This window comes from Limnohabitans sp. Rim28, from assembly GCF_000293865.2.
Lineage (GTDB): Bacteria > Pseudomonadota > Gammaproteobacteria > Burkholderiales > Burkholderiaceae_C > Limnohabitans_A.
The window spans coordinates 1-53,464 of the sequence record NZ_ALKN02000016.1 but is presented as its reverse complement, the minus strand read 5'-3'; the positions used below and the strand labels follow the sequence as shown (position 1 = coordinate 53,464).

Sequence of the window (53,464 nt, the reverse complement as noted above, 5' to 3'; positions counted from 1 at the left end):
CGATGGAAGTCAAGGCATACGCGCAACTGGGAGCACATCAAGGAGGTGTGGCTGAACCCGCCAAGGGAGCATGTGAGATCGCCAGAAAAAGTGGCGATAGCCGTTTAGAAAAGCGGACAACTTTGTTGACAAACACCGGAGGATGACATTGTGCGGTTTGAGGATGTGTATGGGCGGACGGGGTAAATTTGGGTGTGGGTGCCATACCGCCAGCGCCGACTTTTGCGGCAGCAACAACGTTCAAGTGGCATGTCATAAGGAAACTTATCCTTGCCTCTTGCTCCTTGCTCCTTAATCAAATGGAATGAATTTATGAAAATCGCCATTGCCGGCACCGGTTACGTCGGCCTTTCCAACGGCGTGCTGCTCGCCCAGCACAATGAAGTGGTGTGCCTCGACATCGTTCCTGAAAAGGTGGCAATGCTCAATCGCCAAGAATCCCCGAACGAGGATGCCGAGATCGAAGATTTTCTCAAGAACCGCCCCCTGAACTTCCGTGCCACCCTGGACAAGCAGGACGCCTATGCCGGCGCCGACTACGTTATCATCGCCACCCCGACCGACTACGACCCCGAGACCAATTACTTCAACACGAAGTCCATCGAGGCCGTGATCCGCGATGTCATGGAAATCAACCCGAATGCGGTGATGGTGATTAAGTCCACCATTCCGGTCGGTTACACGGCACGGACACGCGAAGCATTCGGCACCCAGAACCTGATCTTTTCGCCCGAATTTCTGCGTGAAGGCCGGGCACTCTACGACAACCTGCATCCCAGCCGAATCGTCGTCGGAGAGCAGTCCGCCCGTGCCGAAACCTTCGCCAATCTGTTGAAGCAAGGCGCGGTCAAGCAGGACATCGCGACTCTTTTCACCAGCAGTACCGAGGCCGAGGCCATCAAGCTGTTCGCCAACACCTACCTCGCCATGCGTGTGGCTTTCTTCAACGAACTCGATACCTATGCCGCCAGCCGTGGGCTGGATACCCGCCAGATCATTGACGGCGTGTGTCTGGACCCGCGCATCGGGGCGCACTACAACAACCCCAGCTTCGGCTATGGCGGCTATTGCTTGCCCAAGGACACCAAGCAGTTGCTGGCCAACTACCGCGAAGTGCCGCAGAACCTGATCCACGCCATCGTCGAGGCCAATACCACGCGCAAGGACTTCATCGCCGAAGAAATCATTGCAAGGCGGCCGAAGGTAGTGGGTGTCTATCGCCTGATCATGAAGGCCGGCTCCGACAATTTCCGCGCATCCTCCATTCAAGGCATCATGAAGCGAATCAAAGCCAAGGGGATTCCAGTCATCGTCTATGAACCGGCCTTGAAGGACAACGAGTTCTACAACTCAAAGGTGATCAAGGATCTCGATACCTTCAAACGTGAAGCGGATGTGATCATCGCCAACCGCAAGACCGATGCGCTGGCCGATGTGGCGGACAAGGTCTACACTAGAGATTTGTTTGGCGGGGATGCGTGACGAAAGCGTCAGCGTGAACCAAGGAAATCCCCTTGGGACTGCCGGCACGGTGATAAATGACCACTAGACTCGCCTTCGCAGTTACAGAAACCGGCCCAGAAGCGGCGGCTGGCGACTATTTCACCGCACTCGAATTAGGTACGGCTTTGAAAGCCCGCTTTGGCTGGCAAATCGAGTACCTCCCAAAAAATGAGGGAGCCAAACGGTGGTACGACCTGGCGGGTGTTGATCTTTTGATAGTGATGGTCGAGGAATATGAACTGCCCGCCATCCGGCATGCACCCCCGCATCTGGTGACCATCGCTTGGGCACGCAATTGGTTCGAGCGCTGGTGCGAACACCCCTGGATCGCGGATTACGACCTGCATCTGGCCTCATCCCGACGGGCCGTCGACTTTTTGAGCCAGCGTACCGGCAAGCTGGCCCAGCTGATGCGCATTGCCACCAACCCGAAGCGATTTAACACCGATGGCCGCCCCACCCACCCGACGCTTGATTATGTGTTCACCGGCCACTACTGGCAGGCGGAGCGTGACATCGTCGGTACCCTGTCAGCCTTGCCCACCCATTATCGCGGGGCCCTCTATGGCAAGAACTGGGAGCAAGTGCCGGCATTGGCGCATTTGCATCGGGGCTTTATGCCCTATAGCCAGATTCATGAGGTGTATCGGAACGCAGTGATAGTCATCGACGACGCCAACCATGTGACAAAGGAATGGGGCGCCGCCAACAGCCGAGTGTTCGATGCCTTGGCGGCCGGTTGTCTGGTGATCACAAACTCTCAATCGGTATCCGACGATGCCTTTGACTGCCGCCTGCCGGTGTATGAAAGCCCGGACGATCTGGTCCGGTTGCTGGAAAGGTACTTGACGGATGCGTCGGCTCGATCAGAATTGATTGAGCAACTCCGGCAAGAAGTTTTGAAGAGGCATTGCTATCAACATCGGGCGTATGAATTGAGCCTGCATTTGCTGTGGCTGACGAAGCGAGTTGGCCGTCCTGCAAACATCGACTTTTCAAGAAGAATTCTCTGAACGATATAAGCATTAACAAGGCCTGGCACCAATCGATCGTCACGCGCCAGTGGCGCGAAGCCCTGAACGCTCACCGCGCGGCAGTGATTTAGCTCATCACCGGCCTGTCAGGCCGGAAAGCGTTCGCGCAGTTTGAGTTTGTAGAACTTGCCTGTGGATGTGCGGGGCACGGCGTCGATGAACTCGTAGCGGTCGGGGACTTGCCACTTCGCAAAGCCGTGCTGCAGCAAGTGCGCCGCAAATGCCTCGGTCTGCGCTTGTCTGCCGGGTTTGAGCACGATGCAGGCCAGCGGCCGCTCGCTCCACTTGGGGTCGGGGATGGCGATCACCGCCGCTTCGGCCACATCGGGGTGGGCCATCAGGGCGTTTTCCAGATCGACCGAGCTGATCCACTCGCCGCCGGATTTGATCAGGTCTTTGGTGCGGTCTGTGATGCGCACAAAACCCAGGGCGTCCACGCTGGCCACATCGCCGGTGCGCAGCCAGCCGTCGGCGCTGAACTTGTCTTCGCTCACGGGCACTTGGTGGTAGCTGCCAGTGATGAAGGGCCCGCGCACTTGGATTTCACCGACGTGCTTGCCGTCCCAAGGCGCATCTTGGCCGTCTTCTCCCCGGATCCGCAGCTCCGTCAGCGGCACAGGCACGCCCGCCATGGCGGCTCGGCGGTAACGCTCGTCCATGGACGCGTTATTCAGCTCAGACTTGGGGTAAGACACGGTGCACAAAGGCGAGGTTTCGGTCATGCCCCAGCCTTGCAAAATCCAAATGCCGTGCCGGTCAAAGGCGCGAATCAGTGCCTCGGGCACCGCCGCACCGCCCACCAAAGAGCGCATGCCTGTGGGCAGTTTCCAGCGGCCTGGCTGGGTGGCTTGGGCGGCCTCGAAAGCCTGGATCAAGCCCATCCAGATGGTGGGCACGCCCAGCGACAGCGTGGGCGGCTCGGCCGTCATCAGGTCCAGCAAATCTTCCGGGTGCAGGTGCGGGCCGGGAAACACCAGCTTGACGCCCATCATCACCGCGCCGTGGGGGATCCCCCAGCTGTTGGCATGGAACATGGGGGTGACGGGCAAGATGACATCGCTGCCCTTGAGGCCCCAAAAGTCGCCCAGGCATCCCACCAAGGTGTGCAAGATGGTCGAGCGGTGTGAGTACACCACGCCCTTGGGCCGGCCCGTGGTGCCCGAGGTGTAGCACATGGACACCGCATCGTCCTCTGCATGTGGGGCGTATTGAAAGGCCTGTGCGTCGGTGCTGGCGAGCATCTGCTCGTAGTCGGTGAAGGGCGCGGGCACTGCGGCACCGGAGAAGGGGAAGACGATCACCTTTTCAAAGTGGTACAGGTGCGCAAACTGCTGGTACAGCGGCAGCAACACGTCGTCGATGATCAGCACCTTGTCTTGCGCGTCGTTGGCGATCCAGGCGATTTCTTCGGGTGACAGGCGCAAATTGAGCGTGTGCATCACCCCGCCTGCGGCCGGGATGCCGAAATAACACTCCAGGTGCGCGTGGTGGTTCCAGCACAGCGTGGCCACCCGCTCGCCTTTTTGCAGGCCCATGTTTTGCAGGGCCTGCGCCAGTTGGCGGGTGCGTTGGTAGAACGCACCATAGCTGTGCCTGCGCAGCGACTTGTCGGGCAGGCGCGAGACGATCTCGTTGCTGGCAAACAAAGTGCCTGCCCTGTCCAGCAGGTGGTTGAGCGACAGGGGCATCTGCATCATGGTGCTGCAGATGGGTGACGGGGTGGCGGCTGGCGAAGAGGCTGTGGTCATGGTGGGCGCAGTTTGAACAATGTGTCCAAATCATGCGGCCCTGCGGTGGCCTGGCAGGCTAGGGAAAACCCAAGTGCACAGTCACATGGGGCATACCCACACACAGTTGCCCCCAAAGCGCGTGTCCAAAGGTGTGGATAAGTCCTTGAACAACTGCGCCAAGCCGCATCCTGATTGGTTTGGCAGTCAGTGCTTAAAAATTGGGCAATGCAGGGCGCTTGCCATGAGCCTGGCGGAGGGCATGATTGCGGCTATTCTTGTTCCTTTATGGCCTTGTCAGTCTCCTTCGCCGCATGCCTGTCTCCCCCATCTCTCCTGGTTTCATCGCCTTGCACAGCCACCGCTCCGAGGTGTTGGCTGACACCCTGACGGGCTGGCTGCGTGCGCACCCGCTGGATCCGTTGGAAAGTGAAGTTGTGCTGGTGCAAAGCAACGGCATGGCCGAGTGGATCAAGATCGAATTGGCGCGCCAAGGTGGGGTGTGCGCGGCCACGCGGGTGGAGTTGCCTTCGCGGTTTTTGTGGCGCACCTACCGGCAGGTGCTGGGCACGCAGAATGTGCCGCCCGACTCGCCTCTGGACAAACTGCCCATGACTTGGCGGTTGATGGCTTTGCTGCCTGGGTGCTTGGGTGATACCGTCTTCAAGCCTGTGGCGGGTTTTTTGCGGGGCGACGAGCCCGACCGTCTGCTTCAGCTGGCCTCTCGCTTGGCGGATTTGTTTGACCAGTACCAAATTTACCGCCCCGATTGGCTGCAAGACTGGGCCGCCGGTCGCGATGTGTTGCGCAAGGCTGCGGGTTCGGAGGTGTTGGCCGAAGACCAACTCTGGCAAGCCGAGTTGTGGCGGCGCGTGTTGAAAACGCTGGATGAGAGCCAGCGCCAGGCCACGCGCCCGGCGCTGCATGCGCGGGCGCTGGCGCATTTGCAGTCGGGCCAGCCCCTGGCCAGCGCCGTGGCGCGGCGCGTCTCCGTGTTTGGCATGAGCCACATGCCGGGGCAACTGCTGGAGATGCTGGCTGCGCTGGCCACCCACAGCCAGGTGATGCTGGCCGTGCCCAACCCGTGCCAGTTCCACTGGGGCGACATCATCGACGGGCGCGAATGGCTGCAGGCCGAGCGCCGCCGCCACGCCTACCGGGGTGAGGCCTTGGCCCACATGCCTTTGGCGCAGATGCATTTGCACGCGCCCACGCTCCTGGCGGCTTGGGGGAGGCAAGGGCGTGACTTCGTCCGCCAGCTCGACGCCTTTGACGACCTGCAAGCGGCCAAGCAACTGACGCAGTGGCCGCGACTGGATTTTTTTGATGACGCCCCCGGAGAAGACGTCACGCGCTTGCTGGCGCAGTTGCAGCGGCGTATTCGCGACCTGGAGCCTTCCAGTGGTGGTGCCACACCTCCAGCACTGACATCAGGTGATCCATCGCTTGTTTTCAAAATCGCCCACAGCCCGGTGCGCGAACTGGAGGTGCTGCACGACCAACTGCTGCAATGGTTCCACACCCCACCGGGCGATCAGCCTGTGTCACCCCGCGACGTGGTCGTCATGGTGCCCGACATCGAAACCATGGCCCCGGCGATTCGCGCCGTGTTTGGCCAGTTCAAGCGCGCCGATGCGCGGTTCATCCCTTTCGACATTGCCGACCTGGGCGCGCAAGCCATCAGCCCTCTGATTCATGCGGTCGAGTGGTTGCTGGCCTTGCCGCAGCAGCGCAGCCGCATGAGCGAGTTGGTCGAGCTGCTTGAAGTGCCTGCGCTCGCTGCCCGCTTTGGCCTCAGCGAAGCGGGCTTACCCACGCTCACCCGTTGGATGGCGGGCTCGGGCATCCGCTGGGGTTTGTCGGCCGAGCACCGCGCAGGCTTGGGGCTGGCGGTGTGCGGCGAGGACAACTCGGCGCTCTTTGGCGTGCAGCGCATGCTCATGGGCTATGCCTGCGGGGCCGATCCGGTGGACGCAGAGGCGCTCGGGGCCACGCCTTACCCCGAAGTGGGTGGGCTCGATGCCGAGTTGGCCGGGTCGCTGGCGCACCTGCTGCAGGCTTTGATCGACTGGTGGCAAACCGCCACGCCAGATGCCACGCCCGCGCAATGGGCCGAGCGCTGCCGCGCCTTGCTGGCCGCCATGTTCAAACCGCGTGACGACAACGACCGCAATGCGCTGTCTGCTCTGGATCAGGCGCTGACCGACTGGGCACGCGCCTGCGCAGAGGCTGGTTTTGCCGAGGCCGTACCTTTGGCCGTGGCCCGATCGGCCTGGCTCGAAGCGCTCAAAACGCCCCGACTTGAGCAACGCTTTCGGGCCGGGGGCGTGACCTTTTGCACGCTCATGCCGATGCGGGCCATCCCGTTCAAGGCGGTGTGCCTGCTGGGCATGAACGATGGCGATTACCCCCGTCGCAGCCTGCGCGCCGACTTCGACCTGATGGGCCTGCCCGGTATGAGCCGCCCCGGCGACCGTTCGCGCCGCGACGATGACCGCCAACTCATGCTGGAAGCTTTGCTCTCAGCGCGACAGGTGCTCTATGTCAGCTGGAGCGGCCGCAGCGTGCGCGACAACAGCGAGCAACCGCCTTCTGTGCTGGTGTCGCAACTGCGTGACGAGATCGACCTGCTGTGGGGCAAGGGCACGGCCGAACGCCAGACCACCGTGCACCCGCTGCAAGCCTTCAGCCGCAGTTATTTTGAAGAGGGCAGTGGTTTGCAGACCTATGCCAAGGAGTGGCGTGCGGCGCAGAACAGATCGCCACGCTTCGCCCGCGATGGCGAAGGTTCCATGGATGGCGATCTCGCGTTTGCAGGAGGCGATCCATGCCTATTGCCCCCGCTGGAATCCGCGCAGGGCGTGCCTGTCCTCACGCTGACCCAGCTCGCCCGTTTTTTGCGCAAGCCAGTGGGCGCGTTTTTTCGCGAACGCTTGCAAGTGCACCTGGAGGATGAACGCAGCGAGTTGCACGACGAGGAACTTTTTGGACTGGCGGGCCTGGACCTGTACCAGTTGATCGAGCACGAACTGCAGCATGTGCCCACCGCGCTGAACGTGGAGACTCTGCCCGTGCATGTGCGGCAGGTCGTGCAGCGTCTGCGCCAAGCTGGGGCCTTGCCGCTGGCGGGTGTGGGCATGCTCGCCGCGCAAAATCTCCAAGCCCGTTTGCAGGCCATGCTGGGCGCAGCGCTGCGCGAGCGGCAGTCCTACCCCGATGCGGCCGAGCGCCTTTTGGTGGATATGGCACATCCCCAAGTCAGTTTGCAAGACGCGCTGGGCGATGTGCGGGTGGGGCAGGGAGGGCAGGTGTCCTTGCACCTGCGCGCCAGCGATTTGGCCAGTTTCAAGACCCAGAAGCCGCAAGCTCACCCAGACAAGCTGATCGACATTTGGCTGCTGTCTCTGGCCGCGGCCGCCATGGACCAGCCCTTGAGGTGTGTGGTGGTGGGCCGCAACGCCGTGCTGCGCATGGCCGAGCATGCGCCAGAAGACGCCCGCGCCCAGTTGAACGCGCTGCTGGCCGTTTGGGCCGAGGGCATGCGTTGGCCGCTGCCGCTGCCGCCCGGTGTGGCGCTGCAGTGGCTCAAAGACCCGGACAACCTCAACGCGCTGGCCGATGCCTACGAGGGCAGTGACTTCAAACGCGCCGAAAAAGACAAAGACCCGGCGCTGGCCCGCACCTACCCCACGATGGAGGACTTGATGGCCACGCGGGCGTTCGGGCGCCTGGCCCAAACCGTTTACGCGCCCTTGAAGGCCTGGGCCGAGCAAGCCGAGATCGAAGCCTTGCCCGATGCGCCGTACGACAGCGAAGAGGGGGAACTGGCATGAGCAACGCCCACGCACTCAACGCGCACACCTTCCCACTGCGCGGCAGCCACCTGATCGAGGCCAGCGCTGGCACGGGCAAGACCTGGACGATTGCAGCGCTGTATGTGCGCCTGGTGCTGGGCCACGGTCATGATGGCACTGCGCCTGTGCGCCCCATGCTCCCGCAAGACGTTTTGGTGATGACCTTCACCCGCGCTGCCACCCGTGAGCTGTCCGACCGCATCCGCGCCCGTTTGACCGAGGCCGCGCAGGTCTTTCGGGGTATGGCCGAAACGGACGATGACTTTCTGCAACAACTGAAGGACGAATACCCCGATGGCGAGCCTCGCGAGCAAGCCGCCCACCGCCTGTCGCTGGCGGCGCAGGCCATGGACGACGCGGCCGTGTACACCATCGACGCCTGGTGCCAGCGCATGCTGCGCGAACACGCGTTTGACAGCGGCAGCTTGTTTGAAGAAAACCTGGTCGGCGACGAAGCCGCGTTGCGCCTCGAAGCGGTGCAGGACTACTGGCGTCAGCAGCTTTACCCCATGGGCACGGCCCTGGTGACCCAGGTGCTGGGCGTTTGGCGCGATGTGCCCGCGCTCGAACAAGACATGCGCGCCCTGATGGCCGTGCCGCTGGCCGATGCCGAACCCGGCACGCTGGCGCAGGTGTTCGGTGCAGCCCTGACCGAGCGCGAAGCGCAGCTGCGGGCACTCAAACAGGGCTGGAACGAGAAGGCAGACAAGTTACTTGATTGGATCAACGGTCAAATGGCCAAGCCCAATCATGGTTGGATTGGACAAAGGCTCAATGTCAATCACCGTACCCTTTGGCTAACAACGCTGAAAAATTGGGCGCTCAGTGACGCTGATGGAAATGTACTTAAGCAGAAGATGCAGACGGGCTGGGATAGGTTCACGCCAGAAGGTTTACTTTCCTGTCGTGCTCTGGGAAGTGATCAGATTGAATTTCCGAGCGAGTCACAGGACTTCGCAGACCTGAAAAAAGCCTTGCAAGCCTTGCCCGAACCAGCCCAAGTCGCCCGCCTGCACGCCCGCACCCATGTGCTGCAACGCATGGCCGAGCTCAAGCGCCGCAGCGGCTTGTTTGGCTTTGCCGACATGCTGCAGCGCCTGGATGTCGCGCTGGCCGATCCTGAATCGGGGGATCGTTTGGCCCAACGACTGCGCGAGCAGTTCCCGGTGGCGATGATCGACGAGTTCCAGGACACCTCGCCGCTGCAGTTCCGCATCTTCGACCGCATTTACCGCACGGCTGACAACCGGCCTGACATCGCGCTGCTGCTGATTGGTGACCCCAAGCAATCCATCTATGGTTTTCGGGGGGCGGACATCCACAGTTACTTGGCCGCACGCCGCGCCACGGCCGGTCGCCACCATGTGCTGGGCACCAACTTCCGCTCCACTTCGGAAGTGGTCGAGGTGGTCAACCGCTGGTTCGACATGGCGTCAGACGCCTTTGGTTACAAGCAGGGCGATGAAGACCCGCTGCCCTTCCAGCCTGTGGGCGCGAAGGGTCGCGATGAAATCTTCAGAACAAGTGCAGGCGATGTGCAAGCCATGACCGTGGTGCACGACGCCACTTTGCGCAGCACACGCGATGCCCAGACGCATTTGTCGGCCCTGTGCGCCGAGCAAATTGTGGCTTGGCTGAGCGACCCGCAGGCGCGTTTTGTCGATCCGGATAAGGGCGAAAAACCCTTGCAGCCCAAAGACATCGCCGTGCTGGTGCGCACGGGCAAAGAGGCAGCTGCCGTGCGCGACGCGTTGCGCCTGCGTGGCGTGGCCTCGGTGTATTTGTCCGACCGCGACTCGGTGTTTGCCAGCGACGAGGCGCAAGACCTGTGCCTTTGGCTGCGCGGCGTGGCCGAGCCGCAAGACATGCGCCGCCTGCGCGCCGCATTGGGCACACGCACAGTGGGCCTGTCCCTGGCCGAGCTGTATGACTTGGCCACGCATGACGAACTGCTGGACACCCGCGCCGAACAGATGCGCGAACTGCACAAGACCTGGCAAAGCCAGGGCGTGCTGGCCATGCTGCGCCAATCGCTGCATGTGTTGCAGCTGGCGGGGCGCTGGCGTGGCCAGGCTGACGGCGAGCGGCGTCTGACCAATGTGCTTCACCTGGCCGAATTGTTGCAAGCGGCCAGCGGCCAGATCGATGGCGAGCAGGCCTTGATCCGCTGGCTGGCCCAGCAGATGGACGAAGCGCAGTCGGGCAATGCCAGCGGTGGCGAAGCGCAAACCGTGCGGCTTGAAAGCGACGAGGACCTGGTCAAGGTCATCACCATCCACGCCAGCAAGGGCTTGGAGTACCCGGTGGTGTGCCTGCCTTTTGCGCACAGCCACCGCGTGGTCACGGCCGACAAAGCCGCCGTGCTGCAGTTGGAGGGCGGTGAGGGGGAAGGCGCGGACGAGGGCGCGGGCGATGGCAAACGTCACTGGACGCTGGACTTCGACAAAGAGGACTCCAAGCTCGCGGACCACGACCGCCTGCGCGAAGACCTGCGCCTGTGGTACGTAGCGCTCACCCGGGCGCGCCACGCACTGTGGGTGGGCTGGAGCGCGGTCAAGCGCGGCAATGGCAAAACCTGCGTGAACCACACCTGCGCCGCCGGGCATTTGCTGAGCAGCGGTCAAGAATTGGCGGCCGCCGATTGGCTGAACAAGTTGCAAGCCCTGCAAACCAGCTCGCTGGGCCAGCCCTTGTCGGTGCACTTGAAAGTCGCCCCTGCCGATGTGCCGCTGACGCTGTGGCACAAGCCTGCGCACACCACCGAGTTGCGCGAGGCGCTGAGCTGCACCGCCCGCATCGACAAGTCATGGACCATTGCGAGTTTTTCGCGCTTGACGCGTGACCTGTCTGCGCAGACCCTGGCGCCCTTGGTGTTGCATCTGAATCCGCCGCGCCCCGCAGACGACGAACCCCCCGAAGATGCGCCCCTGCCCACGGCCTGGGCGGCCAGCCCCGGAGCTTTGGCCCCGTGGCACGGCTTTGCCAAAGGTCCCACAGCAGGCAATTTCTTGCACGACCAACTCGAATGGTTGGCGGCAGATGGCTTTGTGCTCGATCTGGCCAAGGCCGAGCGCCTGAAATACCGCTGCGAAAACGCAGGCTACAAGGCCCAGGCTGACGATGTGCTGCAGTGGCTCAGCCGCTTGGTGGCAAAGCCTTTGCGCGGGCCGAACGCGCCGCTGAACGCGCTGGGTGACTTGCTGCCCGAGATGGAGTTTTGGCTGCCCGCTGAGCGCCTGCATGCACGCCAGGTCGATGCCCTGTGCCAGCAGCACCTGTTGCCCGGCGTGAGCCGACCGCAGCTGCCTGACGCCCAGCTGCACGGCATGCTGATGGGCTTTGCCGATCTGGTGTTCGAGCACGAAGGCCGCTACTGGGTGCTCGACTACAAATCCAATTACCTGGGGGGCGATGACGCGGCGTACACCGCACAGGCCCTGGATGCCGCCATGGCCCAGCACCGCTACGAAGTGCAGGCCGCGCTCTACTTGCTGGCGCTGCACCGCTTGTTGCGCGCCCGTCTGGGCGATGCCTACGACCCCGCGCAGCAGCTCGGCGGCGCGGTGTATTTGTTTTTGCGCGGCATCGACGGACCAGCGGGCGGCTGCTGCACCTTGCCTGTGCCTTTGGCGCTGATCGATGGCCTGGACAACATGCTGAAAGAAGGGGTGGCGTGATGAGTTTGAAAAAGCCCTCACGCACCGCGCCCGTGTCTTCTGCGCAAATGGATTGGCTGAGCGACCTGCCTGCCCAAGGCCTGAGCGCTGTGCAAACTTTGCAATGGCTGAACCTGTGGACGGGGCAAGGCCTGCTGCGCCACATCGACAGCGCTTTCGCGGCGCAAGTGCTGCGCCTCGATGCCCACGCCAGCCCCGCGCTGCTGGTGGCAGCCGCCGTGCTCGCCCACATGGAAGGGCGCGGCCACACCTGCTTGTCCGTGGCCGAGTTGTGTCAACTGCCCTTGGCGCTGCTGGGCTGGCCTGCGGCGGCGGTGGACGGTGCGCAGGGCCTGAAGGCCTTGTGGGCGCACCTGCCCGCCACGCTGGCCGATTGGCGGCAGGCTTTGCAAGCCCACTCACCCAGCGTGGGTGTGCGCCTGGCGGATGCCCCCGACCAAGGCCAGCCGCTGGTGCTGGGCGGCCCTGACGATGTGCCGCTCTTGTCCCTGCGCCGTTATGCGGGCTACGAGCAGCGCGTGGGCCAAAGCCTGTTGCAGCGTGCCAGCGAGCCTCTGACCGTGCACGAAGCAGAGGCACGCGCATGGCTGGACCGCTTCTTTGCATCCAAGCCCGAAGAGCCTGCCGCCACCGACTGGCAAAAGGTGGCCTGCGCCGTGGCGCTGCGGGCGCGGCTGTCGGTCATCACCGGTGGGCCCGGCACCGGTAAGACCTACACCGCTGCCCGCTTTCTGGCGCTGTTGCTGGCGCTGCACCCCGATGGCAGCCCGCTGCGCGTGGCGCTGGCCGCGCCCACAGGCAAGGCGGCGGCGCGCCTGAAGCAATCGATCGACGATGCGCTCACTCGGCTGCCCGTGCCTGCCGATGCGGGCTTGGATTTGAACGCGCTGATCGCCCGCATGGGCCCGGCACGCACGCTGCATTCGCTGCTGGGGGCGCGGCCCGACACACGCCAGTTTCGCCACCATGCGGCCAACCCGCTCGATGTGGATGTGCTGATCGTGGACGAGGCCTCGATGGTGCATCTGGAAATGATGGACGCGCTGCTGCAGGCCTTGCCGCCCACGGCACGCTTGGTGCTGTTGGGCGACAAAGACCAACTGGCCTCGGTGGAAGCGGGTGCGGTGCTGGGCGACCTGTGCCAAGACGCGGCAGCGGGCCGCTACAGCGCGGCCACGGCGCAGTTTGTTCTGCACGCAGCCGGTCAGACCCTGGCATCGGAATGGGTGGTGCCCGATCCGGCCCCCGTGCTGGCCCAGCAAACCGTGATGCTGCGCCAAAGCCGCCGCTTCAAGGGCGCCATTGGCCAGCTGGCCCTGGCGGTGAACCGGGGCGACTCGGCGACAGCGCGGGCCTGTTTGGGTGGCTCAGACAACGCGGTCGCCTCGCCGGTGTTGGCACTCCAGCCGAGCAGCCCCCAAGCCATTTGCGCCTTGGCGCTGGGCGCAGCGGGCAAGCCTTCGCATGCCGATTACCTGCGCCTTTTGCAAACTGGCCCGGCAGTGCAGGGCGCTGAGGTGTCCAGCGAAAGCCACGCCCAATGGGTGTGCAGCGTGCTCAAAGCCTTCGAGCGTTTTCGCATTTTGTGTGCGGTGCACCAGGGCGACTGGGGCACGCAGGCGCTGAATGCGGCGGTGCAAAAAGCCCTGGCCGATGCGGGCTTGCTGCGCATCCAGGGCGAGTGGTACGTGGGGCGGCCCGTCATGGTCACGCGCAACGACGCCCAGTTGGGTGTCTTCAATGGCGATGTGGGCGTGGTGTTGCCCAATACCGAAGGCAAGCCCAAGGTCTGGTTTTTGGACGGTGAAGCCCTGCGCTCGGTGAGCGTCATGCGCTTGGCTCAGGCTGACACCGCGTTTGTCATGACGGTGCACAAAAGCCAGGGTTCGGAGTTCGAGCACACCGCACTGGTGTTGCCCCCGGGCGGCGCCGAGGTGCTCAGCCGCGAGCTGGTCTACACCGGCATCACCCGGGCACGCGAGCATTTCACCTTGGTCGAAGCCGAAGCCGGTTTGCTTGAAGCGGCCATCCACCGCCCCAGCGTGCGGGCCAGTGGTTTGGCGCACAGGTGGGCTGCGTCGCCGGTGAAGGCCTGAGCCCCCATCACTCAGCTGGCGTAGCCTTCGCAGGCCCCGGCATTGGGTCGGCCTCGGCATTCGCGAATCAGGCGTTTGTCGCGATCCGACTTGCTTTCTGCCGAGCCTTTGTCGGTGGGCGGCTTGGGGGCTTTGGTCTGTTTGGCCTGTTTGGTTTTTTTGGCCGGTTTGTCCGCGGCGGTCACGGCGGTGAAGTGGTCTGTGGCCCCACTGGCGGGCACAGCCGCCAGCAAGCCCAGCCCCCAACCCACGCTGGCGAGCGTCGACGCGAAATGCCGAGTCTTCATGGCGTTCTCCCTGTCTTTTATGGTGTTGTCCATCATAGGCAAGCCCGGCACATCTGCAATCACCTGCCTCATCCAGGTGAAATCTTGTGCAAGAGGTGACGCGTTGAGAACGCGTCAAGCATTAGGATGCTGGCATGAACAAAAACACCGCCCCTTTCATGCGCCAGGCCGTCATGGATCTGGAAGAATCCCGCATCCGTGAAGTTGCCAACGCGGGCATGGGCCGCCCCGATGTGTTGGCCTTTTGGTTTGGCGAGTCTGATGAAGTGACGCCCGACATCGTGCGCCAAGCCGCCATCGATTCGCTGCAAAAGGGCGAGACTTTTTATTCACACAACCTGGGCCTGCCCGAGTTGCGTCAGGCGGTGTCCGCTTACATGTCGGCCCTGCATGGCCCTGTTGGGGTGGACCGTTTGGCCATCACCTCGGGCGGCGTGAATGCGCTGATGCTGGCCGCGCAAGCCCTGATCGACGCGGGCGACGAAGTGCTTGCCGTGACACCCGTGTGGCCCAACCTCACGGCGCAGGCCTTGGTGATGGGCGCTCGTTTGAAATGCGTGTCGCTGCGCCCGGTGAACGGTCAGTGGCAGCTCGACATGGCGGCCCTCAAAGCCACCATCACACCCGCCACGCGGATGCTGATCGTCAATTCGCCCAACAACCCCACGGGCTGGACACTCAGCCGCGCCGAGCAGGCCGAGATCTTGGCGCACTGCCGCAGCACCGGCACCTGGGTGCTGGCCGACGAGGTGTACGAGCGCCTCTATTACGAAACCGACACCGCCAACGGCTGCGCCCCGTCGTTTTTGGATGTGGCCGAACCCGATGACCGCCTGGTGGTGGTGCACAGCTTTTCCAAGAGCTTTTTGATGACCGGCTGGCGCTTGGGTTGGCTGGTCATGCCCGCCGCCATGACGCCGCACATGGGCAAGCTGATCGAGTTCAACACCTCTTGTGCTTCGGTGTTCACTCAAAAGGCAGGGGTGGTGGCTTTGCAAAACACCGCCGACATCACACCCCGCGTGGTGGCCCACCTCAAAGCCTGCCGCGACACCCTGGTGCCCTTGCTGCAAGCGGTGCCGGGGGTGCAAGTGGCCCCCGCCAAAGGCGGCATGTACGCGTTTTTCAAACTCGACGGGCATCCCGATGCGGTTGTCACGGCCAAACGCCTGGTGGCCGAAGCCGGGCTGGGCCTGGCCCCCGGCGAGGCCTTTGCGCCCGAAGCCGCAGGTTGGCTGCGCTGGTGCTTCGCGTCCAAAGACTTGGCGCGTTTGCAGCAGGGTGTGGAGCGCTTGGCGACTTGGTTGGCCAAGCATCAAGCCATCCGATAAAGGGGCCATGGTCCAACATGGGGGCTTATGTCCCCCAAGCGACAAGTTTTTGGGGCGCTGGTACAGTCACCTCTTTTGCTTTTCAGCCTTGGAAACCCCCATGAATCGCCTCATTGCCGTCGGTTTGTTGTTCGCCGCCGCTGCTGCGCCCGTTGTGGCCCAAACACCCATCAAGATTGGTGAAATCAACAGTTACTCGTCCATGCCCCAGTTCACCCAGCCCTATCGGCAAGGCTGGCAGCTGGCGGTCGAGGAAATCAACGCGCAGGGCGGCTTGTTGGGTCGCAAGGTCGAAGTGATCGCCCGTGACGATGCCGGCAAACCCGACGAAGCCTTGCGTCACGCGATCGAGCTCACGTCCAAGGAAAAAGTGGACATTTTGGCGGGTGGCTTTTTGTCAAATGTGGGTTTGGCCTTGGCCGACCATGCGGTCAAAAACAAGCGCTTGTTCATCGCCAGCGAGCCTTTGACCGATGCCATCGTTTGGGAAAAAGGCAACCGCTACACCTTTCGCCTGAGGGCCAGCACCTACATGCAAGCGTCCATGTTGGTCGAGGAAGCGGCCAAGATGCCCGCCAAGCGTTGGGCCACGATCGCGCCCAATTACGAGTATGGCCAAAGCTCGGTGGCCAGCTTCAAGGAGCTGCTCAAAGCCAAGCGCCCTGACGTCGAGTTTGTGAGCGAGCAATGGCCAGCGCTGGGCAAGATCGACGCGGGCAGCACCTTGACCGCCACCATGGCCGCCAAGCCCGATGCGGTTTTCAACGTGACCTTTGGCGCCGACTTGGCCAAACTGGTGCGCGAAGGCAACCAGCGCAACATCTTCCCCAAGACACCCGTGGTGTCCATGCTGTCGGGCGAGCCCGAGTACCTGGAAGTGCTGAAAGACGAAACCCCCAAAGGCTGGATCGTGACCGGCTACCCTTGGGACCAAATTGACAGCCGGGAACACGCCAGCTTTGCGGCCAACTACTACCGCAAGTTTGGCGAAAACCCCAAACTCGGCTCGGTGGTGGGCTACGCCACCATGCAGTCCATTTTTGCAGGCATCAAAAAAGCGGGCAGCGTGGACAACGAAAAATTGGTCATCGCCATGCGGGGCCTGAAGTTCAGCACACCGTTTGGACCGGCTGAATTCCGCGCGATTGACCAGCAGTCCACCATGGGGGCTTATGTGGGCAAGCTCGATTTGCGGGGTGGCAAGGGCACCATGGTGCAGTGGCGTTATGCCGATGGCAAAAACCACTTGCCCACAGACGCTTACGTGCGTTCGCGCCGACCTGCTGAAGCCATGAAGTAAATCCTCAGGCGGGAGACACGCCCCAGTGATGGGCTGAACTGCTGGGCCAAAACTCGGCGAAAAGGTTGGGCAATGTGTCGGCTGCGTTGTCGGTGTTTTCGGACGACAACAACGCGCCGGCCTCCAGCGTCTCAATGCTGGCAGCCAGCGATTTCGCGTTGCCATGGGCGTGTCGCACCATCAGGTGGTGCGGCGTGATGTCGCCGGGTCGTTTTAAACCCGCAGCGCCCACCAAGTCTGCCAGCGCATGCAGCGTGTTGGCGTGGAAATAAAACACCCGTTCTGCCTTGTCTGTCACCACGATGGCGCGTTGGCGCACCGGGTCTTGCGTGGCGACGCCCGTGGGGCAGTGGTCGGTATGGCAGCTGCGTGATTGGATGCAGCCCAGCGCAAACATGAAGCCCCGCGCCGAATTGCACCAATCGGCCCCCAGCGCCAAGCAGCGTGCGATGTCAAAGGCCGAGATCACTTTGCCCGAAGCACCAATCTTGATGCGCTCCCTCAGACCCGCGCCCACCAAACTGTTGTGCACCAAGCGCAGGCCGTCGCGCAGCGGCATGCCCACATGGTCGGCAAACTCAATGGGGGCCGCGCCGGTGCCGCCTTCAGCCCCATCGACCACAACGAAGTCGGGTGTTTGGCCCGTGGCCAGCATGGCTTTGACGATGGAAAACCATTCAGCCGGGTGGCCCACGCAGAGCTTGATGCCCACCGGCTTGCCGCCAGACAACTGGCGCAATTGGGTCACGAAATTCAACAGTTCGATGGGGGTGGAGAAGGCCGAGTGGCGGGCCGGCGAGACGCAGTCTTGGCCCATGGGCACACCTCGGGCCTCTGCAATCTCTGGGCTCACTTTGGCCTTGGGCAGCACGCCGCCGTGGCCGGGCTTGGCCCCTTGAGACAGCTTGACTTCGATCATCTTGACCTGCGGCGATTGGGCCTGCTGCACAAAGCGATCGGGGTCAAAGTGGCCGTCGGGCGTGCGACATCCAAAGTAACCCGAAGCGATTTGCCAGATCAGGTCACCGCCGTGTTCGCGGTGGTGGCGAGAGATGCTGCCTTCGCCCGTGTCGTGGGCAAAGCCGCCCAAGGCGGCGCCCCGGTTCAAGGCTTTCACGGCGTTGGGCGATAAAGCCCCAAAGCTCATGCCCGAGATGTTGAACAGTGACAAATCGTAGGCTTGCGTACATTGGCCTTCGCCCACCCTCACCCTGAATGTGGCCGGGTCGGGTTGCAGGGGTTGCAAAGAATGGGCAATCCACTCGGTGCCTGGGCTGTACATGTCTTTGATGCTGCCAAAACCGCGTTTGTCATTTTCGACTTTGGAGCGGGCGTACACCATGGCCCTTTGGTTGCGCGAAAACGGGAGCTTTTCCTCATCGTTTTCCAAAAAATACTGTCGCAACTCGGGCCGGATGTATTCCAGTGCGTAACGCAGGCGACCTGTGAGGGGATAGTTGCGGCGCACGGCCTGTTTGGTTTGCCTGAAGTCCAGCCAGCCCAAAACAAACAACACGGCGAAGGCTGCGCTGGCCCAAGGCGATAAGGGCCAAGCCACCAAGGCCAGTGGGGCTGTCATTAGCCATGGCAAATAGCGAGACAGGGATTGACGGGCCATGAGCGGCTCTCCTGGTTGAAACCATCACCTCAACGGGTGTTGGAAAGGCTCATCCTAGTTGTTTTTGATGATTTTGTTAAATTTTTGAGGTCGCGTAGCGCTGCGCTGCCAAATGTTTGACCAAAGCCGGTGGCAATGGCAAGGGTTCGTGGCTCATCCACGTGGCCGTGAGCTCGCCGCAGAGCACGGCCAAGCTGATGCCGCGCGCACCCATGCCAGCGCTGATCCAAAGGCCCGGCAGACGCAGGGGGTCAATCGGCCCTACCGCAGGCAGGCGGTTGGGCAAGGTGCAGCGCAGACCGGCCCATCCCATCACACGATTCGGCCCGAATTGCCCGGACATGGCTTGGCCCAAGTCGGGCAGCAGGGTGGCCAAACGCACTTGGTTGGCGGCGTGGTCTTCGGTGCGAACAGGGGCTTGCTCACAGTTGCGCTCAAAGGTTGACCCGATGTACCAGCCCAGCGGGCCTTCCGGCGTGGGGACACCGCTGATGAAGCTGCCGTGACCGTTGACCGGAAAAGGCGGTAATGCAGGTGAGGGCTGGGCGCCCAAGTCGGTCTTTAAATCGGACATCAGCCCGTAACTGACCTGTCCTCGCAAGGGGTTGAGGGGCACCGCAAAGCCAGGCAGGGGCCGCAGCAAAGCCAAACTGTCAAAGGCGCTGGCCACCACCAAAAAACGGGATTGGGCCAGCGTTCGGCCTTGGGCATCGGTCACGGACCACAGTTCGGCTTGGCGTTCGATGGCGTGCACATCTTGGTCCCATCGCACATGCACACCTGGCGTTTGCAGTTGCGCCGCCACGAGTTGTCGGGGCCGAATCCAACCCGCATGGCTGTGCCAAAGCGCGGGAGTCCCCGCAGGTAAGCCTGCGGCAGCAATTTGGGCTGCGCTGGCCGGGCTGCTATGTAGATCAGAAGCGTCGGCAGGCAAGCGGCGTTTGCCCGCCATGTTGTGCTCTAGAACACCCGTCAAGTCCCAGTCGGTGCCCGTGTTCAGCAGTGCTTGGGCGCGGTGCAATGTGGCCTCAACACCCGCACGCGTGATGCGTGACAGCACATGGTCATCGGGCGAGACGTGGGGCGCAGCCAAGCCAACGGGCAAGCCCGAAGCGCCTGCGCCAGGGCTTGAGGCCCGGTCGAGCACCGTGACCGCCCAGCCCCGCTGGGCCAAGCTGAAGGCCACCGCAGACCCCGACAAGCCCGCACCGACGACCAGTGCCCGGCGAAGGTCGGCGGGGCGGCTCAAAACTTCAGGGAAAAATGAGGAAGGACCGGCAAGCGGTCAGCTGGCAGCAGGCGGCACGTAACCTTGGGCCGCATCGGCTCCATCGCCGAAAAAGTGGTTTTCCATCTGGCGCGCAAGATACTGGCGAGCACGCAGATCGGCCAGGTTCAGGCGGTTTTCGTTCACCAGCATGGTCTGGTGCTTGAGCCAATCGCCCCAGGCTTGCTTGCTCACGCCCTCCCAAATGCGCTTGCCCAAATCGCCGGGGTAGGGCGGAAAATCCAGACCCTCTGCTTCTTTGCCGAGTTTGATGCATTGAACGGTGCGTGCCATGGTGGTCTCTTGCCTTGATGTATCTTAAGAAGCGCTGGTTATACGGATATAGAATTTCCATATTTCCAGTTGGGAGCGGTTCACACGACAATCCGGCTTCATTCCGATGTCGCGTGGCCTGACAGGCCGTAACTGTAGCAAGCTTTCAGCATCCCCCCAGAGCTTTGGGTCTCTTGTCTCCCAACACACAGCAATACCAAATGAGTGCATTTCTTGAAGAACGTGTTTTGAGCGTCCACCACTGGACCGACCGCCTGTTCAGTTTCACCACCACCCGCGACCAGGCCCTGCGCTTTTCGAATGGCCACTTCACCATGATTGGGCTGCGCGGCGACAACGGCAAACCCCTGCTGCGTGCCTACTCCATTGCCAGTGCCAACTACGAAGAACACTTGGAGTTCTTGAGCATCAAAGTGCCCGACGGTCCGCTGACCTCCAGGCTGCAGCACATTCAGGTGGGCGACACCATCATCGTGGGCCGCAAACCCACGGGCACCTTGTTGTGCGACTACCTGCTGCCTGGCAAAAACCTGTACCTGATGGGCACCGGCACCGGCTTGGCCCCGTTCATGAGCATCATCCGCGACCCTGAAACCTATGAGCGCTTTGAAAAAGTGATCCTGGTGCACGGCGTGCGCCAGGTCAATGAGCTGGCCTACCACGACTACATCACCCAAGAGCTGCCCGCGCATGAGTTCTTGGGCGAGATGGTCAGCCAGCAGCTGCTGTACTACCCCACCGTCACGCGTGAGCCTTACAAAAATCAGGGCCGCGTGACCGAGCTGATGGAAAACGGCAAGTTGTTTGCCGACCTGGGACTGCCCACGCTCAACCCCGAAACCGACCGCGTGATGATTTGCGGCTCGCCCGAAATGCTGAAAGACCTCAAGCGCATTTGCGAAGAGCGCGGCTTGAAAGAGGGCAACACCAGCACGCCCGGCGCTTTCGTCATCGAGCGGGCGTTTGCGGAATCCTGAGGCCCTTGGGGCTTTGTCCTTCAGCGCGCCAACCGATCCATGAACACGGGGGCAAAATGCCCCCGTTGTCTTTCAACGAGCACCCATGAACCTCCCTTTTGTTTCCCCCCAGCGCTGGATGTTGCTGATCGCTTTGTCAGGCATCGGCATGCTGGTGTTTGGCCTGTATTTGCAGCATCTGGTCGGGCTGAATCCATGCCCCATGTGCATCGTGCAGCGCTACGCCCTGATCGGTGTGGTGGTGTTCGCCTTGGTCGGCTGGCGTTTGCGCAGCCAAGGCTTGACCGCATCCGGCCTGCTTTTGACGCTGGCTGCGGGCTTTGGCGCCTTCACCGCCGCTCGCCAAAGCTGGCTGCAGTGGTACCCGCCCGAGGTGGTCAACTGCGGGCGAGACTTTTACGGCATGGTCGAAAACTTTCCCCTCAACCGTGCCATTCCCATGATCTTCAAAGGCAGCGGTGACTGCAGCAAGATCGACTGGACCTTTTTGGGCGGCTCCATCGCCAACTGGTCGTTTGTGGCTTTTGTCGTGTTCGCCCTCATGGGCTTGACCATCGCTGTGCAGGCTTGGCGCAGCCGCTGAAGCTCAAAGCTTCTTGACCAGCACCTGGCTCTTGCGGTCCCAGTTGTATTTGCGTTTGCGCGCTTCGGGCAGCCAGTCGGGGTCTTGTTGCACAAAGCCGCGTTTGATGAACCAGTGCATGGTGCGGGTGGTCAGCACAAAAATGCTTTTGACCCCCATGGCGCGAGCGCGTTGCTCAATGCGCTTCAAAACCTTTTCGCCATCGCCCTGACCTTGTGACTGGGGTGACACGGTGAGTGCCGCCATCTCGGCCGTTTTGGCCTCGGGGTAGGGGTAAAGGGCCGCGCAGGCAAAGATCACGCCATCGTGGTCGATGATGGTGTAGTGGTCAATGTCGCGCTCGATTTCGGTGCGGTCGCGCTTGACCAAGGTGCCGTCCTTCTCAAACGGCTCGATCAGTTGCAAGATGCCGCCCACATCATCAGCGGTGGCCTCGCGCAGTTCTTCCAGTTTTTCATCGATCACCATGGTGCCGATGCCGTCGTGCACATACACCTCCAGCAACAAAGCGCCGTCCACCGCAAAGGGCAGGATGTGCGAACGCTCCACGCCTTCTTCGCACGCCTTCACGCAGTGCTGCAAATAAAAACCGATGTCGGTCGGCTCGGTCGGCTGGGGCAGCGAGGCCAGCAACTGTTTGGCAGCAGCCAGCGGCAGTTCGGTGTCAATGGGGTTGTCGTCGCTGGCGGGGGCGTGTGGCTCAATGCGAATGCCCGGCACTTCGGTCACAAAAATCAGCTTGTCGGCCTGCAACTCTGTGGCCACGCTGGTGGCCACCTCTTCCATCGCCAAATTGAAGGCCTCGCCCGTGGGAGAAAAACCAAATGGCGACAGCAGCACCATCGCGCCCATGTCCAGTGTGCGCATGATGCCGTCCACGTCCACCTTGCGCACCAGGCCCGAGTGGATGAAATCCACGCCATCCACAATGCCCACAGGCCGGGCGGTGATGAAGTTGCCCGACAACACCCGCACGGTGGAGCCTGCCATGGGTGTGTTGGGCAGGCCTTGGCTGAAGGCTGCTTCAATTTCGTAGCGCAGCTGGCCTGCTGCCTCTTGGGCGCAGTCCAAAGCCACGCTGTCGGTGATGCGGATGCCGTGCGAGTATTTGGGCGTGTGGCCCTTGGCGGCCAGTTGCTCATTGACCTGTGGGCGAAAGCCGTGCACCAGCACGATCTTCACGCCCATGCTCTGGATCAGCGCCAAATCCTGCGCCAGGTTTTGCAGCTTGCCTGCCGCAATGGCCTCGCCCGCGATGCCCACCACAAAGGTCTTGCCCCGGTGCATGTGGATGTAGGGCGCCACCGAGCGAAACCAGGGCACGAAGGTGAAGTTGAAGACTGTGGACATGGGCTTGAGGTTTCAGGGCTTGAGCAATAGAAGCTGGGCAGTAGGCAGCAATTGGGAAAAATCCCGATCGAATGTGCAGAGTGTCTCACCGGATTGCATCACCGTCGCGGCGATCCATGCATCGGTGATCAAGTTGCCTGTAGCTTGTTGTGCCAGACACACTTGCCGCAGATGGGGCCAGGTGGCGCCCTGTGGCTGAAATTGCACGCCGGGGCAACTGAGCAGGCTGTCGATGAAGTCGCTCACATCCTGCAAAGGATCAGTTTCCCGAAAAATTTTGGGGTGGGTGGTGATGCGTAAAAAGCCGGTCACGACTGTGCCCAGCAGCATCAGGCTGACGCGTCCGTTGGCGGCTTGAATCACTGCATCGTCCAGCCAGGCGCGGGCACTCCGATGGTGGGGGTGGTCGGGCCGAAACGCCGCCACCAACACATTCACGTCAGGGGTCATGACAGATGATGGATGTCCATGCCCGCGTCCATCGCGTCGTACAGGGATCGGTTGCTGCTGGGGTCAATGCCCTGCTTTAGACCACCACGGGCTTTGGAAACGGGCAGTTTGGGAATCACCACTGGGGCGGCAGGCATGTCTTGCCGCACATAGGCAGCGAGCATCTCGCGCACCTTCGCGCTCAAGGATGTGCCTTCTTGAATGGCCTTGATGCGGGCTTGTTTGACGAGGTTTTCGTCGAGGGAAATGGTCAGGTTGGTCATCGAAAACTTCCAGTGTCAAAGTCACGTAAACCAGTGTAGCACGTGAATGTGTGTCATGGGATAATCCAGCCCGTGACCGAGTCTGCAAACCTATCCCCCCTCCAAATCGACTTCCCCGAAGGCCTGCCCGTCTCGGCCCGCCGTGATGAAATCATGGCCGCCATGGACCAGCACCAGGTCATCATCGTCTGCGGCGAAACCGGCTCGGGCAAGACCACGCAGCTGCCCAAAATTGCGCTGGCCATGGGGCGCGGTCAGCGCCCCATTCCTGGTTCTGGCGCGGCAAGAGGCAACGCCAAGCCCGGTGAGCGGGCGCGGATGATCGGCCACACCCAGCCCAGGCGCATTGCGGCCAGCTCGGTGGCCAAGCGCATTGCCGAAGAACTCAAAACGCCCTTGGGCGAGGTGGTGGGTTTCAAGGTCCGGTTCCAAGACCGTTTGAGCAAAAACGCGTCCGTCAAGCTCATGACCGACGGCATTTTGCTGGCCGAAACCCAAACCGACCCGCTGCTGCAAGCGTATGACACCATCATCATCGACGAGGCACACGAACGCAGCCTGAACATCGACTTTTTGCTGGGCTACCTGCGCCAAATCTTGCCGCGCCGCCCGGACCTCAAGATCGTCGTCACCTCGGCCACGATCGACGCCGACCGCTTTGCCAAGCACTTTGCCTCGCGCAACGGACCGGCCCCGGTCATCATGGTCTCGGGCCGCACCTTCCCGGTGGAGCAGCGTTACCGCCCGTTTGAAGAGACGCGTGACTATGGCCTGAACGAGGCCATGGCCGACGGCGTGGACGAACTTTGGCAAGGTGGGGCAGGGGGCGATATCCTGATCTTTTTGCCGGGCGAGCGCGAGATTCGCGAAGCCGCCGACCACCTGCGCAAGCACCTGGCGCACCAGCCACTGACCCGCAACGCCGAAGTGCTGCCCCTGTTTGCCCGCCTGTCGCAGGCCGAGCAAGACCAGATTTTTGAGGCGTCCAACGGCCGCCGCATCGTGCTGGCCACCAACGTGGCAGAAACCTCGCTCACCGTGCCCGGCATCCGTTACGTGATCGACGCCGGCACCGCCCGCGTCAAGCGCTACAGCCTGCGCAGCAAGGTCGAGCAGCTCATGGTCGAGCCCATCAGCCAGGCCGCAGCCAACCAGCGTGCGGGCCGCTGCGGCCGCGTGGCCAACGGCATCTGCATCCGCCTGTACGACGACAAAGACTTTGCAGGTCGCCCGCGCTTCACCGACCCGGAAATCCTGCGTTCGTCCTTGGCTGGCGTGATCTTGCGCATGAAGAGCCTGCACCTGGGGGTGGTGGAAGACTTCCCCTTCATCGAAGCACCGTCCAAACGGGCGATCACCGACGGCTACCAGCTGCTGGCCGAGCTGGGTGCGGTCGATGACGACAACGAACTCACGCCCATTGGCAAAGAGCTCGCCCGCTTGCCGCTCGACCCGCGCGTGGGGCGCATGATTTTGGAAGCGAGACACCGCAACGCCCTCGATGAAGTGCTGGTGATCGCCAGCGCCATGAGCGTCCAAGACGTGCGCGACCGCCCCATGGATGCCCAGGCCCAGGCCGACCAGCAACACGCTAAGTTCGACGACGACAAGAGCGAGTTCACCGGCTACCTGAAACTCTGGAAATGGATCCACGATGCCCGAGGTGGTGAGCGGCACAACAAATCAAGCGCAACGGTTGCCAGGAAATCGGGGTCGGATCCCGATTTCGCGAAGCGAAACTCGGGCTCTGACCCCGATTTCCGAAACAATCGGGATCTGACCCCGATTATGACCCCGATTAACGCCACGGCCACCCACAAACTCAGCAACCGCCAATACGAGCAACTGCTGCGCCAGAATTTCATCAACGTCCGGCGTGTGCGTGAGTGGCGCGACACGCACACCCAGCTGCTCACAGTGGTGGCCGAGCACCAATGGCGCATCAACACCCAGCCCGCGAGCTACGAGCAGCTGCACCTGTCCATGCTGGCGGGCCTGCTGGGCAACGTGGGTTACAAGCTGGAAGACGAAGAAGCCTATCTGGGCGCGCGCGGCATCAAGTTCCACAAACACCCCGGCGCGCACCTGTCCAAAAAGCCGGGCCGCTGGATCGTGGTGGCCGAGCTGGTGGAAACCACGCGCCTGTTTGGGCGGGGCATTGCCGCCATCGAGCCGCAGTGGCTGGAGCAGGTGGGCGCCCATTTGCTCAAGAAACAACTGCTCGACCCGCATTGGGAAAAGAAATCGGCCGAAGTGGTGGCGCTGGAGCGGGCCACTTTGTATGGCCTGGTGGTCTACAGCGGCCGCCGCACGCCCTACAGCCGGGTGGACCTGCACGGCGCACGCGAGATTTTCATCCGTGAAGCGCTGGTGGGCAACCAGTGGGAAACCCCGCTGCCGTTCTTGGCCGCCAACCACAAGATGATCGCCAAGGTCGAAGAGCTGGAGCACAAGTCGCGCCGCCAAGACGTGTTGGTGGACGATGAGCTGATCTACGCTTTTTACGACCAGCAATTGCCCGCCGATGTGTGCAGTGGCCGCCTGCTGGAAAACTGGTACCGCAATGAGAGCGCCAAGCAGCCGCGCTTGTTGCTGCTGACCCGCGAAGAGCTGATGCGCCACGAAGCCGCAGGGATCACCACGCAGGCCTTTCCCAAACAGATCCGCTTGGGCGGCACCGACTGCCAGGCCACTTATCTGCACGAGCCGGGCGACGCCCGCGACGGCGTCACGGTGACTGTGCCTTTGTTTGTGCTGAACCAGGTGAGCGAAGACCGCTGCGAATGGCTGGTGCCCGGTCTGCTCAAAGACAAGATCCAGGCCTTGCTCAAAAGCTTGCCGCAGCGCCCACGCAGCCGCTTTGTGCCTTTGCCCGAATCGGCCACGCGCTTGGCCGCCGAGCTGTCGGTGCCCGAGTTGTTTGGTGCCGGGTCGCTGACCGATGTGCTGCTCAAAAAAGCCCGCGACGAGACCAGCCTGGACATCAAGCGCACCGACTTCAAACACGAGATGCTCAGCCCGCACCTGTTCATGAACCTGCGGGTGGTGGACGAGCACGGGCGCCAGCTGGGCATGGGCCGCAACCTGGGCGCGCTGAAGGGCGAGTTGGGCGCCAAAGCGCGAGGCGCGTTCCAAGCGTTGGCGCAGCTGAAGGTGAATTCTGCGCCTGTGGCAGCTTCGCCAGAAAAATTGGGGTCAGACCCCGATTTGTCGAAGGACCCCAAATCCATGGGGGTCGGATCCCGATTGTCCGAAGGAAATCGGGCTCTGACCCCCATGGATTCCCCGCAGAAACAGAAGTCTCCCAATTCCGAAGTCAAGCCCTTGGCCCCCCAGCGCTACACCGCCTGGACCTTTGGCGAACTGCCCGAGCTGATGGAAATCAGCAAAGGCGGGCAGACCCTGATCGGCTTTCCGGCGCTGGTGGACATGCAAGACGCCGTGACCATCGAGGTGTTTGACGAGCCCGACGTGGCCGCCGCCAAAAACCGCGCCGGCCTGCGCCGCCTGTTTGCGCTGCAAATCAAAGACGCGCTCAAGTACCTCGAGAAAAACATCCCCGACCTGCAAAAAATGGCCGTGGCCTACATGCCGCTGGGCACGGCCGATGAGCTGAAAGCGCAGATCATCGACGTGGCGCTGGACCGCGCCTTTTTGCTGGACCCGCTGCCCAACGATGAAATCACCTTCAAGCGCCGCATCGAAGAGGGCAGGGGCCGCCTCACCCTGATTGCCAACGAAGTGGCCCGGCTGGCGGGCACCATCTTGCTGGAGTTTGGCGCGACCACCCGCAAGATCAAAGACACCAAAAACGCCCCGGATGCGACGGCTGACTGCACCCAGCAACTGCAGCGCCTGATGCCCAAAAACTTCATGGCCGCCACCCCGTGGCCGCAGCTGCAGCACTGCGCCCGCTACCTCAAGGCCATCACACTGCGCCTGGACAAATACCGCGCCGACCCCGCCCGCGACGCCCAGCGCCTGGCCGAGCTGAAACCGCAAGAACAACGCTATTGGCGCCTGGTGGCCGAACGCAAAGGCGCCCAAGACGCCCGCATGCTGGAGTTCCGCTGGCTGCTGGAAGAGCTGCGCGTGAGCTTCTTCGCGCAAGAGCTGCGCACCCCGCAGCCGGTCAGCATCAAGCGGCTGGAGAAGGCTTGGGGGCAGTTGAACCATTGAACCGAGTTTGTGATGACGTCCGCCCATGAAAAAGGCACCCGAAGGTGCCTTAGCGTGGATGGTGTTTCGGCTCAAGCCTATGACGGCTACGTCACCTTTTTCACGCCGCGTGCGCGGGCGATGGTGCCCAGCGCGTGGGCCAGCTCGGCGGCTTTGATTTTTGGTGTCATGTTCAATCCAGCTTCATGGCTTGCTTCAGTGCAATGCTGCCAGCGCCGCTTCTGGCGCTTTGTCCAAGACCTTGAGCAAGGCCTTGGCTGCACCTGTGGGGCTGCGTTTGCCTTGTTCCCAGTTGCGTATGGTTTCCAGTGACACATCGATGCGGGTGGCAAATTCTGCCTGGCTGAAGCCCAGGCGGCGGCGCACCCGACGTGCAAACTTGGCCGCGTCTTGCATGGCCAGTGCCTCGTCTTGCACCATTTGCACTGTAATTTGCGCTTCTGTGGTGGCATCGACCTGGGTGGGGTTGATTCGCCCGATGGTTTGCCCAACCATCTTTGCGGGTTCAATCTTCATTCGTGTTGTTTTCATATTGCTTGACCTCTCGGGTGTTGGCTTTTCTGGCGGAGATGATGCGGGTTGCGTTGGCGCGAGGGGTGTAGACCACCACAAAGATGCGTGACTCGATGCGCCCTGTGAGTTGGAATCGTTCTTCACCGTAGCTGTGTCGCTGGTCTGCGCGGATGAGTCGATGGGTGTCAAAGAAGGCTTGGGCTGCATAAGCAAAGTCGAACCCCCGTTCCTGAAAACAGGTTTCGCTTTTGGTTTCATCCCATTCGAATTCCATGGCTGAGTGTAGGCCAATGGCCTATGTTTGGCAATCTGCGATTTTTATGGGGTTGCGTGAACCTTTTGGTTCCTATCCCTAAGCGGCTGCCGAAACTGCACCGCATTCGCAAAATCAGTCATCACTTTGAAGCCGCAGGGATCCGCTGACGTGTCCCGCTCAGGCACACTACACAGCATTTCTCACCTTCCCAGCCGCTTGCCGGTCTCGGGGATGACCCATTCATAGAAACCACCCCATGGAAATCAAAGTCAATTTTCTCGACAAACTGCGCCTAGAGGCCAAGTTTGACGACTTCACCGTGCTGGCCGATCAGCCGATTCGCTACAAAGGCGATGGCTCGGCGCCGGGGCCCTTCGATTACTTTTTGGCCTCATCGGCTTTGTGTGCGGCGTATTTTGTGAAGCTGTATTGCGAAACGCGCGGCATCTCCACCGAGCACATCCGCCTGTCGCAAAACAACATCGTGGACCCCGACAACCGCTACCTGCAGACCATCCAAATTCAGGTGGAGTTGCCCGCTGACATGTCCGACAAAGACCGCTTGGGCATTTTGCGGTCGATTGACCGCTGCACGGTCAAAAAGGCGATCCAAGCGGGTCCGACTTTCATCGTTGAAGCGGTGGACAACCTGGATGCCGACGCGCAGGCCTTGCTCACGCTCAAGCCCGATGCGCAGGCCCAGACCTTGATTGCGGGCAAGGACTTGCCGCTGGAACAGACCATCGCCAATATGACGCAAGTCTTGGCCGATTTGGGCATCAAGATCGAGATCGCGTCGTGGCGCAACCTGGTGCCCAATGTCTGGTCGCTGCACATCCGCGACGCGCATTCGCCCATGTGCTTCACCAACGGCAAGGGATCGAGCAAAGAGAGCGCTTTGGCTTCGGCTTTGGGTGAATACATCGAGCGGCTGAACAACAACCACTTTTACGCGGGTGTGTTTTTTGGCGAAGACATCGCGCAAGCCGACTTTGTGCACGACCCCCGCGAGCGCTGGTTCCAGCCCGGCAAGCGCGACGCGCTGCCCAAAGGCTTGTTGGACGCCCACTGCCTGAAGATTTACAACCCCGACGGCGAACTCAAGGCCTCGCACCTGTTCGACACCAACTCGGGCAACCCCTCGCGCGGCATTTGTGCGCTGCCCTATGTGCGCCAGTCCGACGGTGAGGTGGTGTACTTCCCCTCCAACTTGGTGGAAAACCTGTTCGTGAGCAACGGCATGAGCGCGGGCAACACGCTGGCCGAAGCGCAGGTGCAGTGCCTGTCGGAGATTTTTGAGCGGGCCGTCAAGCGCGAGATCTTAGAAGGCGAAATGGCCTTGCCTGATGTGCCGCAGGCCGTGCTGGCCAAGTACCCCGGCATCGTGGCCGGCATCGAGGCTTTGGAAGCGCAAGGCTTTCCGGTCTTGGTCAAAGACGCGTCGCTCGGCGGTGTGTACCCGGTGATGTGCGTGACCCTGATGAACCCGCGCACCGGCGGTGTGTTCGCGTCGTTTGGCGCGCACCCCCGCTTGGAGGTGGCGCTGGAGCGCAGCCTGACCGAGCTGCTGCAGGGCCGCAGTTTTGAGGGCCTCAACGACTTGCCAGCGCCCACCTTCATCAGCAACGCGGTGACCGAGCCCAACAATTTTGTGGAGCACTTCATCGACTCCAGCGGCATCGTGTCGTGGCGGTTTTTCAGCGCCCAAGCCGACCACGATTTTGTGGAGTGGGACTTTTCTGCGCAGGGAGCAGACGCCACCGCCCAAGAGGCCGCCACGCTGTTCGGCATCTTGCAGGCCATGGGCAAAGAGGTCTATGTGACGGTGCACGACCAACTCGGTGCCACCGCCTGCCGCATCTTGGTGCCGGGCTATTCCGAGGTGTACCCGGTTGACGACCTGATTTGGGACAACACCAACATGGCACTCTTGTTCCGCGCGGATGTGCTCAACCTGCACCGCCTGGGCGATGAGGCGCTGGAGGCTTTGCTGGAGCGCTTGGAGAACAACGAGCTGGACGATTACCTCGACATCGCCACCTTGATCGGCATCGAGTTCGACGACAACACGGTGTGGGGCCAGTTGACGGTGATGGAGCTCAAGCTGCTCATTCACCTGGCTTTGCAGCAGTTTGAAGAAGCCCACGAACGGGTCGGCGCTTTCCTGCAATACAACGACAACACGGTGGAGCGCCGCTTGTTTTACCAAGCCCTGAACGTGGTGCTGGAAGTCACCCTGGACGACGCGCTGGATCTGGATGACTACGTGGTGAATTTCAGGCGCATGTTCGGCAACGAGCGCATGGATGCGGCCATCGGCTCGGTGGCGGGCAGCGTGCGCTTTCATGGCCTCACGCCCACCAGCTTGCAGCTGGAGGGTCTGGACCGGCACCAGCGCTTGCTCGACAGCTACAAAAAACTGCATGCGGCGCGGGCGCTTGTGGCAGCCAAACAGCCATCGGTTTAAACCACGCAAGCTCTTGCGTTTGCCCCATCAAAACGGCGCCTTTCGGCGCCGTTTTTTTGGGGTCAAAAGATCAGTTCTTACCAAACGTAACTTTGGCTGCTGCCACGCAGTTGGTCTTGGGGTCTCCCGCCAAGGCGTTGCATTTTTCAAGGGCCACTTTGTAATCAGCCTCCAGCTTTTCTGAAGCGTCCTTGTTTTTGACTTGGCCCATGTGTTGGCCCATTCCGATATCGGCCAAGGCTTTTTTCTCGACCGCTTTGGCTTCTTTCACGCACACATCCTTGGCCTTGCCTGCCAAGTCTTCGCAGCGCTCTTTGGCCACCGCGTAGGCCGCCTTGGCTTGGGTCACCATGACATGGTTGCGGTCAGCCGCTTTGCCGCTGTGTTGGTGGGTCATTTCGGCGTGGGCTACTTTTTCTTTGCCCTTGGCTTCTTGTTCACAAATGTCTTTGGCATTGCCAGTGTGGGCATGGCAAGCCTTTTTGTCGGCTTTGTATTCTTCGCTGATGCGTGCTTTGTGGGTCTTGAGTTCGTCTTTGCTCATGCCTTGGGCATAGGCCGCAGACAAGGGGATCAAGCTAGCGCACAAAAGGGTCGCAGCGAAGCGTTTGATTTTTTGCATGAAAGGTGCCCTGGGGAGATAAAGAGCACCCATTGACACACGAAGCGCCCTTGGGTTTCAGTGCCTCACCGCACCAAGTCCGCAGTTTCAAATTCTGATGGCGCCAATTCGAGGGTGCCAATTCGTGGGTGCCCTTGCGCCTCAACGCGGCAGCGTCATGAGCGGGCCGTTAACAAGCGCACTTGTGCCGAAAGTTCTCGTACCGTTTCGGTCAGGGCCAGCAGTTCTTGTTCTTTGATGAGATCGATCTTTTCGTGCAGCAGTTCAATCTCCAGCTCGGCTTTGACGTTGATTTCATAGTCGGTTTGTGCGTGTTTGCGGTCCAGCTCCGATTGGCGGTTTTGGCTCATCATGATTGCGGGTGCGGTGTAAGCCGCTTGGAAGGAGAGCAGCAGGTTCAACAAAATGAAGGGGTAGGGGTCCCATGCGTTTTCGCCCACCAGCACGTTGCCGGTGATCCAAATGGCGATGGCCGAGCTTTGGATCAGGATGAAGCGCCAAGAGCCAATGGTGCTGGCCACTTGGTCGGCCAAGCGTTGCCCCCGTCGCAAGGGGGGACTGTCCAGGGGTTCTGTGTGCGCCAACGAGGCCAGTGCTTGGCCGCGTAGTGCGCGGCGGTGTTGACGCAGCAGCTCCAGCTGCTGCATTTCATGGGGCGAGTGCGTCACATGGTCTTGGGTTTTGATGGACACGTTGACCTCCAGTCATGGAGACCCAAGGGTAACAGGGCCAAGTCTGTGCCAGCTTCACAAACGCAGGGCCTTAGCGCAGTACCGCACTTTTGCGGGCAGCTTCAATCAGCGCTTGGGCATCGTCCTTCAACAGAAAACCGGCATTCATGGCGCGCTCAGTGGCTTTCACAACGGCTTGTACATAGCCCTCGTGCGAGCCATAGCGCTCTTGCAGCGACAAGCGTGTGTCGCCATTGGCTTGCCGTTCAGCCGCCGTTTTGGCAAAGGGCACCATGCCACCCACGTAGTTGCAAATCTCGTTCTTATGGAAAGGTCTGGCACCGTCTGCGGTCACGTTCCAGCCCAGATAAGTGCCCAGGGGCGCGTCCAGCAACACCACGGGCAAACCGCCAACTTCGTTGCCATCGGCATCGACCTTGGGGGCGTACATGGGCAGCACTTGCTTGATTTTGGGTGGCGCATGGCTGGGTATGCCAGAGCCGTCGACGGCTCTAAAGCCGGGGCCCCAGTCGTAGTCGTGCACCGGCATGATGAAGTCCCGCTCAGGCACGGTTGGGCGCAGACCAGGCAGCGTGGGGTAGCCCAGCGCCGATTTTTCGGCCAGGGCCAATTGGTTTTTGGCCAAAGTGGGGTACTGGCTGGCCGGTGGCTCGGTGCCTTTCATGACCCAATTGCGAAAGTGAACGCGCAGTGCATTGACGGTTTCGCGGTGGGGCACGGGGTTGGCCGGCAAGATGGCCTGGCCAAAATTGTTACCTGGGCACATGGGACCCACTTTGGGCAACGCCACACCGGGCAAGCTGGTGTCAAAGCCGCCCACGCCACCGCCGTGGGTGCTGCTGGCGATGTAGTAGCGCTTCACATGGGGTGGCAATGGCAAGTCTTGCTTGGCATCGGTGCCAATCCACTCGGGCGTGAGTTTCAAAGCCCAGACTTCGGCCGAGCCAAAGTGCTCCATGATTTTGGGACAGGTTCGGCTTTGCATGCAGCGGTCCAAAATGCCGGCGGCAGGCATGCCGCGAACCGTGTCTGGGTGTGGCAGCCACCACTGTGGGCCTTCGCTGCCCGCTTGGTAAAGCTCCAGCACACCGTCGGGCTGCGCCCAACGGAAGTTCAGCGCAATGCGGCGGCCCGCGATGATGGGCCACAGGCCGTCATGAACAGCCTTGCCGGTTTCGTCTTGGTTAAAACCCAAGTGCAGCCAACCCCGCAAGTAGTTGCCCGACTGTGAAATGCCACGCGCAATACTGTGCGTGACGGCGTTGGCCACGGGGTTGGGCGTACCCGCATCGTCGGCTTTGGCGTGTTTGAAAAACACCGCCACATCACGCCATGCTGCAAAGCCCAGACCCAGAACATAGGGGTCTTGCGCGGTGAACACGACTTGGTAAAGCCGCTTGGCGTCAAAGCCGTTTTTCAGGCAAATTTGAGTGGGATCGGGTGTGCCTGGAAAAGGGTTTTGCGCATCGCATTTGGCCCAAGCCCAATCGCTGGGGGCGATGGCTTGTTCGTCAAACACTTCGCCGTTCATGTTTTCGCGACCGCGCGAGACCAAGCTGGCTTGGCGCGTGTCCAGGCTCATGGGCTGGTAAGGCACGGGGTTGGTTTGCACCATCAGTGGCTGCGAAGCCGGTCCCGAGCGGTTCACGATGCGGGCAAAGACTTGTCCCGTGATTTTTGAGCCGTCAGGATTTTTGGCCACAGGAATCTGCAAAAACTGCAGGCCGTTGATGCTGGCCTTGGGCTTCACACTGGTGGCACCCACGTTGTCGCCTTGCCAGGCGCTGGCCAAGCCGATGTCACCGTTGGCGAACTCTTGTTCAGCATACGGGTACACGCGGCCCCGGTTGGGTACGTCGTGCCACATCAGGCCGCTGGCTTCTTTGAGGTTGACGGGTTTGTAAATGACAAACGAAGCCATGTAGCGGACCTTGCCGTCGGCATCTTTGGCCAACTCAATGTCTTGGACGATGGCGTTTTGTGCGAGTTTGGGGTCCAACTCACCAAAGGCGCGCCCAGCCACTTGTTCATAGGCAATGCCCGCAGGCTGTCCGGGAGCCGTTGCCACAGGGCGTGTGTCGTCGATGACGATGCGGGTGACGCGTGCCTGGGCGCTGGCGTTCACCAGGGTCAGCACGGCCAAGGCCCAAAAGCCTCGATAAGTTGTCAGGGTCATGGCTTTCCTGTTCATGGCGTTGCTCCAAACGAGTGACGTCATTGAACAAGAAAAGCCTTGAATATTCAAGGGAAAAGCCGATCGAAAACAACGCTACCAAGTCATTTGAGCCGCCTGGGCGACAGCGGCTGAAAGAGAGGCACTGTTTTCAGCGCCAGGCGCTTACCGCGGCAAGGTGAGCAGCGGGATGTCTTTGGCCGTGGCCAGTTTGTCCAGTTGGGCGCGTGTCTGGCTCGCCAAGAAGGCTTCGATCGCTTGGCGTGTGGCGGGCTTGAACAAGTCTTTGACCGGGTGCGCCAGTGTCACGCCTGCGGCTTCGCACAGGCGGGTGGCAAAGTGCGGCTCGAGTGCTGCCACGGCCACGCGGCCGTTTTTGCAGGCATACACCCGGTAGCCCGCATGTGCGCCGCCCACCGCCCCATCGGGCGTGGTCAGGCCCAGTTGGCGGGGCAGGGCCAGCCAAGCAGCAGCTTCAGACAGCGCCACCTCATGGTGCGTGCCTTTGCCGGTGGTTTTGAGGGTGATGACGGCTTTGAGCGTGGCTTCGCTGGCCATGACGGCGCCGCCCATGTCGGCAAACAAACTGGGCGGCAAGTCCATGCCGTTGACCAGGCCCACCTCGGCTTGGTAGGTCAAGTCGTGGCCCGGAATCTCGGCCAAGGGGCCGGGTGCGCCCACCACTTCGATCAAGCTCAGTGCGGGGTATTGCTGGTGCAAGGCCTTCCAGCCCAAGCCCAGTTTGGCCAGGGCAGAGGGGCGAAATGAAGTCAGCAGCACATCGGTCTTGGGCAGCAACTTGTGCAGCGCGGCTTGGCCGGCTTCGGTCTTGAGGTCCAGCGTCTTGTGCTTGACGCCGGCGTGCAGCAAATCGTAGCCACGGGTGGTGTAGTGCTGCATCGGGTCGCCTGCGGGCGGGTTGACCTTGGTGCAGTGGGCGCCCATTTGGGCCAGACGCATCAGGGCGGCGGGGCCGGGCAAGTTGAGGGCCAGGCTCATAACGCGCAGACCGCGCAGAGGTTTGACAGAAGACATGCGTGCACCTTGGTGTGAACAAGAAGCCGCACAGTGCGGCTTCAGCGTGCCCGCATTATCGGATGGCCGCAGGCTCGGGGCTGTCGCCCCTGCAGGCCTTTATTCGCCAAAGTTCAGCGGCAAGCCCACATAGTTTTCGGCCATGGTGCGCGAGCCTGCTTCGCTGTGGATCAAGTAGTCCAGCTCAGCGTCTTGGAACTTTTGACCCATGTCGCCGTTCTCTGGAAAGTGGTGCATCAAGCTGGTGAACCACCAGCTGAAGCGCTCGGCACGCCAAACGCGGCGCAAGCAGCGCTCGGAATACGCGTCGATACCGGCATCGGTCTTGTCGGCATAAAACTCGATGATGGCGGTGGACAAGTACTTGACGTCGGTGGCCGCCAGGTTCAGGCCCTTGGCTCCGGTGGGCGGCACGATGTGCGCGGCGTCACCCGCCAAAAACATGCGGCCAAAGCGCATGGGTTCGGTCACAAAACTGCGCAGCGGGGCGATGCTTTTTTCGATGCTGGGGCCGGTCACCAAATGCGCGCGGGCTTCGGGGTCCAAGCGATGGCGCAGCTCGGCCCAAAAGGCGTCGTCCGACCACTGCTCCACTTTGTCGGTGGTGGGCACCTGCAAATAGTAGCGACTGCGTGTGGCGCTGCGTTGCGAGCACAGGGCAAAGCCGCGGGTGCTGTTGGCGTAAATGAGTTCGTGGTGCACGGGCGGGGTGTCCGACAGCACGCCCAGCCAGCCAAAGGGATAGACCTTTTCATATTCTTGGATGGCGCTTTTGGGAGCGCTGGCGCGGCACACGCCGTGAAAGCCGTCGCATCCAGCGATGAAGTCGCATTCAATGGTGTGCAGTTGGCCATTTTTTTCATAAGTCACGCGCGGCTTTTGGCTGCCGAAGTCGTGCACTTGCACATTGTTCGCCTCGTACACCGTGGGCAAACCTTCGGCTTGGCGGGTGTCCATCAGGTCGCGGGTGACTTCGGTTTGGCCGTACACGATGACTTTTTTGCCACCCGTGAGTTTGTCCATGTCCACACGGTGGCGAGCGCCTTTGAACAGCAGGTCAAAGCCGGTGTGCACCAAACCCTCTTTGTGCATGCGTTGGCCCACGCCGGCTTCGTCCAGCAAGTCCATGGTCACTTGTTCCAGCACGCCCGCACGGATGCGCGACAGCACATAGTCGCCGCTTTGGCGCTCGATGAGTATGGCGTCAATGCCCGCCTTGAAAAGCAGTTGGCCCAGCAGCAAACCCGATGGGCCTGCGCCGACGATGGCGACTTGGGTGCGTGTGGTGCTCATGGCGTGTCAAGGTGCAAAAGGTAAACCTCAAGCTTAGGTGGCTGCGGGATCGCGTGTTTGCACGCGCGGTGATGTTTGCGCGGTGACGGGTTAATTTGTGCGATGATCGCGCAAAATGATCCAAGTCAACAGGGTGTTCCATCTCGGCGGCTTGGGCACCAACCTTCTTTTTGAAGTTCACGCATGAGCATAGCCAAAGCAGACTACATCGAAGGCCTGGCCAAGGGTTTGGCCGTGCTCGAGGCTTTTGACACCGAGCGCCAACGCCTGAACGCCACCTTGGCGGCACAGCGCACAGGCATCACGCGGGCGGCGGCCCGGCGGCATTTGCTCACGCTGGCCGAGTTGGGTTATCTGGAAACCGACGGTTCCCACTACTGGTTGTCGGCGCGGGTGCTGCGCTTGGCCGGCAGTTACATGGCCACCTCACGCTTGCCGCGCACCTTGCAGCCGACGCTCAACCGCTTGGCCGCGCAAACGCAGGCGGCCTTCAGTGCGGTGGTGCTGGATGGCGACGAATGCGTCATCGTGGCCCGCAGTGCCGGGGTGGCTGAGCCGGTGCGCCTCTTGGCGTATGGCTTGCATTTGGGCGCGCGCTTGCCGGCGCACGCCACTTCGACCGGGCGGGTGTTGTTGGCCAGTTTGCCCAAGGCCAACTTCACGGCTTGGCTCAAAGGCCGAGAGTTGGCCCGCATCACCCCACAAACCGAGGTGGGTGCGGCCAAGTTCAAGGCGCTGGTGGATCGGGCGCGGCAAGACGACCATTGCTTGGCCCGCGATGGTCACGAGCTGGGCATCCACGCACTGGCGGTGCCGCTGCGCAACATGCAAGGCCAAACGCTGGCCGCCCTGAATGTGGTGGGCACCGCAGACCAATTGAGCGATGGGGCCGTGCAGCGCCAATGGCTGCCTTTGCTGCTGGAGGCGGCGCGGGAGTTGCGCCCCTTGCTCTGATGAGCCTCAGACCCCCAGATGCTGCTCCAGCACGCTCGGGTCGGCCAGCAAAACAGGTGACGAGCCTTCGAACACCACCTGGCCTTTGACCAGAATGATGTTGCGGTCGGTGATCTGGGTGACGTGCTTCCAGTTCTTGTCCACGATGATCGAGCTGATGCCACTCTCTTTGATCAGGCTGCAGATGCGCCAGATGTCGCGGGCGATCAGCGGGGCCAGGCCTTCGGTGGCTTCGTCGAGGATCAGCACGTCGGGGTTGGTCATCAGGGCCCTGCCGATGGTGAGCATTTGTTGCTCGCCGCCTGAGAGCTGCTGGCCGCCATGGTCCAGCCGTTCTTTGAGGCGCGGGAAGGTTTCCAGCACCCGCTCGTAAGTCCAGTCGCGCTGGCCCTGGGTGCCAGCGCGGGCGGCCATTTTCAGGTTCTCGACCACGCTCAGGTTGCCAAAGATGCCGCGGCCTTCGGGCACATAGGCGATGCCCTGCTGCGCGACTTCAAACGTGGGGCGGCCGTTCATGCGTTGGCCTTTGATGTCCACGGTGCCAGTGCGTGGCGGCACGATGCCCATGAGCGTTTTGAGCAAGGTGCTTTTGCCCATGCCGTTGCGGCCCATCAGGCCGATCGTTTCGCCTCGGCCCACCGTGAAGTGGACACCGCGCAAGATGTGGCTGGCGCCGTAGTAGGTGTTCAGGTCTTGGGCCTGGATCAACAGTTCGCGCATCTCAATGTTCCTCGCCCAAGTAAGCCGCCTGCACGCCCGCATCGGCACGCACGGCTGCGGGCGTGTCGCTCGCAATCACTAGTCCGTTGACCATCACCGTCAGATGGTCGGCCAGGGTGAAGACGGCGTCCATGTCGTGCTCGACCAGCAAGATGGCATGTTCATTTTTGAGACGCAGCAAAAGCTGCACCATGCGTTCGGCCTCGGCCTGGCCCATGCCGGCCAGCGGTTCGTCCAGCAGCAAGACTTGGGGTTCGGTGGCCAGGGTCATGGCGATCTCCAGCTGGCGTTGTTCGCCGTGGCTTGTGGCGCCTGCTTGGGCGTGGCGGCGGTCTTGCAACCCGGCCAGTTCGATGGCGCGTTCGGCGCGCTGGTTAACCGCCTGCATCCTGGCCGCAGCTTGTAGCCACCCCAAAGGGTTGAAAGGCGAGGGCTGTGCACGCGATTGGGCGGACAAACGCACGTTGTCCCACACTGTGAAGGTGCCGAAGATGTTGGTCTTTTGGTAGCTGCGCCCCAGGCCATGGCGCGAGATTTTTTCAGGGGTCCAGCCCGTGATGTCGGTGCCCGACAGCGTCATGCGCCCGCTGGTGGGGGGCAGGTCACCCGAGAGCAAGTTGGCCAGCGTGGACTTGCCCGCACCATTGGGGCCAATCACCGCATGAATGTGCCCGCGCCAAAGATCAAGGGACACATCGTTCACCGCTGCCAGGCCACCAAAGCGTTTGGTCAGGCCGGCGGCCGACATCAAGGTGTTGCGCTCAGTCATGGCCTGCCTCCTTGCCTGCAGCCGTTTTGCCTGCGGGGGCTTTGTCACCGATGAAGCGGTTGACCAGGCCCAAAATGCCCTTGGGCGCAAAAATGATCAGCGCCACGATGAACAGGCCCATCCACATCTGCCAGTGTTTGCCGGTTTTGAAGCCACCCATGTCGGGCAAGTCCTTGAAGACATGCAGCAAATACTCAAAGCTGAAGGCCCCCACAATGGCCCCCGCAAAATTGCCCATGCCCCCCAAAATCACCATCATGATGGCGTGTGCGCTGAGGTGAAAGCCCATCAGCTCGGGGTTCACAAACCCGGTTTGGGCGGCAAACAAATAGCCCGCCAAACCCGCCAATGCCCCGGCCAGCGTGAAGGCCGCCAGCTTGTGACTGAAGGTGTTGAAACCCAGCGCCCGCATGCGGTGCTCGTTCACCCGAATGCCCGACAGGGCTCGGCCAAAGGGGCTCCAGAGCAGGCGGCGCAAAAACACATAAACCGCCACCAGGCAAGCCAGCGTGAAGTAATAAAACACGCGCTTGTTTTCCAGGTCGATGATGCCCGCGTCGGGCCGGAAGTTGAGGAACAAACCGTCCGAGCCGCCCAATGCCTTGTTGTCAAAGAAGATGAAAAAAATCATCTGCGCGAAAGCCATGGTGACCATGATGAAGTAAATGCCGTGGGTGCGCACCACCAAAAAGCCAATCACCAGCGCCGCCAAGGCTGCGCCGCCCACCGCCAACGGCAAGCTGGTGTACAGGCTGATGGCTTCGTTTTGAGGGGTGATGAAAGCCAGCACATAACCGGCCAAGCCAAAGTAAGCGGCATGGCCCAAAGAAACAAGCCCGGTCACGCCTTGCAGCAAATCGAGGCTCATGGCCAAGATGGCCAGGATCATCATGCGCACGACCATGGCCGTGTAAAAGTCAGACCCCACAAAGGGGAAGGCGGCGAGCGCCAAAAATCCCAGCACCATCACCAGCTGGATGCTGCGTGGCAGGGTTTCGAGGTGAATTTGCGGCATGCTCATGGTGTTCTTCTCGGGGTCATTGCTTGAACAGGCCTTCGGGTTTGTACAGCAGCACAGCCGCCATCAGCACATAGACCAGCATGCCCGAGGCTTGGGGCAGCAGCACTTTGCCAAAGGTGTCGACCAGGCCCACCAGCAGGGCAGCGATCAAAGCACCGCGCACCGAGCCAATGCCGCCAATGACCACCACCACAAAGCACATGATCAGCACCTGACTGCCCATATTGGGGTACACGCTGGACACGGGGGCGGCGATCATGCCTGCAATCGAAGCCAGCCCAATGCCCAAAGCAAACACCACCGAGTGGATGAGTTGGATGTTGACCCCCAGCGACTCGGTCATCTCGCGGTTGAAGGCGCCCGCACGGATCTTCATGCCCAAACGGGTTTTGGAGATCAGCAAATACAAGCCCAGTGCGAGCACCAAGCACACGCCCGACATGAACAGGCGGTACACCGGGTAGGACAGGTTTTCGGTCAGGGGAATGGACGCTGCCAACAATTGGGGCACAGGCAAGCCGTGCACATCGTCCCCCCAGATGATGGAGCGCAGTTCTTCAAACACATAGATCAGGCCGAAGGTCAGCAGCACTTGGTCCAGGTGGTCGCGGTGATAAAAGTGCCGAAACAACAAACGCTCAATGAGCAAGCCAAAGGCCACCGACAAAGCCGTGCCCACGATGATGGCCAGTGTGAAGCTGCCCAGCTGCGCCGCCAAAGACCAAGCCAGGTAAGCGCCCAGCATGTAAAAACTGCCGTGCGCCAGATTGACCACGCCCATGATGCCGAAGATCAGCGTCAGGCCCGCAGCCAGCATGAACAGCAGCAGCCCGTACTGAACGCTGTTGAGCAGCTGGATCAAAAAATTCACAAAGTCCATCGGGAATTTCGCTATGAATGGATGAGAACGGCAGGGCAGGGCGCAAGCCCCAAGCGCCAATGAAAACGGCGGACCGAAATCCGCCGTGGCACGGAGGGCCCGCGCAGTTTACATGCGGCAACCAGCGCCGGAGTCGGCCAGCGCCTTGGCGGCAACGCCGATCACTTTGTTCTCTTTGTTCGAGACTTCACGCAGGTAGATGTCTTGCACCGGGTTGTGCGACTTGCTCATGGTCCACTTGCCACGCGGGCTGTCGATGACAGCGGTTTCCATGGCCTTGATCATGGCGGCCTTTTGGCTCACGTCACCCTTGACGGCGTTGGCGCCTTGTACCAGCAGCAAGCCGGTGTCGTAGCCTTGCACCGCGTACACATCGGGCTGCAGCTTGAAGGTCTTGGCGTAGTTCAGGCGGAACTCTTTGTTGCGCTTGGTCTCGATGCCATCGCCATAGTGCAGGGTGGTCAGCACGCCGTCGGCAGCAGGCCCCGCCGCGTCCAACACGCCTTCGGTCAAAAAGCCCGAGCCATAGAGTGGAATCTTGCCCTTGAGGCCAGCGGCCGCGTAGTCGCGCAAGAACTTGGCCGCACCACCGCCTGCAAAGAAGCAGGCCACCGCGTCGGGTTTGAGGGCGGCAATTTCGGTCAGCAGTGCCTGGAACTCGACGTTGGGGAAGGGCAGGCCCAGCTCTTTGACAATCGTGCCACCCGCTTTGGTGTAGCTGTCGCGGAAGCCTTCAAAAGCCTCGTCGCCCGCAGCGTACTTCCAAGTGATCCAGACGGCCTTTTTGTGGCCGCGCTTGACCATGGTTTCGCCCAAAGCCATGGTGGGCTGGCTGTTGGAAAAACTGGTGCGAAACACGTTGGGGGCGCACTGGGCACGGGTGGCCATGTGCACGCCGGCGTTGGGGATCAGGTTGATCACGCCGCTTTCGCGGGCCACGCGGTGGATGCCCATTTGCACGCCCGAATGGACGGTGCCCACCAGCACATCGACCTTGTCGCGCTGCACCAGTTTGTTGGCGTTTTCGATGGCTTTTGAGGGTTCGGACTCGTCGTCCACCTTGAACCATTCGATTTCACGGCCACCCAGCTTGCCGCCTTGTTCGTTGATGGCCATGCGCAAGCCGTTTTCGATGGCCACGCCCAGCTGTGCAAAGGTGCCGGTGTAAGGCAGCATCAGGCCCACGCGGATCTTGCCAGACTGCGCCAGCGCACTTTGCGGCACCAGCAGGCCCGAAGAAGTGGCGCCCAACAGGGCAGCGCCTTGTGCCAATACTTGGCGGCGTGAAGAGGGTTGGCTCATGGGAGTCTCCATTAACAAGGTAGAAAAAACGCCAAACCACGGTGTGGCGTTCAACGATCCCGGTCATTATGGGTCAATTGATTTGCCCTTTTGAGGGCATCAGACCCCGTGAAAACCCTTTGAACCGACCCTTCAGCGCTGCATGCTCAGGTTGAACTGCCGCACGCCCAACTCGTCCATCCGCTTTTGCTCATGGCGTTGCTGGTCCAGTGCGACCGCTTTGACATCTTGCTCTTCCATGGACTTCATCTTGTGCAGCTCAATTTCAGCCATGCTGCGTTTTTTCCGAGCCAAAGCCAGTTGTTCCCTGGCCCTGCTCAAGTCCAGCACCACGCGTTGCTGCAAATTGAGCAATTGGGCCATGAATTGCCGTTGGTTCATGCTGGCTTGCATGCCCATGACAGACACCTGACCCGCTTGCTCTTGCAAACGGTACTCGTCGTAAAGCCTGCACAGCCTTTCATGGCTGGCCTCCAGTTGGTCAACGCGGGCCAAAGCTTGACCAATCTCAGTCTGGGCCTCGTTCACAGCGTCTTGGGTTTTTTTGACCAAGACAGGCCAGCAGGTTCGAATTTGTCGCATGTGGAGCCCTGTTGAGAATTACACCTGCATCAGCGCCTGAACTTCGCGTCGGGTTGACTCGGAGTCTTGGCTGCTGTGCATGTCTTGTTGTAAAAAATGTTCCATCGACGAGCGCAAACGGATGGCTTGGTCCAGGTCGGGGTTGCTGCCAGCTTCATAGGCGCCCACCTGAATCAGGTCTTGGTTTTGTTGGTACAAGGACCACAAACGCCTGAAGCGGTTGGCTATTTTTTGATCTTCCGGCGAGATCAGGTTTTGCATCACCCGCGACACCGAACCATTCAGATCGATGGCGGGGTAGTGCGCGGCATCGGCCAGCTTGCGCGACAGCATCACCTGGCCATCGAGCGAGGCACGGGCAATGTCCACGATCGGGTCGTTGGCGTCGTCGCCCTCGGCCAAAACGGTGTAGATGGCCGTGATCGAACCCACGCCGTGGCGGCCTACGCCAGCGCGCTCAATCAGGTTGGGCAGCAAGGCAAACACCGAAGGCGGATAACCCTTGGCCGTAGGCGGCTCGCCCACCGCCAGACCGATTTCGCGCTGGGCATGCGCCACGCGGGTCAGGCTGTCCACCAGCATCAACACGTTCTTGCCTTGGTCTCTGAAGTACTCGGCAATCACATGCGTCATGTGCGTGGCTTTGAGGCGCAGCACCGGCGATTCGTTGGCGGGTGCTGCCACCAGCACCGACTTGGCCAAGCCCACCGGCCCCAGCGACTCTTCAATGAAGGCCTGAACTTCGCGCCCTCGCTCGCCAATCAGGCCAATCACCACCACGTCGGCTTCGGTGAACCGGGTCATCATGCCCAGCAACACGCTCTTGCCCACACCAGAACCTGCGATCAGACCCAAGCGTTGGCCCCGGCCAATCGTCAGCATGCCGTTGATGGCTTTGACGCCCACGTCCAGAATTTCTTTGATCGGACCGCGCTCCATCGGGTTGATGGGGCGGCCTTGCAGGCTCAGCACATCTCGGCAATCGGGGGCCGGCTTGCCATCCAAGGGTTGGCCGCGTCCGTCGATGATGCGCCCCAGCAAATCAGGGCCCAAAGCCACTTGGGATGTGTGGCTGAGCACCCTTACCCGCGCGCCCGGGCCAATGCCCTGGGGTTCGGTGAAGGGCAATAAAAACAAGGTCTCGTCGTTGAAGCCCACCACCTCGGCCTCGACCCGGTGGCCCAGCTGCCCCACGATTTCGCAGCACGCGCCCAAGGGGGCCATCAGGCCTCGCGTCTCCAGCCGCATGCCGACCAAGCGCACCAGCGTGCCGTTGCGTTGGGGATCAGGGGCGTGCAATGAGCCAACCAACTGGTTGACCTCCGACTCAAAACTGATACTGTCGCCGAGACCCAGCGATGTAGTTTGGTCAGACAAAGCCATCGCCACCGCCTGCTAAAACCAGTTCGCCGGCATCGGACAGTTTGCGTGCCAAGCGCATGATTTTCTTTTGCGCTTCTTCCACTTCGGTGATGCGCAGAGGACCTTTGGACTCCATGTCGTCGACAAACATGACCCTGGCACGGGCTGACATGTTGCCCAAAAATTTGTCCTTGACGAAATCGGGTGCACCCTTGAGGGCCACCATCAGCAGATCGGGCTCTGCCGTGCGCATGATGGCCTGAATGCCTTTGTTGTCCACGCCCACCAAATTTTCAAAGGTGAACATGTTGTCCTGAATTTTTTGCATCAGGTCGGGATCAATTTGGGACAAGCCAGCCATGATGGACGACTCCAACTCCACTTTGACCGAATTCATGATTTTTGCAGCCGCTTTGACACCCCCAAAGCTGGAGGACTTGGAAGATGAGTTGGAAGCAAATTGCTTCATCATGATTTGCTCAAGCTCTTCCATGGCCGAGGGCTGGACCGTCTCCAGGCTGGCAATCCTTTGCATGATTTCTGGCCTGGCCTCGGGGGGCAAGAAATTCATCACATCTGCCGCCACGGTGTATTCCAGGACCGACAAAATAATGGCCACGACCTGAGGGTGTTCGCCTCGGATCATTTCAGCGATGGAGCGGGCATCCATCCATTTCAAAATCTCCAAACCCTTGCTGCCTTGCCCCGGCATTATGCGGCTGAGCACCGAGGCTGCTTTGTCGTCGCCCAAAGCGCGTTTCAGCACTTTTTCAACATAGTCGCCCGTGCCCAGTCCCAGACTGGTTTGCTTTTTGAGCATGGTGACAAATTCGTCCAGCACGATGTTGACGGCTTCCTGCGACAAATCTGACACCGACACCATGGCGGCGCCCAGGGCCTGAACCTCTTTGGGGTTCATGAAGCGGATGATTTCAGAAGCCTGTTGTTCGCCCAACAAAAGCATCAAAACAGCTGCACGCTGGGTGCTGGTCAGTTCCGCCAACTCCTGCGTCAACTCCTGGGTCATTGTGATCTCAGGCGTGTCGGCAACGGGTGCGGGTGACTTGTCGGCTTTTGCGTCTTTGTCGTCGGGTTTTTTTGTGGCCATGGTTTTTTACCTCGACTTGTTCAATTGACTTTGACCATGCTCTTGAGCACATTGGCCACACGGCCCGAATCTTCGGCCACCAACATCCGAATGAGGGCGACTTTGTCGTCATAGGTGTTGGCGGTGTCCAGCATGTCCATCGAGATGCTCGATTTCTTCGGTTTCAGCTTGGCCTTGATCTCTTCCAAACTTTCACCTTCACCGATTTGGATCATTCGCATGTCGTCTGCGCTCAATTCGCCATCTGCCAAGGCGGCAATTGCGCTGGCTTCAGCTTCAGCTTTGGTGTCGTAGAGGTTGCGCATGATCGGGCGCACCACGATCATCATGAACGCGATGAAACTGATGGCGATCAAGGCGCTGGTGATGCCAGACTGGACCATGTCTTCCAGGTACCAAGGAATCGTCTCCATTGGGGCAGGGGCCTCGAACTTGGCGGGCACCACGCTCACGCTGTCACCACGGGTCGGGTCAAAGCCCACCACACCGCGCACCACTTGCTGCATTTGCTCCAGCTCTTGCGGGGTGAATGGTACGCTCTTGGGGGCTTTGGGGTCGGTTGATTTTTCGGTCACCGGACGCTCGTTGACCAACACCGCCACGCTCACCTTCATCACGCCACCGCTGGCATTGCGCACATGGCGCACCGTGCGGTCAATTTCAAAATTGCGGGTCGCACGGCTGCTGAGTTTGCCCGTTGAATCGGATTGACCTTTGGCCCCATCGACTTGGGTGTTGTTGGTGGTGGTCGGGTCGGGCGGTGGTGTGTTGGACAAAGCCCCAGGAACGCCTTCGGCCGACTTGCTGGCCGAGCGGTCTTCCGCCAACACTTCAGATCGGGTGCGCGGCCCTTTTTCGCGGTTGTCAAAGTCTTCGGTGGTGCTTTCGGTCTGGGTGAAATCCAGCGTCAGGTTCACTTGCGAGCGCACATTGCCTTCACCCAGCATGGGCGACAAAATTTGCATGATCCGGTTGCGGTAAACCTCTTCCAGGTGCTGCTTGTGCTGCTCTTGCGCCGAGGTCAAACCCAGTTTTTGTTCGGTGGCCGACTCGGTCATCAGTTTGCCCACCGTGTCCACCACGGTCACATGGTCAGGCGCCAAGTAAGGCACGCTGGAAGACACCAAATGAACAATCGCCTGCACTTGCGAGGCCGACACCGCGCGGCCCGGGTAGGGCGCCAGCACCACCGAGGCCTTTGGGGGCGTGCGGTCGCGCACAAAAACGCTTTGTTTGGGCGTGGCCAAATGCACGCGTGCGCTTTGCACCGTGCCAATTTGCATGATGCTGCGGGCCAGCTCTTGCTCCAAAGCCGTGTTGATCTTGACCTGCTCCATCAACTGGCTGGTCGTCATGGACGACTGGTCTTTCAGCCCCTCCATGCCGGTGGTGCCGGCCTTGGGCAAGCCCTGCGAGGCCAGCAAAATGCGCGCCTCGTGAAAACGGTTGGTCGGAACGGTCAACTGGCCTGTGGCAGGGTCAATCTTGGGCTTGAAATCAGCCGTTTTGAGGGATTCAAAAGCAGCTTGTTGGTCGGCCTCTTGCAAACCGGGCATCACAGGTCGGTAGGGCGTGGACTGCATCCAGGCATAAGCCAACAAAAACACCACCAACACGGCCAACATCAAGATCAGTGGCAACACCTTGCGCACAGAGGGTTGGTTCAGCGCTTTGCTGAAGGTGTCGGAAATACCGAGGTTTTGCCAAACGTTCAAGCCATTGTTGGCGGCTGCGTTGGGCGTTGTGCCGGGGGCAGTGGTCAAAGCCATGCTGCCGTTGGCGTTGTTGCCAGGGTTGTTGGCCGTGGCTGGGGCCATTTCAGACCCGGTGGGCATGGTCATCATGCCGGTGTTCATCGATGCGGTCGCTGTAGCCATGGTGTGTTCTCTTTATCTCTGTCAGACCGGCATGTTCAAAATGTCTTCGTAGGCTTTCAGCACTTTGTTGCGCACCTGCAAAGTGGCTTCAAAGGCCAAAGATGACTTCTGCATGCCCAGCACCACATCGGTCAAGGCGATGTCTTCACCCCGGTCGTAGGCGGCCCGCATGTTGGACGACTGCACTTGCACCTCGTTCACCTGGCTGAGCGCGCCCGAAACGAAGCTTCCAAAACCGGGTTTGCCGACTTCGTTGGAAGGGTTTTTGGCTTCGGCACCCTGCAATGACGAAGCCTGCGCCTGGTGGGTGCGCAGGGTTTGCAACATCGACTGGATGCTGGCGGGAGAGATGGCTTTTTCAATCATCGGGTGTTCCTTCAGCAGGCGGCGGCCATGTTCATGCCGTGTTCACGCAGTTGCGCCATCTTGTAACGCAGGGTGCGCGGGCTGATGCCCAAGCGCTTGGCGGCTTCTGTTTTGCTGGGCGTGCTGGCCAGCGTGGCCATGATCACTTGGTGTTCATTCAGGCGCACCGCGCTTTGCAAGTCGACAGGAGGTTCTGCAGGTGCGGGTGCTGGGGTCACCGGAGACGCCATGCTTTCAGGGGTGGCCTGCACCGTCACAGGCACGGCCAGCGGCCATGCAGGCGCACCCGCTTCAAAATCGGGTGCATCCAAAGACGCTTGTTCTTTCGGCGCCGCCATGTGGTGTGTCAACCAATCGTCGAACATCAAGTGCGCCGGCGTGATGTGGTGGTCTGTGCACAAAACCACCGCGCGGCGCATCACGTTTTCCAACTCGCGCACATTGCCGGGCCAAGGGTATTGCAGCAGCATCTGCTGCGCTTGCGGATGCAAGCGCCAGGGCTGTGCAGCTTGTTGCATCAGGCTTTGCATGGCCAGCGGGATGATGTCGCCAGGCCGCTCGCGCAAGGGCAGCAAGCGCATGCGGAAGGTGGCAATGCGGTAATACAAATCTTCGCGAAACTCGCGCTCTGCAATGGCTTGCTTCAAGTCTTTGTTGGTGGCGGCCACGATGCGCACATTCAACTGGATCACGCTTTGCCCGCCCAAGCGGGTCAGTTGGCGCTCTTGCAGCACGCGCAGCAACTTGCTTTGCAGGTGCATCGGCATCTCACCGATTTCGTCTAAAAACAAGGTGCCGCCTTGGGCTTGTTCAAACAAACCCTTTTGCTCACGGTGCGCTCCGGTGAAAGCGCCTTTTTCGTGGCCAAACAACATGTCTTCGATCAGGTTTTCGGGCATGGCCGCGCAGTTCAGCGCCACAAATGGGCCCAGGGCGCGGCCAGATGCTTCGTGCAGCACCCGCGCCAAGACCTCTTTGCCAGAACCTGTGGGCCCCACCAGCAAAGCCGTCACATCGGCTTGGGCCACTTTGCGTGCCAAAGCCAGCAGGTGCTGGCTTGAAGGGTCAACAAACACCACCTGACGCACAGGCACCTGTGCGCTGCGGCTGCTTCCAGTTTTGAGCAAGGCATGCACGCGTTGCCAAGAGTCCGGGCGCACTTCGTCGGCGGCCAGCACGGTCAGGGCGCCTGCTTGTGTCGCTTCAACGGCCAGGTCAAATTCGTGGCGGTCTACACGGCAGACCACGGGCAGGCAGAGACCGGCGTCTAGCAAGAGTTGTTGAACGGCTTTGAGCCGCGTGACGTCCAAAGTCAGGTGCAACACCACCATGGCCGCATCGGCAGCGTGGGCCAACAAGTGGTCCAGGGTGTTCACGGACATCATGGCCCAGCCGCTGACCTGCAGTGCATTGCTTTGCTCTGTGCTCAGGGCGGCTTCGGGGTCCAGCCAAAGGGCTAAGGGGGCAGATGGTGCAGTTGACTTCAAGGGGTGGCCTCACATTCAGATGAAACATGTAAAGCAACACTTGTGCCATTATTTATATTTTATTAAAGTACATTAAATGTAAAAAATTTAATACTTTACAACTGATTAAAAAAGAAAAAAAGATCGACAGGTCTTGACGAAAGATTGACATATCAGCGTACTTGGCCATCTTGGTCGCGCAACTGGAAGCCGTGCTTAACCGTTTCTTGGCTTGATCGATCTGTTCAAGGATGCTTTGAGGGAAACGAGGTCTCGCACCTGCGAGACGTCAACGGCTTCGTTGTTGCAGGCCACTTGTGCCATCACACAGGCCTTATCGGCAATCGCTGACAGCTGCACTTTGCTGTCACCCGACAAGTCCGATCATTTGGGGAATAGGGTCAGACCAGGCGATTTTGAACGCGCCTTTATTCAACTTCTTCACTGTCGGTTAACGACGAAGTCGGTTTTTCTTGAACATCATCGATGACTTGGTCGTTGTTGGACTTGGCAAGTTCAGTCATGACCGGCTCAATGATTTCCACTTTCGATCCAACCAAGCTGGAGGCGGTTTGAAGCCACACATCTGGCTCACTGATCAAATGGCGTGCTAAACCTTCTAGGCGGTTCTCAATCAGATCTTCAATGACGGTGTCATTTGATCGGACTCGAATGCTTCCAGGCAGTAATCTTTGATCTGGCATTAATGTTATTTCAGAGCCAGAATCCTTGACAAAACGCTTGACTCTTTCAAGATCCTGAGGATGAATTGAAACTGTTACAAATTTTTCTTGAGTATTGAGTTCAGCAATACAGGCTTTGATTAACCGTTCTATCGCATTCACCGAGATGGTCAACTCACCCCTGACCAGTTGTTCCGCTATGTGGAGTGATAATTTTCTAAGGGGTTCAAAATTTTTAAAAGAATTTTTTAACGTACTTTCCAGTTCTGAAATGAGGGCGTCGATTATTTCTTTGTCTTTATTTCTTTCACTTTCCAAATCTGAAAGTGTTTTCGACATGCCATCCCTGAGTCCTTGGACATAGCCTTGCTGACGCGCTACAGTTAATTGTTGCTCATTAATGTCAACCTGTTGAACTGATTGATTTCCGGGGGTGGCGATAACATTTTTGTATTTTAATTCTGTATCGGTAACCGTGCCGGAATCTTGGCTGCTTTCAGAGTCACTGGGTGATGACAATTCTTCTTCAGGTGCTGAGTTGTCCTTTAAATCATCAGCGTTGATTTTTTCTTTTGAATTCTCTGGTGATTCATCATTGATGACATCGGTGGGATTGGACTTGGCATTCAAGCCCCAGGGTCCAAATTTATGTGCTTTTGATTCATCCCAATTGGTTCGTATAAAATTTGGGCTTTGGAATTGGCTGTTTAAAACTGAATCAGATTGCCATTGAGGTGAGACTTTTCTGGTGGAAAACATATGCTGTTCTATAATCAATGCTTAAGCTCTGATGTTGATAATTGGCCTGCGTTGTTTTACTTTCCTCAGTTCAAACCCCATACAAAATTGACCGTCTGTTCTCAAGACCTCTAAAGATGGTAACCACCTGGATTTAAATCCCATCAATGTGCAGCTGTAAGGCATAGATGGTATATAGGTTATTTTTAAATATTTGCATTTTAAACATTCAGGACCTTTGGTCTGTATTGATTCTGAATTGTTCATTGCATTCAATCTTTTCTTGAGAAATAAAATAAATTATTTAACTCATTTAAATTTAGCCCTGCAGAAGCTTCAAGACCGATTGCTGGTCGGTATTGGCTTGTGCAAGCACAGAAGTGGCTGCCTGTTGAATGATCTGTGTCCGAGCCAACTCGCTGCTGGCTTTGGCAAAATCTGCATCTTGAATTCGGCTTCGCGATGCAGAGGTGTTGATGGAGATATTCGTCAAATTGTCAACTGCAAAGTTCAGTCGATTGATCTTAGCGCCCAAATCGGCCCGAAAGACGTCAACAGATGCGATGGCCCTGTCGATGAAATCCAATGACTGTAAAGATGTCGTGTGAGTCAGTACATCTAAATCTTTGATATCAAGTTCGGCTGAAGTCAGATCGACAAATTTAATGGATATGGTTGAATCTGAGTCGCTGGCGATGCCCACCTGCAGCACTTTTTCTGCAGCGGTACTGTCCAAAATGGGCATGTTGTTCCATTTTGTATTTGAAGCGATTCGCGTGATCTCTTGATCAAGTTCAACCATTTCTTTGTTGAGAGCTTCTCTGTCGTCTTCGCTGTAAGTGTCGTTGGCCGATTGAATGGCCAGTTCACGCATACGCTGGAGCATGTTCGTGATTTCAATCGTTGCACCTTCGGCGGTTTGAAGCATGGACACGCCGTCGTTCGCGTTGCGCACGGCTTGATCCAATCCACGGATTTGCGATGTCATCTTGTTGCTGATGGCCAAACCTGCAGCATCATCGGCTGCTGAGTTGATCCGTTTGCCCGTAGAGAGTTGCTCCATGGACTTGGACACATCTCGAGCATTTCGCGCCAGAGCGCTCTGCGAGACCAAGGATTTGATGTTGGTATTGATGACTGACATGGATTCACTCCTGTTGGATGGGCACTGGGTGTTCAGGCGGTCATTTGTTGCCGCACTGACCTTTCATGGGAATTAAGCAAATCCCGTGCCAATAATTTTGTAGGCCAATGGAAAAAATTGTCGAGATCACGTCAGGGCGCGGTGCGCACTGAAGGGACTTAATTGGGATATGTGTTTGACAGCTCTTGCACCATGGCCATCAGTTCAGCAGAACCAGGGTGCCGCTGCAGCGCTTGTTGGGCGACAGCGTGAGCTCGGGGGTATTGCCCGTCACAGCGCAAGGTGCGGGCCAGGTGATGCCACACCTCGGCAGGTGTGTTGCCTGCTTGCACCTCGATCAGGTGCTCCAGAATTTCGATCGAACGAGGCCAGTCCTGCTGGACTTCCGACACCAGAGCTGAAATGACCAGCACATCTTCGCTGTCTGGATAAAGGGCGAGGCCTGATTCAGCCAACGCGACGGCAAGATTGATGTGATTTTTTTCGAAAAGTTCAGCCACCCATTCTCTGACTTGAGAGGGTGATGCGACTTCCGCATTGAGCTGCAGAGGGATCTCTGAAAGCTCCGATGGATAACGCGAAATGGCGGCTGCTTGTGGCATGGTTTGCTCCTGAAGATTCACACCGGCAATCATTTGCCGATGTGAGGATCTCTTCAGGAAAGCAAAACACGTGCCACAAAGAGCGGTGTCAACGATCAGTCAGTACGAAGTGCCGCGATGTCCCCTGTACTCATTCCAGACAGCTGCGTTGCCGTCAACAAAGAAGGCGAGTCTGTGGTGCCGGCGCCAATCTGCGCACTTGTGAACAGGGCTGCAATCGCGGTGTCATCTGCTTGAGCGTCTACAAGACTTCTCAGCTGCGTGTTTGAAATCCTCGCAATTTGAGCGGTTGTCAACGCTTGGGTCTGTGAGGTGGTCAAGGCATTGATACTGGCCGTATTCAGGGCTGAGACTTGGGTCACGCGCAGGCTTCTCAAGTCATCGGTTTCAAGGGCCTGGATCTTTGCAGGGCTCAAACTATTGATTTGTGCCGCAGTGACTGCAGCCATCTGCACCGTGGTCAATGCTTGGATATCGTCCGTTCCGAGCTGTGCAAACTGATCGGTGGTCAATTTGCCCACTTGTGCGGCGGTCAAGGCTTCCACCTGGCTTGTTGTCAGACCGGCGATGAAGTCGGTTTCCAGGCTGGCAACTTGGTAGACATCAATGGCCGCGACATCCGCAGTTTGAAGAGCGCTGATTTGACTGCTGCTCAAAGCATTGAGTTGTGTGGCCACAAGCGCGTCAACCTGCAAGGTGGTCAAGGCCACCAAGGCATCGGTGTTCAAACTTGTCAACTGGTCTGTAGTCAATCCTTTCACCTGTGATGCAGTCAAGACAGCGATCTGGTCAGTGATCAATGCATTGATTTGGGTGGTGTTCAGACCACCAATTTGCGCAGCACTCAAGGATGTGATCTTGTCTGTCGTGATCGCCGCCAAATCAGCCGTGTCCAAAGCATTGAGCTGATCGGAGGTCATCACTTTGAGCTGGCTTGCTGTCAAGGCAACCACCTGGTCGCTTGTCAACGCTTGCACAAAGCTGCTGTCCAAACCCACCACCTGTGTGTTGCTCAGGGCCGCCAAGTCTGCAGTCTCAATGGCCGCAAT

General features: G+C 60.0%; 41 protein-coding genes and 1 pseudogene. 12 read left to right on the top strand and 30 right to left on the bottom strand.

Annotated elements, in window-relative coordinates; genetic code table 11:
• The first annotated feature begins 312 nt into the window (after positions 1-312).
• Entirely contained in the window at positions 313-1,482 is a 1,170-nt protein-coding gene (locus B472_RS15075) for a nucleotide sugar dehydrogenase (RefSeq protein WP_019426057.1), read from the top strand.
• 56 nt (positions 1,483-1,538) lie between these two features.
• Positions 1,539-2,516 carry a glycosyltransferase gene (locus B472_RS15070; RefSeq protein WP_019426056.1) on the top strand — a complete coding sequence of 326 codons (978 nt, stop codon included), beginning with the start codon at positions 1,539-1,541 and terminating at the stop codon, positions 2,514-2,516.
• Positions 2,517-2,623: 107 nt separating this feature from the next.
• On the opposite strand, the gene B472_RS15065 is transcribed toward B472_RS15070, so the two are convergent.
• A complete protein-coding gene (locus B472_RS15065) occupies positions 2,624-4,285 on the bottom strand; it encodes a long-chain fatty acid--CoA ligase (RefSeq protein ID WP_019426055.1) in 1,662 nt (553 codons plus the stop codon).
• Between the two features lie 293 nt (positions 4,286-4,578).
• On the opposite strand from B472_RS15065, the gene recC reads away from it, so the two are divergent.
• Genes recC through recD form a run of 3 tightly spaced genes read left to right on the top strand, consistent with a single transcriptional unit; the run spans position 4,579 to position 13,891 of the window.
• Positions 4,579-8,097 carry an exodeoxyribonuclease V subunit gamma gene (gene recC / locus B472_RS15060; RefSeq protein WP_019426054.1) on the top strand — a complete coding sequence of 1,173 codons (3,519 nt, stop codon included), beginning with the start codon at positions 4,579-4,581 and terminating at the stop codon, positions 8,095-8,097.
• Positions 8,094-11,795, top strand: a complete 3,702-nt coding sequence (gene recB, locus B472_RS15055; protein WP_019426053.1) for an exodeoxyribonuclease V subunit beta — start codon at positions 8,094-8,096, stop codon at positions 11,793-11,795. Before recC ends, recB begins: the two co-directional genes overlap by 4 nt.
• Positions 11,795-13,891 (top strand): exodeoxyribonuclease V subunit alpha, encoded by a 2,097-nt coding sequence (gene recD, locus B472_RS15050; protein ID WP_019426052.1) that lies wholly within the window; start codon positions 11,795-11,797, stop codon positions 13,889-13,891. The genes recB and recD overlap by 1 nt, the downstream gene beginning before the upstream one ends.
• Positions 13,892-13,902: 11 nt before the next feature.
• Here recD and B472_RS15045 read toward each other — a convergent pair whose 3' ends face one another.
• Complete coding sequence (locus tag B472_RS15045; protein WP_040505829.1) at positions 13,903-14,178, bottom strand: hypothetical protein; 276 nt, start codon at positions 14,176-14,178, stop codon at positions 13,903-13,905.
• Between the two features lie 134 nt (positions 14,179-14,312).
• Between B472_RS15045 and B472_RS15040 the strand changes: the two genes are divergently transcribed.
• A complete protein-coding gene (locus B472_RS15040) occupies positions 14,313-15,509 on the top strand; it encodes a pyridoxal phosphate-dependent aminotransferase (protein ID WP_019426050.1) in 1,197 nt (398 codons plus the stop codon).
• A 100-nt stretch (positions 15,510-15,609) separates the two neighbouring features.
• Complete coding sequence (locus B472_RS15035) at positions 15,610-16,809, top strand: ABC transporter substrate-binding protein (RefSeq protein WP_019426049.1); 1,200 nt, start codon at positions 15,610-15,612, stop codon at positions 16,807-16,809.
• A 4-nt stretch (positions 16,810-16,813) separates the two neighbouring features.
• Here the strand turns inward: B472_RS15035 and B472_RS15030 are convergent, their stop codons facing one another.
• The 3 genes from B472_RS15030 to B472_RS15020 form a co-directional block, all read right to left on the bottom strand.
• Positions 16,814-18,427 carry an FMN-binding glutamate synthase family protein gene (locus B472_RS15030; RefSeq protein WP_040505825.1) on the bottom strand — a complete coding sequence of 538 codons (1,614 nt, stop codon included), beginning with the start codon at positions 18,425-18,427 and terminating at the stop codon, positions 16,814-16,816.
• Positions 18,428-18,503: 76 nt separating this feature from the next.
• Positions 18,504-19,676: an FAD-dependent 5-carboxymethylaminomethyl-2-thiouridine(34) oxidoreductase MnmC gene (mnmC, locus tag B472_RS15025; RefSeq protein WP_019426047.1), complete on the bottom strand. Its 1,173-nt coding sequence runs from the start codon at positions 19,674-19,676 to the stop codon at positions 18,504-18,506.
• Between the two features lie 36 nt (positions 19,677-19,712).
• Complete coding sequence (locus B472_RS15020) at positions 19,713-19,988, bottom strand: oxidative damage protection protein (protein ID WP_019426046.1); 276 nt, start codon at positions 19,986-19,988, stop codon at positions 19,713-19,715.
• A gap of 200 nt (positions 19,989-20,188) precedes the next feature.
• On the opposite strand from B472_RS15020, the gene B472_RS15015 reads away from it, so the two are divergent.
• Positions 20,189-20,965 carry a ferredoxin--NADP reductase gene (locus B472_RS15015; RefSeq protein WP_019426045.1) on the top strand — a complete coding sequence of 259 codons (777 nt, stop codon included), beginning with the start codon at positions 20,189-20,191 and terminating at the stop codon, positions 20,963-20,965.
• Between the two features lie 85 nt (positions 20,966-21,050).
• Positions 21,051-21,548, top strand: coding sequence for a disulfide bond formation protein B (locus B472_RS15010; protein ID WP_026039370.1), 498 nt, complete (start codon positions 21,051-21,053; stop codon positions 21,546-21,548).
• A gap of 3 nt (positions 21,549-21,551) precedes the next feature.
• Here the strand turns inward: B472_RS15010 and argA are convergent, their stop codons facing one another.
• Genes argA through B472_RS14995 form a run of 3 tightly spaced genes read right to left on the bottom strand, consistent with a single transcriptional unit; the run spans position 21,552 to position 23,611 of the window.
• Complete coding sequence (gene argA / locus B472_RS15005) at positions 21,552-22,898, bottom strand: amino-acid N-acetyltransferase (RefSeq protein ID WP_019426043.1); 1,347 nt, start codon at positions 22,896-22,898, stop codon at positions 21,552-21,554.
• 12 nt (positions 22,899-22,910) lie between these two features.
• On the bottom strand, positions 22,911-23,348 hold the full coding sequence (locus B472_RS15000) for a TA system VapC family ribonuclease toxin (protein WP_019426042.1): 438 nt from the start codon (positions 23,346-23,348) through the stop codon (positions 22,911-22,913).
• Positions 23,345-23,611: a ribbon-helix-helix protein, CopG family gene (locus B472_RS14995; protein WP_019426041.1), complete on the bottom strand. Its 267-nt coding sequence runs from the start codon at positions 23,609-23,611 to the stop codon at positions 23,345-23,347. Before B472_RS14995 ends, B472_RS15000 begins: the two co-directional genes overlap by 4 nt.
• Positions 23,612-23,683: 72 nt before the next feature.
• Between B472_RS14995 and hrpA the strand changes: the two genes are divergently transcribed.
• Complete coding sequence (gene hrpA / locus B472_RS14990; RefSeq protein ID WP_040505824.1) at positions 23,684-27,790, top strand: ATP-dependent RNA helicase HrpA; 4,107 nt, start codon at positions 23,684-23,686, stop codon at positions 27,788-27,790.
• A 195-nt stretch (positions 27,791-27,985) separates the two neighbouring features.
• Here hrpA and B472_RS14985 read toward each other — a convergent pair whose 3' ends face one another.
• Positions 27,986-28,306 (bottom strand): DNA-binding transcriptional regulator, encoded by a 321-nt coding sequence (locus B472_RS14985; RefSeq protein ID WP_238147459.1) that lies wholly within the window; start codon positions 28,304-28,306, stop codon positions 27,986-27,988.
• Complete coding sequence (locus B472_RS14980; protein ID WP_019426038.1) at positions 28,296-28,577, bottom strand: BrnT family toxin; 282 nt, start codon at positions 28,575-28,577, stop codon at positions 28,296-28,298. The genes B472_RS14985 and B472_RS14980 overlap by 11 nt, the downstream gene beginning before the upstream one ends.
• A gap of 238 nt (positions 28,578-28,815) precedes the next feature.
• Here B472_RS14980 and B472_RS14975 point away from each other — a divergent pair, with 238 nt between their 5' ends.
• Positions 28,816-31,026: an OsmC domain/YcaO domain-containing protein gene (locus tag B472_RS14975; RefSeq protein ID WP_019426037.1), complete on the top strand. Its 2,211-nt coding sequence runs from the start codon at positions 28,816-28,818 to the stop codon at positions 31,024-31,026.
• Positions 31,027-31,096: 70 nt separating this feature from the next.
• On the opposite strand, the gene B472_RS14970 is transcribed toward B472_RS14975, so the two are convergent.
• The 5 genes from B472_RS14970 to pobA form a co-directional block, all read right to left on the bottom strand.
• Positions 31,097-31,648 (bottom strand): hypothetical protein, encoded by a 552-nt coding sequence (locus B472_RS14970; RefSeq protein WP_019426036.1) that lies wholly within the window; start codon positions 31,646-31,648, stop codon positions 31,097-31,099.
• Positions 31,649-31,803: 155 nt separating this feature from the next.
• Positions 31,804-32,340 (bottom strand): DUF1003 domain-containing protein, encoded by a 537-nt coding sequence (locus tag B472_RS14965; RefSeq protein ID WP_019426035.1) that lies wholly within the window; start codon positions 32,338-32,340, stop codon positions 31,804-31,806.
• A gap of 70 nt (positions 32,341-32,410) precedes the next feature.
• Positions 32,411-34,531 (bottom strand): alpha/beta hydrolase domain-containing protein, encoded by a 2,121-nt coding sequence (locus tag B472_RS14960; RefSeq protein ID WP_019426034.1) that lies wholly within the window; start codon positions 34,529-34,531, stop codon positions 32,411-32,413.
• 147 nt (positions 34,532-34,678) lie between these two features.
• Positions 34,679-35,548, bottom strand: a complete 870-nt coding sequence (locus tag B472_RS14955; RefSeq protein ID WP_026039366.1) for a CoA transferase — start codon at positions 35,546-35,548, stop codon at positions 34,679-34,681.
• A 99-nt stretch (positions 35,549-35,647) separates the two neighbouring features.
• Positions 35,648-36,841: a 4-hydroxybenzoate 3-monooxygenase gene (gene pobA, locus B472_RS14950; RefSeq protein WP_019426032.1), complete on the bottom strand. Its 1,194-nt coding sequence runs from the start codon at positions 36,839-36,841 to the stop codon at positions 35,648-35,650.
• 183 nt (positions 36,842-37,024) lie between these two features.
• Between pobA and B472_RS14945 the strand changes: the two genes are divergently transcribed.
• Positions 37,025-37,795: an IclR family transcriptional regulator C-terminal domain-containing protein gene (locus tag B472_RS14945; protein WP_019426031.1), complete on the top strand. Its 771-nt coding sequence runs from the start codon at positions 37,025-37,027 to the stop codon at positions 37,793-37,795.
• Between the two features lie 6 nt (positions 37,796-37,801).
• Here the strand turns inward: B472_RS14945 and B472_RS14940 are convergent, their stop codons facing one another.
• The 15 genes and pseudogenes from B472_RS14940 to B472_RS17105 all read right to left on the bottom strand — a co-directional run.
• Positions 37,802-38,515 (bottom strand): ABC transporter ATP-binding protein, encoded by a 714-nt coding sequence (locus B472_RS14940; protein ID WP_019426030.1) that lies wholly within the window; start codon positions 38,513-38,515, stop codon positions 37,802-37,804.
• Between the two features lies 1 nt (position 38,516).
• Positions 38,517-39,284 carry an ABC transporter ATP-binding protein gene (locus B472_RS14935; RefSeq protein WP_019426029.1) on the bottom strand — a complete coding sequence of 256 codons (768 nt, stop codon included), beginning with the start codon at positions 39,282-39,284 and terminating at the stop codon, positions 38,517-38,519.
• A complete protein-coding gene (locus B472_RS14930; protein ID WP_019426028.1) occupies positions 39,277-40,305 on the bottom strand; it encodes a branched-chain amino acid ABC transporter permease in 1,029 nt (342 codons plus the stop codon). Before B472_RS14930 ends, B472_RS14935 begins: the two co-directional genes overlap by 8 nt.
• Positions 40,306-40,321: 16 nt before the next feature.
• Positions 40,322-41,185 (bottom strand): branched-chain amino acid ABC transporter permease, encoded by an 864-nt coding sequence (locus B472_RS14925; protein WP_019426027.1) that lies wholly within the window; start codon positions 41,183-41,185, stop codon positions 40,322-40,324.
• A gap of 108 nt (positions 41,186-41,293) precedes the next feature.
• Complete coding sequence (locus tag B472_RS14920) at positions 41,294-42,487, bottom strand: ABC transporter substrate-binding protein (protein ID WP_019426026.1); 1,194 nt, start codon at positions 42,485-42,487, stop codon at positions 41,294-41,296.
• Between the two features lie 132 nt (positions 42,488-42,619).
• Positions 42,620-43,069: a flagellar FliJ family protein gene (locus B472_RS14915; RefSeq protein ID WP_019426025.1), complete on the bottom strand. Its 450-nt coding sequence runs from the start codon at positions 43,067-43,069 to the stop codon at positions 42,620-42,622.
• An 18-nt stretch (positions 43,070-43,087) separates the two neighbouring features.
• Positions 43,088-44,452, bottom strand: a complete 1,365-nt coding sequence (locus B472_RS14910; RefSeq protein ID WP_019426024.1) for a FliI/YscN family ATPase — start codon at positions 44,450-44,452, stop codon at positions 43,088-43,090.
• A complete protein-coding gene (gene fliG, locus B472_RS14905) occupies positions 44,439-45,539 on the bottom strand; it encodes a flagellar motor switch protein FliG (RefSeq protein WP_019426023.1) in 1,101 nt (366 codons plus the stop codon). The genes B472_RS14910 and fliG overlap by 14 nt, the downstream gene beginning before the upstream one ends.
• A gap of 20 nt (positions 45,540-45,559) precedes the next feature.
• The gene (gene fliF, locus B472_RS14900) at positions 45,560-47,416 is read right to left on the bottom strand and encodes a flagellar basal-body MS-ring/collar protein FliF (RefSeq protein WP_019426022.1); all 1,857 of its coding nucleotides are present in this window, start codon (positions 47,414-47,416) and stop codon (positions 45,560-45,562) included.
• Between the two features lie 21 nt (positions 47,417-47,437).
• Positions 47,438-47,782 carry a flagellar hook-basal body complex protein FliE gene (fliE, locus tag B472_RS14895; RefSeq protein ID WP_019426021.1) on the bottom strand — a complete coding sequence of 115 codons (345 nt, stop codon included), beginning with the start codon at positions 47,780-47,782 and terminating at the stop codon, positions 47,438-47,440.
• An 11-nt stretch (positions 47,783-47,793) separates the two neighbouring features.
• Positions 47,794-49,269, bottom strand: a complete 1,476-nt coding sequence (locus B472_RS14890; RefSeq protein WP_019426020.1) for a sigma-54-dependent Fis family transcriptional regulator — start codon at positions 49,267-49,269, stop codon at positions 47,794-47,796.
• A gap of 407 nt (positions 49,270-49,676) precedes the next feature.
• Positions 49,677-50,690 carry a FliH/SctL family protein gene (locus tag B472_RS14885; protein ID WP_081504927.1) on the bottom strand — a complete coding sequence of 338 codons (1,014 nt, stop codon included), beginning with the start codon at positions 50,688-50,690 and terminating at the stop codon, positions 49,677-49,679.
• Positions 50,691-50,988: 298 nt separating this feature from the next.
• A complete protein-coding gene (locus B472_RS14875; protein ID WP_019426017.1) occupies positions 50,989-51,813 on the bottom strand; it encodes a flagellin in 825 nt (274 codons plus the stop codon).
• A gap of 158 nt (positions 51,814-51,971) precedes the next feature.
• Entirely contained in the window at positions 51,972-52,448 is a 477-nt protein-coding gene (locus tag B472_RS14870) for a tetratricopeptide repeat protein (RefSeq protein WP_019426016.1), read from the bottom strand.
• Positions 52,449-52,510: 62 nt separating this feature from the next.
• Positions 52,511-53,464 (bottom strand): annotated as a pseudogene (locus B472_RS17105) (heme utilization protein); the annotation flags it as partial.

Excerpts from the sequence above, each read along its gene's own strand:
- B472_RS15065 (WP_019426055.1), bottom strand. The coding sequence starts at position 4,285 with ATGACCACAGCCTCTTCGCCAGCCGCCACCCCGTCACCCATCTGCAGC.
- B472_RS15010 (WP_026039370.1), top strand. The coding sequence starts at position 21,051 with ATGAACCTCCCTTTTGTTTCCCCCCAGCGCTGGATGTTGCTGATCGCT.
- B472_RS15040 (WP_019426050.1), top strand. The coding sequence starts at position 14,313 with ATGAACAAAAACACCGCCCCTTTCATGCGCCAGGCCGTCATGGATCTG.
- fliE (WP_019426021.1), bottom strand. The coding sequence starts at position 47,782 with ATGATTGAAAAAGCCATCTCTCCCGCCAGCATCCAGTCGATGTTGCAA.
- B472_RS15070 (WP_019426056.1), top strand. The coding sequence starts at position 1,539 with ATGACCACTAGACTCGCCTTCGCAGTTACAGAAACCGGCCCAGAAGCG.
- B472_RS14980 (WP_019426038.1), bottom strand. The coding sequence starts at position 28,577 with ATGGAATTCGAATGGGATGAAACCAAAAGCGAAACCTGTTTTCAGGAA.
- B472_RS14920 (WP_019426026.1), bottom strand. The coding sequence starts at position 42,487 with ATGAGCCAACCCTCTTCACGCCGCCAAGTATTGGCACAAGGCGCTGCC.
- B472_RS14975 (WP_019426037.1), top strand. The coding sequence starts at position 28,816 with ATGGAAATCAAAGTCAATTTTCTCGACAAACTGCGCCTAGAGGCCAAG.
- B472_RS15035 (WP_019426049.1), top strand. The coding sequence starts at position 15,610 with ATGAATCGCCTCATTGCCGTCGGTTTGTTGTTCGCCGCCGCTGCTGCG.
- B472_RS14915 (WP_019426025.1), bottom strand. The coding sequence starts at position 43,069 with ATGCGACAAATTCGAACCTGCTGGCCTGTCTTGGTCAAAAAAACCCAA.
- B472_RS15045 (WP_040505829.1), bottom strand. The coding sequence starts at position 14,178 with ATGAAGACTCGGCATTTCGCGTCGACGCTCGCCAGCGTGGGTTGGGGG.
- B472_RS14995 (WP_019426041.1), bottom strand. The coding sequence starts at position 23,611 with ATGACCAACCTGACCATTTCCCTCGACGAAAACCTCGTCAAACAAGCC.
- B472_RS15030 (WP_040505825.1), bottom strand. The coding sequence starts at position 18,427 with ATGGCCCGTCAATCCCTGTCTCGCTATTTGCCATGGCTAATGACAGCC.
- B472_RS14885 (WP_081504927.1), bottom strand. The coding sequence starts at position 50,690 with ATGTTTTCCACCAGAAAAGTCTCACCTCAATGGCAATCTGATTCAGTT.
- B472_RS14960 (WP_019426034.1), bottom strand. The coding sequence starts at position 34,531 with ATGAACAGGAAAGCCATGACCCTGACAACTTATCGAGGCTTTTGGGCC.
- fliF (WP_019426022.1), bottom strand. The coding sequence starts at position 47,416 with ATGGCTACAGCGACCGCATCGATGAACACCGGCATGATGACCATGCCC.
- B472_RS14985 (WP_238147459.1), bottom strand. The coding sequence starts at position 28,306 with ATGAAGATTGAACCCGCAAAGATGGTTGGGCAAACCATCGGGCGAATC.
- B472_RS15000 (WP_019426042.1), bottom strand. The coding sequence starts at position 23,348 with ATGACCCCTGACGTGAATGTGTTGGTGGCGGCGTTTCGGCCCGACCAC.
- B472_RS14925 (WP_019426027.1), bottom strand. The coding sequence starts at position 41,185 with ATGGACTTTGTGAATTTTTTGATCCAGCTGCTCAACAGCGTTCAGTAC.
- B472_RS14910 (WP_019426024.1), bottom strand. The coding sequence starts at position 44,452 with ATGGCTTTGTCTGACCAAACTACATCGCTGGGTCTCGGCGACAGTATC.
- pobA (WP_019426032.1), bottom strand. The coding sequence starts at position 36,841 with ATGAGCACCACACGCACCCAAGTCGCCATCGTCGGCGCAGGCCCATCG.
- B472_RS14970 (WP_019426036.1), bottom strand. The coding sequence starts at position 31,648 with ATGCAAAAAATCAAACGCTTCGCTGCGACCCTTTTGTGCGCTAGCTTG.
- B472_RS14955 (WP_026039366.1), bottom strand. The coding sequence starts at position 35,548 with ATGTCTTCTGTCAAACCTCTGCGCGGTCTGCGCGTTATGAGCCTGGCC.
- fliG (WP_019426023.1), bottom strand. The coding sequence starts at position 45,539 with ATGGCCACAAAAAAACCCGACGACAAAGACGCAAAAGCCGACAAGTCA.
- B472_RS14875 (WP_019426017.1), bottom strand. The coding sequence starts at position 51,813 with ATGTCAGTCATCAATACCAACATCAAATCCTTGGTCTCGCAGAGCGCT.
- B472_RS15020 (WP_019426046.1), bottom strand. The coding sequence starts at position 19,988 with ATGGCACGCACCGTTCAATGCATCAAACTCGGCAAAGAAGCAGAGGGT.
- B472_RS14945 (WP_019426031.1), top strand. The coding sequence starts at position 37,025 with ATGAGCATAGCCAAAGCAGACTACATCGAAGGCCTGGCCAAGGGTTTG.
- B472_RS14935 (WP_019426029.1), bottom strand. The coding sequence starts at position 39,284 with ATGACTGAGCGCAACACCTTGATGTCGGCCGCCGGCCTGACCAAACGC.
- B472_RS14870 (WP_019426016.1), bottom strand. The coding sequence starts at position 52,448 with ATGATTGCCGGTGTGAATCTTCAGGAGCAAACCATGCCACAAGCAGCC.
- B472_RS15075 (WP_019426057.1), top strand. The coding sequence starts at position 313 with ATGAAAATCGCCATTGCCGGCACCGGTTACGTCGGCCTTTCCAACGGC.
- recB (WP_019426053.1), top strand. The coding sequence starts at position 8,094 with ATGAGCAACGCCCACGCACTCAACGCGCACACCTTCCCACTGCGCGGC.
- argA (WP_019426043.1), bottom strand. The coding sequence starts at position 22,898 with ATGTCCACAGTCTTCAACTTCACCTTCGTGCCCTGGTTTCGCTCGGTG.
- B472_RS14930 (WP_019426028.1), bottom strand. The coding sequence starts at position 40,305 with ATGAGCATGCCGCAAATTCACCTCGAAACCCTGCCACGCAGCATCCAG.
- recC (WP_019426054.1), top strand. The coding sequence starts at position 4,579 with ATGCCTGTCTCCCCCATCTCTCCTGGTTTCATCGCCTTGCACAGCCAC.
- B472_RS14940 (WP_019426030.1), bottom strand. The coding sequence starts at position 38,515 with ATGCGCGAACTGTTGATCCAGGCCCAAGACCTGAACACCTACTACGGC.
- recD (WP_019426052.1), top strand. The coding sequence starts at position 11,795 with ATGAGTTTGAAAAAGCCCTCACGCACCGCGCCCGTGTCTTCTGCGCAA.
- B472_RS15015 (WP_019426045.1), top strand. The coding sequence starts at position 20,189 with ATGAGTGCATTTCTTGAAGAACGTGTTTTGAGCGTCCACCACTGGACC.